Annotated in this window: 36 protein-coding genes and 2 pseudogenes; 17 read left to right on the forward strand and 21 right to left on the reverse strand. The window is 71.3% G+C overall.

Features of this window, described 5'->3' with window-relative positions; genetic code table 11:
• On the reverse strand, positions 1 to 240 hold a 240-nt coding region (locus BLT59_RS27310; RefSeq protein WP_139174127.1), incomplete at its 3' end, for a helix-turn-helix domain-containing protein.
• 111 nt (positions 241 to 351) lie between these two features.
• On the opposite strand from BLT59_RS27310, the pseudogene BLT59_RS27315 reads away from it, so the two are divergent.
• Positions 352 to 1,189: pseudogene (locus BLT59_RS27315) on the forward strand (IS5-like element ISMra2 family transposase).
• Between the two features lie 15 nt (positions 1,190 to 1,204).
• On the opposite strand, the gene BLT59_RS27320 reads toward BLT59_RS27315, so the two are convergent.
• Together BLT59_RS27320 and BLT59_RS27325 are read right to left on the reverse strand one after the other, a co-directional pair.
• On the reverse strand, positions 1,205 to 1,915 hold the full coding sequence (locus BLT59_RS27320) for a DUF1013 domain-containing protein (protein WP_091788444.1): 711 nt from the start codon (positions 1,913 to 1,915) through the stop codon (positions 1,205 to 1,207).
• A 247-nt stretch (positions 1,916 to 2,162) separates the two neighbouring features.
• Positions 2,163 to 2,831: a TetR/AcrR family transcriptional regulator gene (locus BLT59_RS27325; protein ID WP_091788448.1), complete on the reverse strand. Its 669-nt coding sequence runs from the start codon at positions 2,829 to 2,831 to the stop codon at positions 2,163 to 2,165.
• A gap of 77 nt (positions 2,832 to 2,908) precedes the next feature.
• Here BLT59_RS27325 and BLT59_RS27330 point away from each other — a divergent pair, with 77 nt between their 5' ends.
• Together BLT59_RS27330 and BLT59_RS27335 are read left to right on the forward strand one after the other, a co-directional pair.
• On the forward strand, positions 2,909 to 4,117 hold the full coding sequence (locus BLT59_RS27330) for an HlyD family secretion protein (RefSeq protein WP_091788451.1): 1,209 nt from the start codon (positions 2,909 to 2,911) through the stop codon (positions 4,115 to 4,117).
• Positions 4,114 to 5,691, forward strand: coding sequence for a DHA2 family efflux MFS transporter permease subunit (locus tag BLT59_RS27335; protein WP_091788454.1), 1,578 nt, complete (start codon positions 4,114 to 4,116; stop codon positions 5,689 to 5,691). Before BLT59_RS27330 ends, BLT59_RS27335 begins: the two co-directional genes overlap by 4 nt.
• A gap of 12 nt (positions 5,692 to 5,703) precedes the next feature.
• Here BLT59_RS27335 and BLT59_RS27340 read toward each other — a convergent pair whose 3' ends face one another.
• Together BLT59_RS27340 and BLT59_RS27345 are read right to left on the reverse strand one after the other, a co-directional pair.
• Positions 5,704 to 6,744 carry an ABC transporter substrate-binding protein gene (locus BLT59_RS27340; protein WP_091788457.1) on the reverse strand — a complete coding sequence of 347 codons (1,041 nt, stop codon included), beginning with the start codon at positions 6,742 to 6,744 and terminating at the stop codon, positions 5,704 to 5,706.
• Between the two features lie 355 nt (positions 6,745 to 7,099).
• Complete coding sequence (locus BLT59_RS27345) at positions 7,100 to 7,726, reverse strand: TetR/AcrR family transcriptional regulator (protein ID WP_091788460.1); 627 nt, start codon at positions 7,724 to 7,726, stop codon at positions 7,100 to 7,102.
• A 105-nt stretch (positions 7,727 to 7,831) separates the two neighbouring features.
• On the opposite strand from BLT59_RS27345, the gene BLT59_RS27350 reads away from it, so the two are divergent.
• Positions 7,832 to 8,506 (forward strand): PspA/IM30 family protein, encoded by a 675-nt coding sequence (locus tag BLT59_RS27350; protein WP_091788463.1) that lies wholly within the window; start codon positions 7,832 to 7,834, stop codon positions 8,504 to 8,506.
• A gap of 47 nt (positions 8,507 to 8,553) precedes the next feature.
• Positions 8,554 to 8,829, forward strand: coding sequence for a YiaA/YiaB family inner membrane protein (locus BLT59_RS27355; protein WP_091788466.1), 276 nt, complete (start codon positions 8,554 to 8,556; stop codon positions 8,827 to 8,829).
• A 19-nt stretch (positions 8,830 to 8,848) separates the two neighbouring features.
• On the opposite strand, the gene BLT59_RS27360 is transcribed toward BLT59_RS27355, so the two are convergent.
• Entirely contained in the window at positions 8,849 to 9,739 is an 891-nt protein-coding gene (locus BLT59_RS27360) for a hypothetical protein (protein WP_175544155.1), read from the reverse strand.
• Positions 9,740 to 9,956: 217 nt separating this feature from the next.
• Here BLT59_RS27360 and treZ point away from each other — a divergent pair, with 217 nt between their 5' ends.
• The 5 genes from treZ (at position 9,957) to glgB (ending at position 25,990) form a co-directional block, all read left to right on the forward strand.
• Positions 9,957 to 11,762 (forward strand): malto-oligosyltrehalose trehalohydrolase, encoded by a 1,806-nt coding sequence (gene treZ, locus BLT59_RS27365; RefSeq protein ID WP_091788541.1) that lies wholly within the window; start codon positions 9,957 to 9,959, stop codon positions 11,760 to 11,762.
• Positions 11,759 to 16,666: a malto-oligosyltrehalose synthase gene (locus tag BLT59_RS27370; RefSeq protein WP_091788472.1), complete on the forward strand. Its 4,908-nt coding sequence runs from the start codon at positions 11,759 to 11,761 to the stop codon at positions 16,664 to 16,666. The genes treZ and BLT59_RS27370 overlap by 4 nt, the downstream gene beginning before the upstream one ends.
• Positions 16,667 to 16,902: 236 nt before the next feature.
• Entirely contained in the window at positions 16,903 to 20,283 is a 3,381-nt protein-coding gene (locus tag BLT59_RS27375; protein ID WP_091788475.1) for a maltotransferase domain-containing protein, read from the forward strand.
• Between the two features lie 149 nt (positions 20,284 to 20,432).
• Positions 20,433 to 23,711, forward strand: a complete 3,279-nt coding sequence (treS, locus tag BLT59_RS27380; RefSeq protein WP_091788477.1) for a maltose alpha-D-glucosyltransferase — start codon at positions 20,433 to 20,435, stop codon at positions 23,709 to 23,711.
• Positions 23,708 to 25,990 (forward strand): 1,4-alpha-glucan branching protein GlgB, encoded by a 2,283-nt coding sequence (glgB, locus tag BLT59_RS27385; protein WP_091788480.1) that lies wholly within the window; start codon positions 23,708 to 23,710, stop codon positions 25,988 to 25,990. The genes treS and glgB overlap by 4 nt, the downstream gene beginning before the upstream one ends.
• Before the next feature lie 265 nt (positions 25,991 to 26,255).
• On the opposite strand, the gene glgA is transcribed toward glgB, so the two are convergent.
• Positions 26,256 to 27,788 carry a glycogen synthase GlgA gene (gene glgA, locus BLT59_RS27390; RefSeq protein ID WP_091788483.1) on the reverse strand — a complete coding sequence of 511 codons (1,533 nt, stop codon included), beginning with the start codon at positions 27,786 to 27,788 and terminating at the stop codon, positions 26,256 to 26,258.
• A 352-nt stretch (positions 27,789 to 28,140) separates the two neighbouring features.
• Complete coding sequence (locus BLT59_RS27395) at positions 28,141 to 29,727, reverse strand: alpha-amylase family glycosyl hydrolase (protein WP_091788486.1); 1,587 nt, start codon at positions 29,725 to 29,727, stop codon at positions 28,141 to 28,143.
• A gap of 338 nt (positions 29,728 to 30,065) precedes the next feature.
• Between BLT59_RS27395 and BLT59_RS27400 the strand changes: the two genes are divergently transcribed.
• Complete coding sequence (locus tag BLT59_RS27400; protein ID WP_244514176.1) at positions 30,066 to 32,678, forward strand: glycogen/starch/alpha-glucan phosphorylase; 2,613 nt, start codon at positions 30,066 to 30,068, stop codon at positions 32,676 to 32,678.
• 88 nt (positions 32,679 to 32,766) lie between these two features.
• Here the strand turns inward: BLT59_RS27400 and BLT59_RS27405 are convergent, their stop codons facing one another.
• The 8 genes from BLT59_RS27405 to thrC form a co-directional block, all read right to left on the reverse strand.
• Positions 32,767 to 34,353, reverse strand: coding sequence for a methyl-accepting chemotaxis protein (locus BLT59_RS27405; protein WP_091788492.1), 1,587 nt, complete (start codon positions 34,351 to 34,353; stop codon positions 32,767 to 32,769).
• Between the two features lie 403 nt (positions 34,354 to 34,756).
• Positions 34,757 to 35,821: an SGNH/GDSL hydrolase family protein gene (locus BLT59_RS27410; RefSeq protein WP_091788495.1), complete on the reverse strand. Its 1,065-nt coding sequence runs from the start codon at positions 35,819 to 35,821 to the stop codon at positions 34,757 to 34,759.
• A gap of 88 nt (positions 35,822 to 35,909) precedes the next feature.
• Positions 35,910 to 36,845 (reverse strand): ferredoxin reductase domain-containing protein, encoded by a 936-nt coding sequence (locus tag BLT59_RS27415; protein WP_091788498.1) that lies wholly within the window; start codon positions 36,843 to 36,845, stop codon positions 35,910 to 35,912.
• Positions 36,846 to 36,874: 29 nt separating this feature from the next.
• On the reverse strand, positions 36,875 to 37,246 hold the full coding sequence (locus tag BLT59_RS27420; protein ID WP_091788502.1) for a hypothetical protein: 372 nt from the start codon (positions 37,244 to 37,246) through the stop codon (positions 36,875 to 36,877).
• Positions 37,247 to 37,356: 110 nt separating this feature from the next.
• A complete protein-coding gene (locus BLT59_RS27425; protein WP_091788505.1) occupies positions 37,357 to 37,770 on the reverse strand; it encodes a globin family protein in 414 nt (137 codons plus the stop codon).
• A 64-nt stretch (positions 37,771 to 37,834) separates the two neighbouring features.
• On the reverse strand, positions 37,835 to 40,765 hold the full coding sequence (locus tag BLT59_RS27430; RefSeq protein ID WP_091788508.1) for an EAL domain-containing protein: 2,931 nt from the start codon (positions 40,763 to 40,765) through the stop codon (positions 37,835 to 37,837).
• A gap of 237 nt (positions 40,766 to 41,002) precedes the next feature.
• A complete protein-coding gene (locus BLT59_RS27435) occupies positions 41,003 to 42,298 on the reverse strand; it encodes a M16 family metallopeptidase (RefSeq protein WP_091788511.1) in 1,296 nt (431 codons plus the stop codon).
• A gap of 7 nt (positions 42,299 to 42,305) precedes the next feature.
• A complete protein-coding gene (gene thrC / locus BLT59_RS27440) occupies positions 42,306 to 43,718 on the reverse strand; it encodes a threonine synthase (RefSeq protein WP_091788514.1) in 1,413 nt (470 codons plus the stop codon).
• A 210-nt stretch (positions 43,719 to 43,928) separates the two neighbouring features.
• On the opposite strand from thrC, the gene BLT59_RS31535 reads away from it, so the two are divergent.
• Positions 43,929 to 44,252 (forward strand): hypothetical protein, encoded by a 324-nt coding sequence (locus BLT59_RS31535; RefSeq protein ID WP_091788517.1) that lies wholly within the window; start codon positions 43,929 to 43,931, stop codon positions 44,250 to 44,252.
• 42 nt (positions 44,253 to 44,294) lie between these two features.
• Here the strand turns inward: BLT59_RS31535 and BLT59_RS27450 are convergent, their stop codons facing one another.
• Entirely contained in the window at positions 44,295 to 44,711 is a 417-nt protein-coding gene (locus tag BLT59_RS27450) for a DUF4864 domain-containing protein (RefSeq protein ID WP_091788520.1), read from the reverse strand.
• Positions 44,712 to 45,148: 437 nt separating this feature from the next.
• Between BLT59_RS27450 and rutA the strand changes: the two genes are divergently transcribed.
• The 4 genes from rutA (at position 45,149) to rutD (ending at position 48,305) form a co-directional block, all read left to right on the forward strand.
• Entirely contained in the window at positions 45,149 to 46,243 is a 1,095-nt protein-coding gene (gene rutA, locus BLT59_RS27455; RefSeq protein WP_091788523.1) for a pyrimidine utilization protein A, read from the forward strand.
• Entirely contained in the window at positions 46,243 to 47,004 is a 762-nt protein-coding gene (gene rutB / locus BLT59_RS27460) for a pyrimidine utilization protein B (RefSeq protein WP_091788526.1), read from the forward strand. The genes rutA and rutB overlap by 1 nt, the downstream gene beginning before the upstream one ends.
• A 114-nt stretch (positions 47,005 to 47,118) precedes the next feature.
• Positions 47,119 to 47,505 carry a pyrimidine utilization protein C gene (rutC, locus tag BLT59_RS27465; protein WP_091788528.1) on the forward strand — a complete coding sequence of 129 codons (387 nt, stop codon included), beginning with the start codon at positions 47,119 to 47,121 and terminating at the stop codon, positions 47,503 to 47,505.
• Positions 47,505 to 48,305, forward strand: coding sequence for a pyrimidine utilization protein D (gene rutD / locus BLT59_RS27470; protein WP_091788530.1), 801 nt, complete (start codon positions 47,505 to 47,507; stop codon positions 48,303 to 48,305). The genes rutC and rutD overlap by 1 nt, the downstream gene beginning before the upstream one ends.
• Before the next feature lie 7 nt (positions 48,306 to 48,312).
• On the opposite strand, the gene BLT59_RS27475 is transcribed toward rutD, so the two are convergent.
• From BLT59_RS27475 to BLT59_RS27490, 4 genes are all read right to left on the reverse strand, one after another.
• Positions 48,313 to 49,236: a hypothetical protein gene (locus tag BLT59_RS27475; protein WP_091788532.1), complete on the reverse strand. Its 924-nt coding sequence runs from the start codon at positions 49,234 to 49,236 to the stop codon at positions 48,313 to 48,315.
• A 157-nt stretch (positions 49,237 to 49,393) separates the two neighbouring features.
• Positions 49,394 to 50,350, reverse strand: a complete 957-nt coding sequence (locus BLT59_RS27480; RefSeq protein WP_091788534.1) for a glycosyltransferase family 2 protein — start codon at positions 50,348 to 50,350, stop codon at positions 49,394 to 49,396.
• The gene (locus BLT59_RS27485; protein WP_091788536.1) at positions 50,347 to 51,252 is read right to left on the reverse strand and encodes a glycosyltransferase family protein; all 906 of its coding nucleotides are present in this window, start codon (positions 51,250 to 51,252) and stop codon (positions 50,347 to 50,349) included. Before BLT59_RS27485 ends, BLT59_RS27480 begins: the two co-directional genes overlap by 4 nt.
• 30 nt (positions 51,253 to 51,282) lie before the next feature.
• Positions 51,283 to 51,906, reverse strand: a complete 624-nt coding sequence (locus BLT59_RS27490; protein WP_091788538.1) for a PadR family transcriptional regulator — start codon at positions 51,904 to 51,906, stop codon at positions 51,283 to 51,285.
• A 329-nt stretch (positions 51,907 to 52,235) separates the two neighbouring features.
• Between BLT59_RS27490 and BLT59_RS27495 the strand changes: the two are divergent.
• A pseudogene (locus BLT59_RS27495) lies at positions 52,236 to 54,166 on the forward strand (glycosyl transferase); the annotation flags it as partial.

Consider the following 54,166-nt stretch of genomic DNA (forward strand, 5'->3'; position numbering starts at 1 on the left):
CGTCTTGTCGCGCAGCAGACCCTCGACGCCCGCCTCGGCGTAGCGCCGCTGCCAGCGCCACACGGCCGGACGGCTGACGCCCGCTCGCCGGGCGACGTCCTGGACACTCAGGCGCTCGGCCGAGAGCAAGACGATGCGGGCGCGCTGGATATGTTTGAGCGGGCGAGAGCGGTCGCTGGCGATCGCAGCCAGCCGTGCCGCGTCGCTCGTATCGAGAAGAACGCATACCGTCTGAGCCATGGCCCAGACTCGCACGCCTCACCGCCTGCGTGAATCCTCCGTCCGCGTCACTGCACTAGGGCGTCTCTGCAAAGGGTTCACAGGCCGCGGGATCGGCCCCATGTGGGCCTGATGCGACGCTTTGAACTGACTGACGCGCAGTGGGAGCAGATCGCCCCGCTGCTGCCTGCGCAGAAGCCGCGCACGGGCCGGCCCGCCGAGGATCACCGCCAAGTGCTCAACGGCATGCTCTGGATCCTGCGTACCGGTGCTCCCTGGGAGGACCTGCCGGCCCGCTACGGGGCGGTCGGAACCGTGTCGAGCCGGTTCTACCGCTGGCGCAAGGCCGGCGTGTTCGACCGGGTGCTGCAGCGCCTGCAGGCGTAGGCGGACGCCCGCGGCGCCCTGGACTGGGATCTGCACTTCGTGGACGCCACGGTGGTGCGCGCCCACCAGCACGCCGCCGGGGCACGCCGGTCCGGCGCCATCGGGGGGTGAGGCCACCGTCGAGGGCGTGGGCGAAGCGCTCGGGCGCAGCCAGGGCGGGTTCTCCACCAAGCTGCATCTGCGCGCCGAGGGCGGCGGCAAGCCGATCGCGGCGGTGCTGACGGCCGGCGAAAGGCACGAGCAGTTCGCACTGGACGCCTTGATGGACAAGGGCGCGGTCCCGCGCTCAGGGCGAGGCCGCCCGCGCCTGCGGCCCCGTAGGACGGCAGGGGACCGGGGTTACTCCAGTCCGCCGGCGCGTTGTCGCCTCAGGCAGCGTCGGATCGAGCCGGTCATCCCGACCCGCAAGGACCAGCCGCGTCAGCCCGACTTTGACAAGGCCGCGTACCGCGAGCGCAACAAGGTCGAGCGGCTGATCAACCGCCTCAAGCAGTATCGCCGCATCGCCACCCGCTACGAGAAGCGGGCTGCCAACTACCTCGCCATGGTCACCCTCGGCATGACCATGCTCTGGCTCACATGAGTTTGCAGAGACGCCCTAGTCCTCGTCGTCCTCGTCCTGGTGCCGGCCCTTGAGCTTGGCGAAGACCGAATCCGCGTCGAGCCGCTCCTCGCGGCCGCCGTGATCGTCCTCCTGCTCCCGCTCGTCCGCATCGCGGGCCGTGGAGACCTCGGTCGGCAGCAGCGAGGCGCCGGACTCGGCCGCGACCGCGGCCGGGCGGTCGGCTGCCGCGCGCTGGACCTCGAAGTCGAGGTTGATCTGGGTGGTCAGGCCGAGCGTCACCGGATCCATCGGCTGGAGCGAGCCCGAGTTCCAGTGGGTGCGTTCACGGATCTGCTGGATCGTCGACTTGGTGGTGCCGACCAGCCGGATGATCTGCGAATCCTTGAGCTCCGGGTGATTGCGCAGCAGCCACAGGATGGCGTTCGGCCGGTCCTGACGGCGCGACAGCGGGGTATAGCGCGGCCCCTTGGTGGTGCGCTTCACCTCCGGCAACTTTACCTTCGAGACCGCAGGCTTCAGCTTGTAGTGCGGCGCCTTCTGGGCCTTCTCGATCTCGTCGCGGGTGAGCTGGCCGGTGGAGACCGGGTCGAGCCCCTTGATGCCGGCCGCGACCTCGCCGTCGGCGATGCCCTTCACCTCCAGCGGGTGCAGCTTGCAGAAATCGGCGATCTGCTCGAAGGCGAGCGAGGTGTTCTCGACCAGCCAGACGGCGGTCGCCTTGGGCATCAGCGGACCCTGGGACATGTCTTCTCGTGCTCCGGCCTGGCGGGACGGGGGCCGGGCATCGGGCCGCGGGCTCCGGATGGTGGATCCGGACGTCCCGTCTCACGCTGTCGAATGGGGATGAGGCACTATAGGCCCGGGCGGGGAGGGGCGCAATCGCGGGTTACGCGGTTCGGGGCATCAGGCGCGGATTCCGCGAGCGGCGAGAACCGCGGCTCAAATCCGGCCGTGAGTCTGACCGCCTCCTTCAACAATAATCCGCGCCCTCTCAGCGCGGGCGCACCCCGTCGAGGAACAGTCGCACCGCCGCCTGGCGCCGCCGCTCCTGCGCCTCCGGATCGGTGGCAATGCCGTAGAGAGTCGCCTGGGACGACCGGCCGAGGACGAGGCTGAGGAACAGGTCGGCCGCGATCTCGGGATCCGCCACCGCGATCCGGCCGCGCCGGGCGAAGGCGTCGAGCAGTTGCGCCACGGCGCGCACGCCGCGCAGCCAGCCCTCCTCGTGGGCGAGGCGGGCGAGTTCGGGAAACTGCAGCGCCTGGGCCACGAGGTTGCGCTTGAGCATCGCCGCGCCGGGCGACTGCCCGTGGGCCAGAAGGGTGAGGCTGAGATCGTGCAGGGCGGTCTCGACGTCGTCACGCCCGCCCTGCGCGGCCTGGGCCTCGGCGGCGGCGGAGAGCGGCGCCAGCCACGCGGCGATCCGCTCGCGCAGGACCGCCTCGAACAGCGCCCGCTTGTCGCGGTAGCGGGCATAGACCGTCGGCTTGCTCATCCCGGCGGCCTCGGCCACCGCGTCGATGGAGGTGGCGTCGAAGCCACGCTCCAGGAACAGGGTCGTTGCCACGGCGATCAGGTGTGCCTCGCGCCGGGCCGCCTCCGCACGGGTCGGCCGACCGCCCCGCCGCGGCCCCGCCGGATCGATCTCCGTGACCGTCACCCGCGATCCTCCTTGCTCAACACGGCCATTCGGATTATCAAAACGATACCGTACCGTTTTGATTCTGGCCAGACCCGATGGACGCACGTCGCAGCGACAGCTTCAAGAGCGCCGAGCCGGTCGCGGGCGCCGCGACCGGCTCGGCCGCACCGGCAGCCCTCGCGGCGAAGCCGCGCCGCGGCCGGGCGCGGGCCGTCCTGCCCCTGGTGGGCCTGCTCGCGCTCGGCGGGGCGGGGACCTATGGCTGGCACTGGTGGAGCGTCGGGCGCTTCCTCGAGACCACCGACGACGCCTACCTGCAATCCGACAAGGTCACGGTGGCGCCCCGCATCGCCGGCATCGTCGCTGCGGTGATGGTCGGCGACAACCAGCCGGTGAAGGCCGGCGACGTGATCGCGCGCCTCGACGACCGGTCCTACCGGGTCCAGCTCAAGCAGGCCGAGGCCGAGGTCGACAAGGACCGGGCGCAGGTGCTCGGCGTCGCCGCCGCGATCGTCCAGCAGCAGGCGCAGGTCGCCTCCTCGCGGGCCGACCTCGCCAATGCCGAGGCCGCGCTGACCTTCGCGCAGCAGGAATACACCCGCTACCAGAACCTGCTGCAGACCGGATCCGGCACGGTGCAGCGCCAGCAGCAGGCGGATGCCGACCTGCGCCAGCGCCACGCCGCCCGCGACAAGGCGGCCGCCTCGCTCGACGCCGCGCAGAAGCAGATCGACAGCCTGAAGGCGCTCGAGGCCAGCACCCGCGCGAGCCTGGAGGGCGCGCAGGCGAAGGTCGAGGGGGTGAGGCTCGACCTCAGCTACACCACCATCCTGGCGCCGATCGATGGCGTGGCCGGCGACCGGGCGCTGCGGGTCGGCCAGGTGGTCTCGCCCGGCACCGGGCTCCTGACCCTCGTGCCCATGGGCCGGGACATCTACTTGGTGGCGAACTTCAAGGAGACCCAGACCGGGCACATGGTCGAGGGCCAGCGCGTCACCGTCACGGTGGACGCCTTCGGCGACCATGAATTCCAGGGCCGGATCGAGAGCTTCTCGCCGGGTACCGGCTCGCAATTCGCGCTGCTGCCGCCCGAAAATGCCACCGGCAACTTCACCAAGGTGGTGCAGCGCGTGCCCGTGCGCGTCGCCCTCGACCCGTCGGACCCGCTCCTCGCCCGCCTGCGGCCCGGCCTCTCCGTGCAGGCGACGGTCCACACCCAGGATCCGGTGGAAGCGGTCGATCCGGCCCGGCGCGGACCGAAGCCCGCCCCGGCGGCCCTCGTCAGCGAGGCCCTGCCCCGATGAGCACCGTGCCGGCCGGGGCCGCTCCGGAGGCGAAGGCTAGCGCGCGGGACTGGCTCGCCGTGTTCGGCGCGATCCTCGGCGCCTTCACCGCAATCCTCGACATCCAGATCACCAACGCCTCGCTCGCCGACATCCAGGGGGCGCTCGGCGCCTCCACGGAGGAGGGGAGCTGGATCTCCACCGCCTACCTGATGGCCGAGATCATCGTGATCCCGCTCACCGGCTGGCTCGCCTCGGTGATCGGCCTGCGCCGCTACCTCGCGGTGAACACGATGCTGTTCACCGCCTTCTCGCTGGCCTGCGCGCTCTCGACCACCTTGAGCCAGATGATCCTGTTCCGGGCCGGCCAGGGCTTCACCGGCGGCGTGCTGATCCCCACTGCCATCGTGATCGTGCGCACGCGGCTGCCGAAGAGCCAGCAGGCGGTCGGCATCGCGTTGTTCGGGCTGACCGCGACCTTCGCGCCGGCCATCGGCCCGACGGTGGGGGGCTGGCTCACCGACAACCTGTCCTGGCACTACATCTTCTACTTGAACCTGATCTTCGGACCCGTGGCGGCCGCGATCCAGCTCGGCGCCTTCGAGGCCGCGCCCGCGCGCTGGGGCGACTTGCTCAAGGGCGACTGGATCGGCATCGGCCTGATGGCCACCGGCCTTCCGGCGCTGACGTTCGTGCTGGAGGAAGGCCAGCGCAAGGACTGGTTCGGGTCACCGGTGATCGTCGAGGCGAGCTGGATCGCGGTCGCCGGCATCGTCGGGTTCATCCTCCGCGAGCTGACGGCGGCGAGGCCCTTCATCAACCTGCGGGTTCTGGCCAACCGCTCGGTCGGCGGCGCCTGCGTGCTGATGACCGTTCTGGGCGCGGTCTCGTACGGGTCGATCTACATCATCCCGGTCTACTGCGCGCAGATCCAGGGCTACAACGCCCAGCAGATCGGCACCGTGGTGATGTGGTCGGGCCTGCCGCAGCTGCTGCTGTTCCCGATGATGCCGCTGATCATGCGCGCCGTGGACGCGCGGCTCCTCGTGGTCACCGGCACGCTGTTCTTCATCGCGAGCTGCTGGATCAATGTGGGGCTCACCCACGACGTCGGCGCCGACCAGCTGATCCTGCCGCAGATCATGCGGGCCATCGGCCAGCCGCTGTTCACGATCCCGCTCTCCCAGCTCTCCACGGCCGGCCTCGCGCCCCGCGACACCGCGGACGCCTCGGCCTTGTCCAACATGATGCGCAATCTCGGCGGCTCGATCGGCATCGCCATGCTCTCGACCATGATCGACCGGCGGGAGCACTTCCATTTCTCGATGCTGGCCGAGGCGATCACCGTCAACGCCACCCGCACCCAGGACCGGCTCACGGCGCTGGCGGCCGGGATGCACGCCCGCATCGCCGACCCGCTGGCCGCCAAGGGCGTCGCGCTGGGCCAGCTCGCCGCCCAGGTCCGCCGCGAGGCCTATGTCATGGCCTACGCGGACGGGTTCTGGCTGGTGGGGGTAAGCCTCGTGGCGAGCCTCGCGGTGGTGGCGGTCCTCAAGAAGCCGCAGCGCGCCGCCGGGCCCGTGGAGGCGCACTGAGTGGCCGGGCGCCTACTTCCCCGGCAGGTTGTGGACGATCGGGAAGAACGTGTCCTTCCAGTCCTTGGGCTCGGCCTTGATGGTCTTCATGGCGTAGAAGTGCCGGGCTTGGAGCATGATGCCGTAGGGGGTGGTGGAGAAGTTCGTCCCCGGCTCCTTCATGATCTCGACCAGGGTCTCGGGGGGCGTCTTCTCCTTGGTGGCCGCCACGTAGTCCTTGGCGGCCTGGAGCGGGTCCTTGGCGATCGCGGCATTGGCCTCGTCGATGGCGGCCACGATGGCGGCGGCGAGCTTGGGGTTGCGGTTGAACCAGCCGGTCCGGGCGTAGAAGATCGCGTTGCTCACCGGCTCGCCGACCAGCTCGTAGGAATTGAGCACCTTGTGGATCGCCGGATCCTGCAGCTCGCGCTGCTGGAACGGCGGCAGCGAGAAGTGGCTGTTGACCTCGTTGTGCGGGCTGGCCAGGGCCGCCACCGCGTCGGGATGGCCGAGCTGGACGGTGAGGGGATCGAGCTTGGTGGCGTTCTCGGGACCGAACGCCGTCTTGGCGGCGATCTGGAGCAGCACCGCCTGCGAGGAGACCTTCACGGAGGGCAGCGCGATCTTGTCCTTGGCCGAGAAGTCGCCGAGCGTCTTCACGTCCGGATTGCGGGTCAGCAGCAGCATCGGCGTCGAGCCGACGCCGCACAGGCCCTTCACGTCCCCGCGGGTCCGATCGTTGAGCAGCAGCATGTTGGTCGAGCCGCTGTCGACGATGTCGATATTGCCCGAGAGCAGCGCGTCGTTGCCGGCCGCGCCGCTCGTCAGGTTGACCCATTCCACCGTGACGTCCCCGAGGCCCGCCGCCTTGGCGTGCTTCTCGATCAGCTTGTGCTGCTCGGCGAGCACGGCGGGCAGGTAGACGAAGCCCGGCTGCCGGCTGATCCGCACCTTGGCATCGTCGGCCCGGGCGGAGGTGGCCAGCGCCAGCCCGGCCAGCAGGAGGACCGATCCCGCTCGCAGGAGCCGGCGGCGGCCCAGCAGCGACGAGCCCGTCCGCGACGTACGCACCATGACGCTTCTCCCTGTGGCCCGGCGGCTCCGTGTCCGATCCGGGCTTGTCGTTGAAGCGAGTGGACAGAATCGGGCCGGCGCGCGCAAGGCCCTGCCGTCTCGGCCCGCTTACGCCGGAGCCTCAAAGTTCGGCGCCGGGAAATCATCGGCGCGGAGCGTTGGGTGATGATCGGGCGCGGCGCGAAGCGCCCCGCCATCGCGGCGACCGCTCCGGTCGGCATCGTCGCGGTCTCGGGATCGGGCTCGTCAGCGCGAAGCCCCGGGTCGAGGCGGGCCGGATGGCCGGGACGCGCAATCGGGCCGATGTGGCCACGGGGTGGCGGCCTCTTGCGAGGGCGCGGAGCGAGCCGGGCGCTCAGTCCGCCGAGAAGCCCCGCACCGCTGCCCGCACCAGCGCGTCGATCATCGGCCGTACGTCACCCACGCCGAGCGGCCCGAGGCTGCCGAGATCGGCGAGGTAGGTCATGCCGTGGACGCTGGACCACAGCGCCCGCGCCATCACGGGGATCGCCGCCTCGGCGAGGCGGCCGCCGTCGCGCAGCACCCCTTCCAGGATCCCGAACAGGGCCGCGATATCGGCCTGCACCGTGTCCGGCGCCGCCACGGTGCGGCGCTCGAAGATCGCCGCCCAGGCGGCGTGGTGCTCGCCTGCGAAAGCGAGGTAGGCGTCGGCCAGGCACAGGAGCCGCGCCTCCGTCTCCCGCGACGGGCAGGCCGCCAGCGCCCCCGCCAGGGTGTCCCGGAGCTGGCGCATGGTGACGGCATTGGCCTCCAGCCGCAGCAATTCCAGGCTGTCGAACTGCGTGTAGACCGAGCCCACCGCCGTGCCGGCCCGCTCCGCGACGCCCCGCGCGGTCAGCGCCGTGACGCCGCCCTCGTTCAGGATCGCCAAGGCGGCGGCGATCAGGGCCCGGCGATCGGCCTCCCGGTCGCCCGCCTCCTTCCGCGGTCGCCCGCGCATTTTTTTATGAACCTCGTTCATTTTATCCCTTGCACTCGGCCGCGTGCCGTGTTTACCTGTTTCATGAACGGCGCTCAATCAAATCCGGACACGGTCCGGGCCGCCGTTCCCGCGAGGTGAACCGTGATGAGGACCCTCTCCTTCCTGATGCGCGGCGTGATCGCCGACAACGCCCAGGCGATCCACGACGCCCATGCCGTGACGATCCTGCGCCAGCAGATCCGGGAGGCCGCCGGCGCCCTGGCGACCGCCCGCCGGGAACTGGCCGTCGCCATGGCCTACCACGCGGCCGAGGCGCGCGCCCTGGCGGCGATCGGCGGCCGGATCGACACCCTGTCGGACGGGGCGCGCCGGGCGCTCGGCGACGGCCGCGAGGATCTCGGGACCGAGGCGGCGATCCACATCGCCGCCCTGGAGGACGAGCGGGCCGACCGCCGGGCCGCCGCCGAACGCTTCGCCGCCGAGGTCGAGCGGCTGAAGCGCCTGGTCGCGCAGGGCGGCGAGCGGCTGCGGGATCTCGACCTCGGGCTCCAGACCGCCCGCACCACCGAGGCCTTGCGCCGGGCCGGACTGGAGGGCCGCCGGGCCACGACCCTGTCGGCCGGCGCGCTGGGCGAGGCCGAGCGGACCCTGGAGCGCCTGCGCGCGCGGCAGGCGGCCGAGGCGGACGTCGCCGCCGCGCTGACCGAGCTGGAGACGGAGGCCGGGGGCGGGATCGAGGCCGACCTCGAAGCGGCCGGCTACGGCCGTCCGCGCACGGACCCCCGGACGGTGCTCGACCGGCTCAGGGCCCGGCCCTGACCGGATCTGCATGACCCCCGACTTTGATCACCCCACAGGAGCGCACCATGACACCGCAGATGCCCCATACCGGCGCCTGGAAGACCTTCACGCTGGTCAGCTTCGCCGCCGCCGCCGCCATGCTGACGATCGGCATCTTCTTCCTGCCCGCGGATATCTGGATCAAGGGCTACCTCGCCATGGCGTCGCTGTTCCTCACGGGCACGACCTTCACGCTGGCCAAGACCCTGCGCGACGAGCACGAGGCGAACCGGCTGATCAACAAGATCGAGGACGCCGCCGCCGAGCGCGTCCTGCGCGAGGCGGTGCCGGGCCGGCTCTGACCGGCTCCGAGGCGTCCGTTCAGCCCGCAGCGTCCAGGAACGCGGCGAGCACCCGGGAAAATTCCGGGGTCCGCAGGTAGCCGTAGGATTTGTGCCGGTTCTCGGCGCCGTCCGGCCTCCGGTAGGCGTTGATCACCGGCACGTCCCGCACCCGCACGCCGACGGCGTTCGGCGCGTAGAGGGCCGCGAGGTCGTCGCCCACCGTGGCGATGTCCTGCCGGTCCATCAGGTTGGTCCAGGCGGTGAGCGCCGCCGGCACCCGGAGATCGCCGTGCTCGTCGGCGAGCTTCAGCTTCAGTTCGGCAAGCCCGAGGGGCGCGCCGAGGGTGACCAGGGCGCAGCGGGGCATCGGCGTCCCGTCCGCCTCGGCGGCGCGCAGCACGTCGTAGGCGATCAGGCTGCCCATCGAATGCGCAGCGATCAGCACGGCATCCGTCGCGGCCGCGGCCAGCGTGTCGCGCAGGCGCGCCCGCGCCGCCGAGCGGAACGCCGCATCCTCGTAGTAGCCCCAGAGATCGTCGAGGCGGTATTCCAGGATCAGGTCGTCCACCGGCGTCAGCCCGGCGGCCTCCTGCAGGTGCGACAGGCCGCGATAGATCCGGTCGGTGAGGGTCGGCTCGGCGCTGTCGGGATGGCCCGCCGGGGAGGGGAACGGCCCGAGGCCGTAATCGGGACCGTAGGGCTCGCGGTTGCGGTCGCCGGAGAGCGGCTGCGGGTAGCGCAAATCCGCCCAGTAGACGAAGGTGAAGGGCAGATCGGCCTCGGCCACCCGGAGCCCGAGATTGCGGTCGAGCCCCTCACGGATCGCGGCGTGCCACCACGCGGCCTTCTCATCCCGGGGCGGCTTGTTGGCGAGCCCGTGGATGCCGATGATGTGCGCCCGACCCAGTGTCCGCTCCCAGACCAACAAGAGTGCCGGCCGGGCAAGATAGAGCCGTCCCGCGCGGACGGAACTGCGGCTTAATTTCAGCGCATCCGCTGGCGGCCCGTCGCCCCATTGCCACACGGCGGTCCCGCCATAGCTGCGCTGCGGGAACCGGATCGAACCCGGGGCCTTCTCCCACGACAGATGATCCTGCTGCGCTTGTGCCCCGGTGCGCGCGGCCAATGACGAGGACGGTGGCCCGATGCGGCGCGCCCACAGCATGGAATTCGGGGCCGAGATGGTCGGGGGCGGCGTCCGCTTCGCCCTCTGGGCGCCCACCGCCCGGAGCGTCGACCTCGTCGTCGACGGCATCGATCATCCGCTGCCGGAATCCGGCGGCGGCTGGCGGCGCACCGCCCTGCCCGGGGTGAAGCCCGGCGCCCGATACGGCTTCCGCATCGACGGCGACCTCGTCGCCCCCGATCCCGCCTCGCGCTTCCAGCCCGACGACGTTTCGGGCCTCAGCGAGGTGATCGACCCGCGCGCCTACGCGTGGTCCGACGAGGGCTGGGCCGGGCGGCCCTTCGAGGAGGCGGTGATCTACGAGTGCCATGTCGGCACCGCGACGCCGGAGGGCACCTATGCCGGCCTGCAGGCGCGGCTGCCCGACCTGAAGGCGCTCGGCGTCACCGCCATCGAGCTGCTGCCGCTCGCCGACTTCAAGGGCTCGCGCAACTGGGGCTACGACGGCGTCCAGCCCTACGCGCCCGACGGCGCCTACGGCCGGCCCGACGACCTCAAGCGCCTGATCGACACCGCCCACGGGCTCGGCCTGATGGTCTATCTCGACGCGGTCTACAACCATTTCGGCCCAGCCGGGAACTACCTCCACGCCTACGCCAAGACGTTCTTCACGGAGCGCCACCAGACGCCCTGGGGCGCGGGCATCAACTTCGACGGCAAGGAGAGCGGCGCCACGGTGCGGCAGTTCTTCATCCAGAACGCCCTGTACTGGCTGGAGGAGTACCGGTTCGACGGCCTGCGCTTCGACGCCGTCCACGCGATCCTCGACGATTCACCCCGCCACTTCCTGGCCGAGCTCGGCGAGACGGTCCGCAGGACCTTCCCGGACCGGCAGATCCACCTGATGCTGGAGAACGAGGCCAATCAGGCCCGCTGGCTGGAGCGGGACGCCGCCGGGCGCCCGAAGATGCACGACGCCCAGTGGGCCGACGACCTGCACCATTGCTGGCACGTGCTGCTGACGGGCGAGGATGCCGGCTACTATAAGAGCTTTGCCGACAAACCGGTCGCACATCTCGCCCGCTGCCTCGCGGAGGGTTTTGCGTATCAGGGCGAGCCGTTCGCCACGCTCGACAACCATCCCCGCGGCGAGCCCTCCGGGCACCTGCCGCCCTCCGCCTTCGTGACCTTCCTGCAGAACCACGATCAGGTCGGCAACCGCGCCCTGGGCGAACGGCTCAACCACCTGGCCGATCCGAAAAAACTCGACCTTGCCCGGGCAGGGCTCCTGCTGGCGCCCCAGATCCCGATGCTCTGGATGGGCGAGGAATGGTCGGCCTCGGCGCCGTTCCTGTTCTTCGTCGACTTCGCGCCGGACGAGGACCTGAACAAGGCGGTGCGCGACGGCCGCCGCCGGGAGTTCAAGAGCTTCGCGGCCTTCGCGGACGACACCTCGAAGATCCCGGACCCGACCGAGCGCGAGACCTTCGACGCGTCGAAGCTCGACTGGTCCGAGCGCGACCGCTCGCCCCACCGGGAGGTGCTGGCCGAGACGACGCGGCTCCTGGGGCTGCGGCGCGACGCGGTCGTGCCCCTGGCGAAGTCCGGCTACGACGGCGCCGCCGCCACCCTGCCGCGCGCCGACGTGGTCGATTGCACCTGGCGCTTCGGCGCCGGCACCCTGCGCTTCGTCGCCAATGTCGGCGACGCCCCCTTCGCGCTGGATCCGGGCGGCGCCCGATTGGTCTGGACCAACGCCCCGGACGGGGCCGGACGCGATCTCCCGTCCTGGACGGGCGTGTTCCTGACGGAGTCCCGCTCGTGAGCCCGCTGGAAAAACTCGCCGACCTCGTCGGCGTCGCCGCCGGCTACACCGACGCCTTCGGCAAGCCCGTCGAGACGCCGCTGGCAGTGCGCCGCGGCCTGCTCGCGGCGCTCGGCTTCGCGGTGGACGACGAGGCGGCCATCGCCGGGAGCCTCGCCGAGGTCGAGAGCCTGCGCCGCGGCCTGATCCCGCCGCTCCTGCCCGTGGAAGCCCGGCGCGCCGCACGCGTTCCGGTGCGTCCGCCGAACGGCGCGCCCCACACCCTGGTCTGGCGCCTCGTGGACGAGCGCGGCACGGCCCGCGAGGGGCGGGCGAACCCGCAAGGATCCGAGCCGGGCTTCGAACTGCCGCCGCTGACCCCGGGCTATCACCGCCTCACCGTGCAGGCCGGCCAGACCCGCACCGAATCCTGGGTGATCGCCGCGCCGCAGCGCTGCTGGCGTCCGCGCCCCTACACGGAGGAGGGCGCCTCCGACTGGGGCATGGCTGCCCAGCTCTACGGCCTGCGCTCGGGCAGCAATATCGGCATCGGCACCTACGCGGATGCCGGCGAGGCCGCCCGCGAGGCGGCCTTACGCGGGGCGGCGTTCTTAGGCCTGAGCCCGGTCCACGCTCTGTTCGGCTCCGACCGGACCAAGATCTCGCCCTACTCGCCCTCCTCGCGCCTGTTCCTCGAGACGCTGTTCATCGCACCCCGCAGCCTGCCGGGGCTCGCCGGATCGCGGGCCGAGGCGCTGCTGGCCGAGCGCGAAGACGCGATCGCGGCGCTCCGCGAGGCCGCCCTCGTCGACCATCAGGGCGTGCACGACGTGCTCGATCCGGTGCTCCGGGCCCTCTGGGCGGACTCGCCCGCCCGGGCCGGGACGGACGCGGGTTTCGAGCGCTTCCGCCAGGAGGGCGGCGCGGATCTCGAAGCGCACGCGATCTTCGAGGCCCTGTCGGAGCATTTCCGGGGGCAGGGGGCACACTGGCTGGGCGACTGGCCGGAGGATTACCGCCGAGCCGGCACGGAGGCGGTGACGGCCTTCGCGGCGGGGAACGCCGAGTTGGTCGGCTATCATGCCTGGCTGCAATATCTGGCCGACCAGCAGCTCGCGGCGGCTTCCGCGGCGGCGCTGGGTGCCGGCATGCGGGTCGGGCTCTACCGCGACCTCGCGGTCGGCGCCGACAGGGGCGGCTCCGAGATCTGGTCGCATCCCGAGCGCTTCGCCGACAAGGTCTCGATCGGCGCGCCGCCGGACCTGCTGGCGCCGAAGGGCCAGAACTGGGGCCTGCCGGCCTTCGACCCGCTGGCGATGGAGCGCGACGGGCTCGCGGCCTTCCGCGCCCTGGTCCAGGCAAACATGCGCCACGCCGGCGCGATCCGGATCGACCACGCCTTCCAGCTCGCCCGCCTGTTCCTGATCCCGCTGGGCGCGGGCGCCCAGGCCGGCGCCTACGTGGCCATGCCGTTCGAGCCGATGCTGGCGGTTCTGCGCCTGGAGAGCCACCGCAACAAGTGCCTCGTCATCGCGGAGGATCTCGGCACGGCGCCCGAGGGTTTCTCCGACGCGCTGATGCGGGCCGGGGTGCTGAGCTACCGGATCCTCGCCTTCGAGCGCGAGGCCGACGGGCGGTTCAAGCCGCCCTCCGCCTATCCGCGGGACGCGCTCACCGCCATCACCACCCACGACCTGCCGACCTTTGTCGGCTGGTGGCGCGGGGTCGACACCGACACCCGCCAGTCGCTGGGCCTCTACGATCACGAGCGGGCCGAGGCCGAGCGCGCCGAGCGCGTCGTCGAGCGCCGCCGCCTCGCCGAGGCGCTGGCCGGGGAGCAGCTTCTCCCCTCCGCCGAGCCGCCGGATGCCGCGCCCTTCGAGGCCGCCGCCCGCTACCTCGCTCGGGCGCCCTCGATGCTCACCGCCGTCCAGTACGAGGACGTGGTCTCCGAACTCGCCCAGGCCAACGTGCCGGGCTCGACCGAGGGCTATCCGAACTGGCGGCGCAAGCTCGACCGGGAGCTCGCCGACATCGCCGCCCCCGGCGGGCCGCTGGCGAAGCTCGCGGCCTCCCTCTCGGCGGAGGCGCGGGGCCCGCGCTCGGGCGCCGCGCGGCTCGCCGCGCCGCCGCCGCGCTCGACCTACCGGTTGCAGTTCCACAAGGACTTCACCTTTGCGGATGCGGGTCGGATCGTCCCCTACCTGCAGCGGCTCGGGATCAGCCACGTCTACGCCTCGCCGCTCCAGAAGGCGCGGCCCGGCTCGACCCACGGCTACGACATCGTCGACCACGGCGCGATCAACCCGGAACTCGGCGGCGAAGAGGGCTTCATCCGGCTCTCCGAGACGCTCCACGCCCACGGGATCAAGCTCCTCCTCGACATCGTCCCGAACCACATGGGCGTCGGCGGCTCCGACAACCCGTGGTGGCTCTCGGTGCTCGAATGGGGCTCGCTCTCGCCCTTCGCCGACGCGTTCGACATCGACTGGCAGCGGCTCGGGGCCGGGCGCAACCTCGTGATCCCGTTCCTGGGCGACCGCTACGGCGAGGCCCTGGAGAAGGGCACGCTGGAGCTGAAATTCGACCCCGACAAGGGCGCCTTCAGCGTCTGGCACTACGAGCACCAGCTCCCGATCCGACCTTTAAGCTACCCGACCATTCTCAACCGGGTGATCGCCGCCATCGGGGCGGTGGACGACGACACCACCGCGGAATTGCTCGCCATCTCCGAGCGGCTGCGGGCCATGTCGATCGACGCCGACGAGACCCGCAGAAAAACCTTCCCCGAGGAGGCCGAGGGGCTGAAGCGCCGGCTCGCCGAGATCTACGGCGTGTCGCCGCTGATCCAGGAGGCCACCGCCAGCACGCTGGCGCTGCTCAACGGCTTCAAGGGCCGCCCGGACAGCTTCGGGCCGCTGCACCGGCTGCTGGAGGCCCAGGCTTACCGGCTGGCCCATTGGCGGGTGGCGTCGAGCGACATCAACTACCGCCGCTTCTTCGACGTGAATTCCCTGGCGGGGCTGCGGGTCGAGCTCTCCGACATCTTCCACCGCTCGCACGAGACCGTGTTCCGGCACGTCCGCGAGGGCCGGATCGACGGCTTGCGCATCGACCACATCGACGGCCTCGCCGACCCGCTGGGCTACGCGCGGGCCCTTCAGGCGGCGGTGGGCCCCGGCTTCTACGTGGTGGTGGAGAAGATCCTGGAGCCCGGCGAGCGGCTGCGGCCCTGGCCGGTGGCCGGGACCACGGGCTACGACGTGCTCAACCAGCTCGACGGCATTCTCGTCGACAAGTCCCGGCGCGGGAAGGTCGAACGGCTCTACACCTGGGCCACCGGCTTCGACGAGCCCTACGGCTTCCAGCTCCGCGCCGCCAAGGCCGAGATCCTGGAAATCAGCTTCGCGAGCGAATTGGAGGTGCTGACCACCGACCTCAAGGAGGTCGCCGATGCCGACCGGCGCACCCGCGACTTCACCGTCAACGCGCTCCGCCGGGCGCTGATCGAGGTCATCGCGCGCTTCCCGACCTACCGGAGCTACCTGCCGCCGGAGCTGGAGGAGGGCGAGGTCGAGCCCGAGGACGTGCGCCTGATCGAGGGGGCGGTCGCCAAGGCCAAGCGCTGGTCGAGCCTGCCGGACCGCTCGGTCCACGATTTCGCCGCCGAAGTCCTGCTCGGGCGGATCGAGACCACGGGTCCGGGCCGGCCGGACCCCCGGGTGGTCCTGCGCTTCCGCCGCCGGTTCCAGCAGCTCACCGGCCCGGTCATGGCCAAGAGCCTGGAGGACACGCTGTTCTATCGCTACGCGTGCCTGCTGGGCCTCAACGAGGTCGGCGGTGATCCGGGCGAGTACGGGATCGACGAAGGCCATTTCCACGATCTGCAGATCGCCCGCGCCCGGGACTGGCCGAGCGCCATGATCACCACGGCGACCCACGACACCAAGCGGGGCGAGGATGCCCGCACCCGGCTGCTCGCCCTGTCGGAGATCCCGGAGGAATGGGCCAAGGCCTGGGACCTGTGGCAGCGGACCGCCGGGCCGCACCTCGCCCGCATCGACGGCGAGCCGGCTCCCGACGCCAACGACCAGTGGATGTTCTTCCAGGCGATCCTGGGCGCGTGGCCGCTGGAGTTGCTGGAGCAGGACGAACCCAGGGCGATCGAGGATTTCCGCAACCGGCTCATCGCCTACGGCGAGAAGGCCATGCGGGAGGGCAAGCGCCGGTCGAGTTGGGTCAACGTCGACGAGGTCTACGAAGGCGCGGTCAAGAAGCTGTTCACGGCGTTGATCGCACCGGGCTCGGACTTCCTGCGGGAGCTCCGGCCCTTCGCCCGGCGGCTCGCCCATCTCGGCATGCTGGCGAGCCTCGGTCGGACGGTCCTGAAATGCACTCTGCCGGGCCTGCCCGACACCTACCAGGGCACGGAGATCTGGGATTTCTCCTTCGTCGATCCCGACAACCGCCGCCCGGTGGATTATCCGGCCCTGGAACGGATGCTCGAACAGGGCGGCGAACCGGTGGCGTTGCTGGCGCATTGGCCGGATGGGCGGATCAAGCAGGCGACGCTGACGCGGTTGCTGGCCGAGCGGGCCGAGCGCCCGGATTTCTACGCCATCGCCGCCTACGAGCCCGTCGATGCGGCGGGGCCGCGGGCCGACCATGTCATCGCCTATCGGCGGGCCGATCCCGTCCAGGAGGGCGGCGACCTGTTCGTGGCGGTACCGCGGTTGGTGGCGAGCCTCGTCGGCGAGGCGGTCTGGTCGGGTGAGGCTTTTGCCGGCACCCGGGTGGATCTCGGGGCGGGCACACGCTGGCGGGACCTCGTCTCGGGGCGGATCGTTGAGAGTGAGGGGGAGGGGGCCGATCTCGGCGACCTCCTGCGCGACCTGCCCTACGCGGTGCTGCGGCGGGAGGCGTGATCCCTCCGTCATCGCGGGCGCAGCGAAGCGACCGAGGGCAGCGCGACCGCAAGAGGCACGGCGCCATCGGGATTGCTTCGCTTCGCCCGCAAAGATGACGGCGTTCCGGATGTTTCCACCGGCATCCTCTCCGCAGACCTGTCACGCAAGTCTGCTGAGAGAAGACCAGCCGAATCCATGAGGCACGCCCGGGCGGTTCGGGCGTTACGACACAGGAACGGGAGCCAGAAGCCAGCATGAACGCACCGACCAAAGCCGCTGCGACGTCCGGGGCCGAGGCCGTCCTGCCGGCCGCGCTGGCGCCCCGGGCCGAGGGGCCGCGGATCTACAATCTGTTCCCGCTCCTGGTCGGGCGCGTCTCGGACTGGACCGCCGAATTGCCGCGGATCGCCGCGCTCGGCTTCGACTGGATCTACCTCAACCCGTTCCATCAGACCGGCGGCTCGAAGAGCCTCTACGCGGTGGCCGACCCGGACCGCCTCGACGAGCGGTTCCGCGACCAGGACGGGACGCCCGACGACGAGCAGATCCGCCGCTTCTGCGCCGCCTCCAAGGCGGCCGGCCTGTCGGTGATGACCGACCTCGTCATCAACCACACCGCCGACAACGCGCGGCTCGCCACCGAGCGGCCCGACCTGTTCATGAAGGAGCCGGACGGCTCGATCATGCACCCGGCCGCCGTCGATCCGGACGATCCGTCGATCCGCACGGTCTGGGGCGATCTCGCCGAGCTCGACTACCACACCCCCGCCGCCCGGGACGAGTTGACCCGGATCTGGGGGGCCTACGTCGCCCGGCTCCAGGGGCTCGGCGTGGCGGGTTTTCGCTGTGACGCGGCCTACAAGGTGCCGCCGGAGACCTGGCGCGCCCTGATCGGGGAGGCCAAGGGCCGCGATCCCGCCTGCCTGTTCGCCGCCGAGACCCTCGGCTGCACCTTCGAGGAGGCCCGCGCCACGGCGGGCGCCGGCTTCGACTACCTGTTCAACTCCTTCGCGTGGTGGGACCTGAAGAAGCCCTGGGCGCTCGAGCAGTACGAGCGCCTGCGGGTGCTGGCGCCGTCCATCGCCTTCCCGGAGAACCACGACATGAAGCGGCTCGCCGCCGAGATCGGCGGCGGCCCGGAGGCGGTGGCGGCCCACCTGCGCACCCGCTACGCGCTCGCCGCCTTCTTCTCGGCGGGCGTGCTGATGCCGATTGGCTACGAGTGGGGCTACCGCCGGGCGCTGCACGTGGTCGAGACCACCCCCCGCGACCGCGAGAACGAGACCGGCATCGACATCTCCGGCTATATCCGGGCGATCAACGCCCTGCGGGCGGAGCTGCCGGCCGCCAATGTCGAGGGCGCGCAGATCCGGATCTCGTCGCCCGACAGCGATTGCGTGGCGCTCGCCCGCTTCGACACCGGCCACCCGGCCTCGGCGCAGCACGGGCTGATCGTGCTCTACAACCCGACCGACCGGCCGGTGCCGGTCGAGGCCGGCGCGCTCATCGCCCGCACCGGCGGGATGCTCGGCACCTTCGTCGACCGGACCCCGGAGGCCGAGCCGATCGCCTTCCATCCCGGCAGCGCCATCGACCTGATGCCGGGCGAGCTGCGCATCCTCGCCGCCAGCGCGCAGGAGGTCGCCCGTCAGCCGACGCGCGGCACCCCGGACGGGGAGGGCCGCGTGGTGATCGAGGCCGTCAGCCCTGAGATCGACGGCGGCCGCTCGGCGGTGAAGCGGATCGTCGGCGAATCCCTGCGGGTCGAGGCCGACATCTTCTCCGACGGCCACGAGATCATCGACGCCGCGATCCTGTCGCGGGTCGCCGGCAGCGACACGTGGCGCGAGGACCCGATGGTCTTCGTCGACAACGACCGCTGGGCCGGGCAATTCCCCCTGGAGCGCAATGCCCGCTACGAATTCACCCTGATCGCGTGGCGTGACGCCTTCTCGTCCTGGGTGCGCGACACCCTGAAGAAGCGCGCGGCCGGCGTCGACGTGCGCCTGGAGACGATCGAGGGCGTGACCCTGGTCGGGACCGCCGCCTCGCTCGCCCGCACCCGGGGCGGCCGCGACGCCGACCGGCTCGCCGCCCTGGTGGCCGCGCTCGCCGCCGAGGAGACCGGCTCGGCCGCCCAGCTCGACCGGATCCTCGCGCCCGACGCGGCGAGCCTCGTGCGCCGCAACGCCGAGCGGGTGAACCTCACCCGCTATCCCGTGACGCTGCCGGTGATCGCCGACCGCCTCGCCGCCCGGTTCTCCGCCTGGTACGAGATTTTTCCGCGCTCGCAGTCGATGGATGTCAACCGCCACGGTACCTTCGATGACGTGATCCGGCGCCTGCCCGAGATCCGCGAACTCGGCTTCGACGTCCTCTACTTCACGCCGATCCACCCGGTGGGCCGGACCAACCGCAAGGGGAAGAACAACACCCTGAAGGCCGAGCCCGGCGATGTCGGCTCGGTCTACGCGGTGGGCGCGGAGGAGGGCGGCCACGAGGCCGTGCACCCGGACCTCGGCACGCTCGCCGATTTCGAGCGGCTGGTCGCGGCGAGCCACGCCTACGGGATGGAGATCGCCCTCGACTTCGCGATCCAGTGCTCGCCGGACCATCCCTGGATCAAGAACCATCCGGAATGGTTCGAGTGGCGTCCGGACGGCACGCTCAAATTCGCCGAGAACCCGCCGAAGAAGTACGAGGACATCTCGAACGTCCATTTCTACGGGGGCGCCCTGCCCTCGCTCTGGATCGAATTGCGCGACATCCTGCTCGGCTGGTGCGCCCGGGGCGTGCGCATCTTCCGGGTCGACAACCCGCACACCAAGCCGATCCCGTTCTGGGAATGGGTGATCGGCGAGGTCAACGGCCAGTATCCGGACGCGATCTTCCTCGCCGAGGCCTTCACCCGGCCGAAGATGATGATGAAGCTCGCCAAGGCCGGCTACCAGCAGAGCTACACCTACTTCACGTGGCGCAACACCAAGCAGGAGCTGACCGACTACGCCCTGGAGCTGGCCGGCCCGATGGGCGAGTATTACCGTCCCAACTTCTTCGCCAACACGCCCGACATCAACCCGTACTTCCTCCAGACCAGCGGGCGCGCCGGATTCGTCATCCGGGGCACGCTCGCCGCGACCCTGTCGTCGGTCTACGGCATCTACAACGGCTTCGAGCTGTGCGAGGCCGCGCCGTATCCCGGCAAGGAGGAGTATCTGAACTCGGAAAAGTACGAGCTGAAGGCCTGGGACTACGACCGGCCCGGCAACATCCGCGAGCACATCGTCAAGCTGAACAGGATCCGGCGCGAGAACCCGGCGCTCTGGGACTTCCGCAACATCACCTTCACGGGCGCCTGGAACGACAACATCATCGCCTACGCGAAGGCGACGCCGGAGCGCGACAATTGCATCTTCACCATGGTCAACCTCGATCCCAAGAGCCGGCAGGAATGCACCTACGAGGTGCCGCTCTGGCTGTTCGGCCTGCCCGATGACGGCGCCGTCGAGGTCGAGGACCTGCTCCAGGGCTACCGGTTCGAGCTGCGCGGCAGAACCCACCGCATCGCCCTCGATCCGGCCGAGCGATCCTGCGTGATCTGGCGCCTCCGGGCGCCGCGGCGGGTTGCGGGTTGAGGCCACCCGTGGCACTCGGCCATGGCCGTTGAATCCGGCGGCGGGCATGCCCGTCGCCGCCCCTTGCACCCGTGCGGCGGCCCCCCGCCCGCGCCCCGGCCGGTTCCCCCGCCGGTCCCGTCAGATCCGACCGATGAGGCAGCGACGCGATGATCGATCGCAGCGACCCGCAATGGTACCGTGACGCCATCATCTACCAGATCCACGTCAAGTCGTTCTTCGACTCGAACAACGATGGGATCGGGGATTTCACGGGCCTGACCCAGCGTCTCGACTACGTCCGGGACCTTGGGGTCACCGCGATCTGGCTGATGCCGTTCTATCCCTCGCCGCTGCGCGACGACGGGTACGACATCGCCGATTACCGGGACATCAACCCGTCCTACGGCACCATGGAGGACTTCAAGGCCTTCGTGGAGGCGGCGCACGAGCGGGGCCTGCGGGTCATCACCGAGCTCGTCATCAACCACACCAGCGACCAGCACCCCTGGTTCCAGGCCGCCCGCGAGGCGCCCCCCGGCTCGCCGGAGCGCAACTTCTACGTCTGGTCGGACACCGACGAGCCGTACAAGGATACGCGGATCATCTTCCTCGACACCGAGGCGTCGAACTGGACCTGGGACCCGGTCGCCAAGCAGTATTTCTGGCACCGGTTCTACAGCCACCAGCCGGACCTGAACTTCGACAACCCGGCCGTGCTGGAGGCCGTCATCGAGGTGATGCGCTACTGGCTCGACATGGGCGTCGACGGCCTGCGCCTCGACGCGATCCCCTACCTGATCGAGCGCGACGGCACGAATTGCGAGAACCTCGCCGAGACGCATGACGTCATCAAGAAGATCCGCGCCGCGCTGGATGCCAGCTACCCCGACCGGATGCTGCTGGCCGAGGCCAACCAATGGCCCGAGGAGACCGCCCAGTATTTCGGCGACGGCGACGAATGCCACATGGCGTTCCACTTTCCGCTGATGCCGCGGATGTACATGGCGATCGCCCGGGAGGACCGGCACCCGATCACCGACATCATGCGCCAGACCCCCGAGATCCCGGACGGGTGCCAGTGGGCCATCTTCCTGCGCAACCACGACGAGCTGACGCTCGAGATGGTGACGGCCGAAGAGCGTGACTACCTCTGGTCGTTCTACGCCGCCGAGCGGCGGGCCCGGATCAATCTCGGCATCCGCCGCCGCCTCGCGCCGCTCCTGGAGAACGACCGGCGCAAGATCGAATTGATGAAGTCCCTCGTCCTGTCGATGCCCGGCACGCCGGTGCTCTATTACGGCGACGAGATCGGCATGGGCGACAACATCTATCTCGGCGACCGCGACGGCGTGCGCACGCCGATGCAATGGTCGCCCGACCGCAACGGCGGCTTCTCCCGGTCGAACCCGCAACGGCTGTTCCTGCCGGCGATCCAGGACCCGATCTACGGCTTCGACGCGATCAACGTCGAGGCCCAGACCCAGGCGCAGACCAGCCTGTTGAACTGGACGCGGCGGATGATCGCGATCCGCAACAACAGCGTCGCCCTGGGGCGGGGCACGATCCAGTTCCTGTACCCGTCGAACCGGAAGGTGCTCGCCTGGATCCGCGAGCACGAGGACGAGCGGGTGCTGTGCGTGGCGAACCTGTCCCGCGCGCCGCAGGCGGTGCAGCTCGACCTGTCGGAGCTGCGCACCGCGGTGCCGATCGAATTGACCGGCGGCACCGAGTTCCCGCCGATCGGTGACCTGCCCTACCTGCTGACCCTGCCGTCCTACGGCTTCTACTGGTTCAGCCTGAGCGCCGCGCGGTCCGGGGTGATCGGCCCGCAGCAGGAGCCGCCGGAGCTGTTCACCCTGGTGCTCACCGGCGGCATCGAGAGCCTGATGAGCGGACGCGAGCGTGTCGCCTTCGAGCGCACGGTCGTGCCGCCCTTCCTGATGAGCCGCCGCTGGTTCGGCGCCAAGGGCTCGCGGATCAAGGGCGTGAAGGTCATCGACTGCGCCGCCCTGAAGGACGTCGACGGGAGTGCACGCTTCCTGCTGCCGCGGCTGCAGGTGCAGCTCGCCAACGGCGAAGCCCAGGAATACTTCATGCCCGTGGGCGTCGAGGAGGGCCGGGAAGACGAGACGCTGCTGCCCTTTGCGGTGGCGCGCGTGCGCCGGGGACCGCGCACCGGGCTGCTCTACGGCGCAGCCGGCTCCAACGACTTCGCTGCCTGCCTGATCGACGACATGCGGCAGGCCCGCGAGATCCCCACGGAGAACGGGCGCCTCGTCTTCGCCGTCACCTCGGCCTTCGACCCGGACGTTACGGTGGACGTGGCCGATATCCGCCGGCTCTCGGCGGAGCAGAGCAACACATCGATCGCCGTCGGATCGAAAATGATGCTCAAGCTGCTGCGCCGCCTGCAGCCGGGGCTGCATCCCGAGATCGAGGTCGGGCGCTTCCTCACCGAGAAGGCAGGCTTCGCCAACACCCCGGCGCTGCTCGGCACCCTGGAGCACGTGGCCGAGGACGGCACCCGTACGGCGCTGGCCGTGCTGCAGAAGTTCGTCATGAACCAGGGCGACGCCTGGACCCTGATGCTGGAGGGCCTGCGCCGGGACTTCGAGACCGTGGTTCTCACCCCCGAGAGCGAGGCCGCCAGCCCCGAGGAGGCGTTCCAGGCCCACGGGCCTTGGGCCGACCTCCTCGGACGGCGCACCGCCGAGCTGCATGCGGCGCTCGCCATCGAGACCGACGACCCGGCCTTCGCGGCCGAGCCGTTCACGGCGGACGACCTCGCGGTGCTGGCACGCGACGCCCGCCACCAGGCCGAGCGCGCCTTCCGGGCGCTCAAGGGCTTGGCCGAGCGGGGACTCGATTCCGGCAAGCCGGCCTGCGCCGAACTCGGCCAGCGTCGCGGCGCGGTCGAGGCCCTGATCGAGGCGCTCACCGCCGAACCGGTCCGCGGCGCCCACAAGACCCGTATCCACGGCGACTACCACCTCGGTCAGGTGCTGGTCTCCGAGAACGACCTGATCATCGTCGACTTCGAGGGCGAGCCCTCGCGCCCGGCCGACGAGCGCCGGGCCAAGTCGATGCCGCTGCGCGACGTCGCCGGCCTGATGCGCTCCTTCGCGTACGGCGCCGAGACGGTGATCCGCGAGATCGCCGCCCGGTTCGGGGATTCCGAGGAGCGGGCGCGAGGTGCTGCCACGGCATGGCGGGGCATGATCGAGGCGGCGTTCCTGACCGGCTACGAGACCGCGATTGCGGGCTCCCGGGCGGCCGTGACCGATGCAGGAAGCCGGGCCCGGCTGCTGCGCCTCTGCCTGCTGACCAAGGCCCTGTACGAGGTCGATTACGAGGCCAACAACCGGCCGGATTGGATCGAAATCCCCGCGCGGGGGGTTCTCACCATTCTGGACACGGACGGACACGAGCCCGGAGCATCTGAATGACGGCGATCGACGAGACCTTCGCAATGCGGGCCGACCCGGAAGCGGCGACGGCGCGGAACGCGGATGTCCCGGGCTCCGGCGTCGCGCAGCCGCCGAGCGTCCATCCGGACGCGATCGCGGCCCTGATGGCGGCCAATCACGGCGATCCGTTCTCGGTGCTCGGTCCCCATCGGGTCGGGCCCCAGGCCTGGGAGGTCCGCGCCGTACTGCCCGAGGCACGGGCCGCCACCCTGGTGATGGACGGCCGCACCGTGCCGTTCGAGAAGCGCCATGCGGACGGGTTCTACGTCGCCCGGGTCGAGGGTGAGCACCGGCCCCTCTACGAGATCGAGGTCGAGTCCTGGGACGGCACGAAGCGCCGCCGCTACGATCCCTACGGGTTCGGCTCCTCGATCGAGCAGTACGACGTGGCCTCGCTCCGCGAGGTCGGCACCAATCTGGTCTACCGGATGCTGGGCGCCCAGTCGGGCCAGCTCGACGGCATCGACGGCTTCCGCTTCGCGGTCTGGGCCCCGAACGCCCGCAAGGTCAGCGTCGTCGGCGACTTCAACGACTGGGACGGCCGGCGCCACCCGATGCGCCTCTGGCAGGATGGCGGGATCTGGGAACTGTTCGTGCCCGGCCTCAAGGCCGGCGCGCGCTACAAGTTCGAGATCCGCGGGCCCGACGGATCCCTGGTCCCGCTCAAGGCCGACCCGGTCGCCTTCGCGGCCCAGCACCCGCCGGAGACCGCCTCGGTCACCCACGGGTCGGGCGAGTTCGACTGGCGCGATTCCGGCTGGATGAGCACCCGCGGCGCCAAGGACCCGCGCCACGCGGCGATCTCGGTCTATGAGGTGCATCTCGGCTCCTGGGCGCGGGTCCCCGAGGAGGGGAACCGCTATCTCACCTACCGGGAGCTGGCCGAGCGGCTGATCCCCTACGTCAAGGATCTGGGCTTCACCCATATCGAGATGCTGCCGATCACCGAGTTCCCGTTCGACGGGTCCTGGGGCTACCAGCCGGTTTCGCTGTTCGCGCCGACGAGCCGCTTCGGCACGCCGGAGGAGTTCGCCGCCTTCGTGGACGCCGCGCACGAGGCCGGCATCGGCGTGCTGCTCGACTGGGTGCCGGGCCACTTCCCGCTGGATGCCCACGGGCTCGGCCTGTTCGACGGCACGCACCTCTACGAGCACGCCGACCCGCGCCAGGGCTTCCACCAGGATTGGGGCACCTACATCTACAATTTCGGCCGCACGGAGGTCGCGACCTTCCTGGCCGCCAACGCCCGGTTCTGGCTGGAGCACTACCATCTCGACGGCCTGCGCGTGGATGCCGTCGCCTCGATGCTCTATCTCGACTACTCCCGCCGCCAGGGCGAGTGGATCCCCAACCGCTACGGCGGCAACGAGAACCTCGACGCCATCGACTTCCTGCGCAAGACCAACGAGGCGACCTACAGCCACGCCCCGGGGACGATCACGGTGGCCGAGGAATCGACCTCCTGGCCCGGCGTCTCGCACCCGACCTATACCGGGGGCCTGGGCTTCGGCTTCAAGTGGAACATGGGCTGGATGCACGACACCCTGCATTTCATGCAGGAGGATCCGATCCACCGCCGCTACCACCACCACAACCTGACCTTCGGGCTGCTCTACGCCTTCTCGGAGAATTTCATCCTGCCGCTCTCCCACGACGAGGTCGTGCACGGGAAGGGCTCGCTGCTCGGCAAGATGCCGGGCGACCGCTGGCAGAAATTCGCGAATCTCCGGGCCTATTACGGCTTCATGTGGGGGCATCCCGGCAAGAAGCTCCTGTTCATGGGCGGCGAGTTCGGCCAGGAGCGGGAGTGGAACCACGACAACAGCCTGGATTGGCACCTGCTGGAGGATCCCCTGCACAAGGGCGTCCAGAGCGTGATCCGCGACCTCAACCGGCTCTACGTCTCGACGCCGGCCCTCTACAGCCGTGACGTCGAGCATACCGGCTTCCAGTGGCTGGTGGCGGACGACCAGGACAACAGCGTCATCGCCTGGGCCCGCAAGGGCGCCAAGCCCGGCGAAATCGCCATCGTGGTGTCGAACTTCACCCCGGTGCCACGCGAGGGCTACCGGATCGGCGTGCCGCAGGCGGGCTTCTACCGGGAGGCGTTCAACTCGGATGCCGGCGTGTATGGCGGCTCCAATTTGGGCAACCAGGGCGGCCGCCACGCCGAGGAGCAGGCCAGCCACGGCCAGAAGCAGAGCCTGTCGCTGACCCTGCCGCCGCTGGCCACGATGATCTTTCTGCTGGAGGGGTGAGGGGGCAAGGAGACGTCCTCCCCCGCTTCAGGAGCCACCGCGTCATCCCGGGGCCGCACAGCGGAGCCCGGGATCACACCCACCGACGCGCCAAGTCTCGGCACCCGATAGTGTCCCTGGCTTCGGGGGTCGCCTGCGGCGCCCCGGAAGGACGGTGCGCTGCGCCGTCATAGGTGTGGCCCCACCGAGCGCTACGGAGACGATCCTACCCTGGGCAACCGCCCCGTCGGCCAGGGGATGACACGCAATCCGCCGCGCGACCGTCCTACGCCGCCCGCCAGCGCAGGGCCGTGCTGTTGCCGATGGCCCGGCCGTAGAGCCCGGCGTAGTTGTCAGCGGCCTGGTCCCAGCCGAAGCGGGCCACCATGGCGCGCCGCCGCATGGCGTGCAGGCGCTTCTTCTGGCCGAAGGCCTCCAGGGCCCGCCGGACCGCCGCCCCGAAGGACGCGGCCGAGGCCTCCGCGAAGGTGAAGCCCGTCACGCCGTCCTCGACGGTGTCGGCCAAGCCTCCGGTCCGGCGCACGATCGGCAGGGAGCCGAAGCGCTGCGCGTACATCTGCGCCAGCCCGCAGGGCTCGAAGCGCGAGGGCATCAGCAGGAAGTCGCTGCCCGCGAACATCCGCCGGGCCTGCGCCTCCTCGAAGCCGACATGCACGCCGACCGCCTCGGGATGGCGCTTGGCGAGGCCGCGGAGCGCCTGCTCGAACCGGCCCTCGCCCTGGCCGATCACCACGAGCTGGCCGCCCTCGGCCACGATGGCCTCGGCCGCCTGCAGGCTCAGGTCGATGCCCTTCTGGTGCACGAGGCGCGAGACGATGGCGAAGAGCGGTCCGCGGGAGACCGCCAGCCCGAACTGCTGGCGCACCGCCTCGGCATTGGCGCGCTTGCCCTTCCAGTCGTCGACCTCGAAGCGCGTGGCGAGATGCGGGTCGGTGCTCGGGTCCCAGGTCTCGTCGATGCCGTTGAGGATGCCGGCAAGCCGGCCCTGACCGGCACGGGTGCGCAGGAGCCCGTCGAGGCCGCAGCCCATCTCGGGGGTCTGGATCTCCCGCGCGTAGGTCTCGCTCACCGTGGTGACCTGGGAGGCGTAGAAGATGCCGGCCTTGAGGAAGGAGAGCTGCCCGTAGAACTCGGCGCCATCCACCTGGAAGGCCGAGTCCGGCACGCCGAGGCGGGGCAGGGCGTCCCGGGGAAACAGGCCCTGGTAGGCGAGGTTGTGGATCGTCAGCACGCTCGGCACCCGCCGGCCGCGCCAGGCCAGGTAGGCCGGGGCCAGGGCCGCCTGCCAGTCGTTGAGGTGCAGGAGATCGGCCGCCCAGTCGGGATCGGCGCCGGCGGCGAGCTCCGCCGCCGCGAGGCTGAGGCGGGCGAAGCGCAGGTCGTTGTCGCCGAAATCGCCGTGCTGGTCGCCGTAGGGGGTGCCGTCACGCTCGTAGAGCTCGGGGCTGAGCAGGACGTAGATGCGCAGGCCGTCGGCCGCCTCGACCAGACCGAGATCGCAGGCCGGGACACCCGCGAAGCCCTCGAGCCGGCCGATGACCGGGATCTCGGGGAAGGCCGCGCGGACCTGCCGGTAGCCCGGAATCAGGACGCGAATATCGTAGTGTGGGACCAGGGCCCGCGGCAGGGCGGCCGAGACCTCGCCGAGGCCGCCGGTCTTCACGAAATCGGCCATCTCGGGCGTGGCGTAGAGGATGCGGCGGCGCAGAGAGGCCGGCCGGGCCGGAACGGATACGACGCCGTCTTCTTCGCCGGACGAATACTCGGCGAAGGAACCACCACGGCGCGCATCGAGCATCAACATTGATCCTGGCCGGGCGGATTGCCCCGGTCTGGCAGACGATCGGCCAGGCATGGCTGTCGCGATCTCAACCACGGCTAATGCTCCCTCGCCGCGACGGTTCCGTTGCGATGCACAAAATAAGCCGCCGGGCGCATTAAGCTTCACTTACCTATGTCGCATCGCAGCAGGAAATCGCGCCGGAGCGGCGGATTTCGGCCCCTGAAGACGCCTCTTGGGCCGGGCAAAGTGCCGCCGGACACGCCCGCGGGCGTGTCCGGCCAACGATCCTCGCCCGACGGTCAGCGCGCCCCGGACACCTGATTCGGTCTCCGGCCTGACGGGCGCCGGAGCCGGGAGCGGGCTGCGCTCACCCGTCGCGGCGCAGGATCACTCCCTCGGCGGGCTCCAGCGCCAGGGTGAGGCCGGCCGCCTCGCCCGTGCGCCCCGCGCGGGTCGAGAGCAGCACGGTCCAGCCGCCCTCGGGCAGCGGCAGATCCTGCGACGCTGCGCCGAAGTTCAGGAACACGCGCAGAACGGCCTCATCGGCGAAGCGCTCGTAGGCGAACACTTCCCCGCCCCCCAGCGGCACCGCCCGGTAGCCGCCTACGGCGAGCGCCGCATGGTCGCGGCGCAGGGCGAGCAGCCGCCGATACAGGGTGAGCATCGAGGCGGGGTCCGCGCGCTGGCTCTCGACGTTGCGGGTCGCCCAATCCTCCGCCAGAGGCAGCCAGGGTTCGGCCGTGGAGAAGCCGGCCTGCGGGCTGTCATCCCACTGCATCGGCGTGCGCTCCGGATCGCGGCCGTGCCCGGGCTCGTTGTGCTCCCAGGGGTCGCGGGCGCGCTCAGGCGGGATCGGCACATGGCCGAGCCCGATCTCGTCGGCGTAATAGAGGGTCGGCGTGCCACGCAGGGTCAGGAGCAGCATCGCGGCGATGCGGGCCTGGGCCTCGCCTACCCGGGCGGCGATGCGCGGCTGGTCGTGGTTGCCCAGCACCCAGTTCGGCCAGCCGCCCTCGGGCAGGGCCGCCTCGTACTGCGCCACGAGGTCGGCCACCGCATCGGCCCGCCACGGGGTCTGGATCAGCTGGAAGTTGAACGGCAGGTCGGCGCCCGTGAGGTCCGGTCCGTAATAGGCGACCAGCCGCTCCACCGGCAGGTAGATCTCGCCGATCAGCACCCGCTCGCCGTAGTCGCGCAGCACCGCCCGCATGCCGGCAATCACGTCGAAGATCTCGGGCCGGTCGGCGGAGTAGACCTGGGTGAATCGGTTGATCTCGGGCGCGCCCGGCGCGTAATCGGGATTGGCCGGATTGTCGCGGAAACCGGCATCCTTCATCAGGTGCCAGATCACGTCGACCCGGAAGCCGTCGACCCCGCGCTCCAGCCAGAAGCGGAGCACGTCGTGCATGGCCGCCCGCACCGCGGGGTTGCGCCAGTTCAGGTCCGGCTGCTCGGCCAGGAAGGCGTGGTAATAATACTGGCCGGTAGCCGCATCCAGCGTCCAGGCCGGGCCGCCGAAATTCGACAGCCAGTTGTTGGGGGGACCGCCATCGGGCGCCGGGTCGCGCCAGATGTACCAGTCCCGCTTCGGGCTGGCGCGCGACGACCGGCTCTCGGAGAACCAGGGATGCGCGATCGAGGAGTGGTTCGGCACGAAGTCGAGGATCACCTTCAGCCGGCGCCGATGGGCCTCGGCCACCAGGGCGTCGAAATCGGCCAGCGTGCCGAACAGCGGGTCGATCCCGCAGTAATCCGCCACGTCGTAGCCGAAATCCGCCATGGGCGACGGGTAGACCGGCGAGATCCAAACGGCGTCGACCCCCAGCCATGCGAGGTAGTCCAGCCGCGCCGTGATCCCCGGCAGGTCGCCGACCCCGTCGCCGTTCGTGTCCTGAAAGGAACGGGGATAGACCTGATAGACGGTCCCGCGCTTCCACCAGACGGTGTCGGTCATGCTGCGCCCTTCGCGTTGGCGGCCCAGGCTTAACCGCTGACCCACGCGCTGGCGACCGGCAACGGATGCGCTCCGAGCGCGCGCCGGGCGCGGACGAATCGGCCCGCCGCCGCGCAACCCCCTTGACGGCCTCGTTCAGGGAATGGCTGCGGCCCATTTGCGCGGCCGGCATGCCCCTCGTGCAGCGCCGCCGCGCGATGCTGTGTCTGGAATGTCACGATGCCGTGCCATATCTCCTCCGCCGTGCCCGTGCGTTCCGCCGGAACGGCGCTGCCACGACTTCGCCGGAAGCCGACCGCATCGTCGGACGCTTCGGGGCACGGATCGCTCGCCCGTTCATGCGGCGGCAATCCATCAAAAGAGATAATCCGCCCACGATACCCCCGGCGCTAGAATCCGGGGCGACGACTTTGGGGGACCCGCACGTGTTGAACGATGTTCTGACCCGGCCTGTGCCACAAGATGTCCCGCGCGACGAGCGCGAACCCGAGGTTCCGGCCGCGGCCGCCTGGACCGCCCCGGCGCTGTCCGTGAGCGGGGACGCGGTGGTCGACCTGCGGGAATCGATCCGCGCCAAGCTCGCCTTCGCCCTGGGCCGCACGCCCGAGACCGCCCGCCCGCGCGACTGGTTCGCGGCGACCGCGCTGGCCCTGCGCGAGCGGATCGTGGCCGCGGCTCTGGCCTCGGAGCGCAGCGTCCCGAACAAGCGCGTCTACTACCTGTCGCTGGAATTCCTGATCGGCCGGCTGATGTCGGACGCCCTGAACAATCTCGGCCTCACCGAGGCGACCCGCAGCGCGCTCCGGGAACTCGGGGCCGATCTCGACGCCGTGCAGGAGGCCGAGCCCGACGCGGCTCTGGGCAACGGTGGCCTCGGGCGGCTCGCCGCCTGCTTCATGGAGAGCATGGCCAGCATCGGCATCCCGGCCATGGGCTACGGCATCCGCTACGACCACGGCCTGTTCCGCCAGTCCATCGAGGATGGCTGGCAGCGCGAGGCGCCGGAGACCTGGCTGGCCGAGGGCAATCCCTGGGAATTCGCCCGGCCCGAGGCGACCTACCCGATCGGCTTCGGCGGCACCGTCACGCTGTCCTCGCCGGAGGAGGGGGTGATCCGGCGGCACTGGCAGCCGGCCGAGACCGTGCGGGCAGTGGCCCACGACGTGCCGGTGGTCGGCTGGCGCGGGCGCCACGTCAACGGCCTGCGCCTCTGGAAGGCCGAGGTCGGCGAGCCCATCGATCTCGCCCGCTTCAACGGCGGCGACCATGTCGGCGCGGTCGCGGCGCGGATGCGCGCCGAGGCGATCTCGCGGGTGCTCTATCCGAGCGATTCCTCGGCCGAGGGCCAGGAGCTGCGCCTGCGCCAGGAATACTTCTTCACCGCGGCCTCGATCCAGGATCTCGTGGCGCGCCACGTGGCCGAGCGCGGCGACGTCCGGTCCCTGCCGGACCACGCGGCGATCCAGCTCAACGACACCCATCCGGCGATCGCGGTGCCGGAGCTGATGCGCGTCCTGCTCGACGTGTACGGCCTCTCCTGGGAGGATGCGTGGCACGTCACCACCCACACGCTGCACTATACGAACCACACGCTCCTGCCCGAGGCGCTCGAGACCTGGCCGGTGGACCTGATGGAGCGGCTGCTGCCGCGCCACATGCAGATCATCTACCTGATCAACTGGATGCACCTGGAGGAACAGGCCAAGCACGGCCGCCAGGATGCGGCCTACCTCGCGTCGATCTCGCTGATCGACGAGTCGCACGGACGGCGGGTGCGCATGGGGCACCTCGCCTTCCACGGCGCGCGCCGGGTCAACGGCGTCTCTGCGCTGCACACCGACCTGATGCGCTCGACGGTCTTCTCGGACCTGCACGCCCTCGATCCGGACAAGATCGTCAACAAGACCAACGGCATCACCTTCCGCCGCTGGTTCCACAACGCCAATCCCGGCCTCACCCGGCTCGCCGTGGAGACGGTGGGCGCGGGCGTGCTGGACAATCCTGATCTGCTCCGGGGCCTGGAGGCCCATGCCGAGGATCCGGCCTTCGTGGCGCGCTACGCGGCGGTGCGCCGGGAGCGCAAGGAAGCCCTGGCGGCGATCATCGCCGAGCGCACCGGCATCGACGTCGATCCGGCCGCGCTGTTCGACGTGCAGGTCAAGCGCATCCACGAGTACAAGCGCCAGCTCCTCAACGTGGTCGAGACCGTGGCGCTCTACCAGGCGATCAAGGCCGAGCCGCACCGGGACTGGACGCCCCGGGTGAAGATCTTCGCCGGCAAGGCAGCACCGAGCTATGTCCAGGCCAAGCTGATCATCAAGCTCGCCTGCGACGTCGCCAAGGCGGTCAACGACGATCCCGAGGTCGCCGACCGGCTGAAGGTGGTGTTCCTGCCGAACTACTCGGTGAGCCTCGCCGAATCGATCATCCCGGCCGCGGATCTCTCCGAGCAGATCTCCACCGCCGGCATGGAGGCGTCGGGCACCGGCAACATGAAGTTCGCCCTCAACGGCGCGCTCACGGTGGGCACCCTCGACGGCGCCAACATCGAGATTCGCGACCATGTCGGGGCGGATAACATCTTCATCTTCGGCCTGGAGGCCGACGAAATCCGCGCCCGGCAGGCCGAGCCGGACTACGCGGCCAAGGCGATCCAGGCCTCGCCGCGCCTGGCGGCGGCGCTCGACATGATCGCCTCCGGGCGGTTCTCGCCGGAGGAGCCGGGCCGGTTCCGGCCGCTCACCGACGACCTGCGCCGGCGCGACCAGTACCTGCTCACCGCCGATTTCGACGATTACTGGCGGGTACAGCGCGCCATCGACGCCGCGTGGCGCGACCCGCGCGGCTGGTGGGCGAAAGCGATCCGCAACACCGCCCGCATGGCGTGGTTCTCCTCCGACCGGGCGATGCGCGAATACGCCGAGGATATCTGGCGGGTCCGTCTGGGCTGAATGCCGGTCGGGCCGAGAATCGGGGTCGCGGATCGCGCCGATCCGCGACCCCGCCCGCGCGGGTCGGTGCCCGGCGCGGGCGGGGGCCTCAGGCGGCGCGGACGCCGCCCAGGAAGCGGCCCACCTCCGCCGAGAGATGCTCCGACTGGCGTGACAGGGCCGTCGCGGCCCTGAGCACATGGTCGGCCGCGACGCCGGTCCGCTCCGAAGCCTCGGCCACCCCCACGATGGTGCCGGTCACCGCCGTGGCGCCCCGCGTCGCCTCGCCGATGGTGCGCACGATCTCCTGCGTGGCGGTCCCCTGCTCGTCCACGGCCGCCGCGATCGCGATCGCCACGCCGTTGATCTCGCGGATCCGGTCGATGATCACGCTGATCGCGCCGACCGCGGAACCGGTCACGCCCTGGATCCGGCCGACCTGCGCGGCGATCCCGTCAGTCGCCCTAGCGGTCTTCTCGGCCAGGGCCTTCACCTCCCCCGCCACCACCGCGAAGCCGCGCCCGGCCTCGCCGGCCCGCGCCGCCTCGATGGTCGCGTTCAGCGCCAGCAGGTTGGTCTGCCCGGCGATGGACGCGATCAGCCGCACCACGTCGCCGATCTCGGAGGCCGCCTGCCGCAGCTCGGCCACGAGGCCGGCGGTCTGGTCGGCCTCACCGACCGCCTGCTGCGCGAGGTCGGACGAGCCGCTCGCCTGACGGCCGATCGCCTGGATGGCGCTGCCGAGCCGTTCGGTCGAGGCCGCCACGGCGTTGATGTTGGCCGCGGCTTCCTCGGCCGCCGTCGCTACCGCGCCGGACCGGCTGGCCGTCTCCTGGGCTGTTGCGGTCATCTGGTGGGCGGTGCCTTCCAGTTCACCCGCCGAGGCCGAGACCCGGTCCACGATCTCGGCCACGGCCTCCTCGAAGGTCCGGGCGAGGTCCATCATTGCATCTCTGCGCATTGCGGCGGCTTCGGCATCCGCGCGCTGGCGGCGCTCGGCTTCCGCGGCGGCGTTGCGGGCGACCATGCTCCGGATCGCCTCGACCGCCCGCCCGACCATCCCGATCTCGTCGCCGCGCTGCGCCTCGACGATCGTGGCCTCGATATCGCCCCGCGCCATGCGCTGCAGCACGGCAACGAGGCGATGGAGCGGCCGCGTCACGCCGAACCCGACGATCGCGGCCGAGAGGCCGAGGGCGGCGAACAGCCCCGCGACGGCCGCGCCGATCAGCACCGTCCGCGCCCGTTCGGCCTCCTGATGCGCCGCGATCTTGGCTTCGCCGAGGCGGGTCGCCGCCTCCGCCTCGTAGGCCTGGGCCGCCTGGTCGAACCGCGCCCGGACCTCACGGCTCGCGACGACGCCGACCTGGATCGCCGCAGGGCGGTCGTTCCGGAGAGCGAGATAGTTGGAGCGGTCGAGCAGATCGAAATAGTCACGGGCGATCGCCCCGATCCGGTGGTGCAGCGCCGCGATTTCCTGACGTCGCGACATCTCGGCCAGCGTCTCGACGCTGTCGGCCACGGCCTTGACGTCCTCGTCGTAGCGCCTGCGAAAGAGCGGAAGGTCCGCCTCCGGGCGGCCGATGATGAGGTTGCGATTCATGAGTGCGGCATCGACGAATTTCTCGCGGATGCGCGCGAACATCTCCAATCTTGCGAAGTAATAATCGACCAGATACTTGTTTCTATCCTCCATATTTTTTATTCCTGCGAGCGCATAAAAGACCGAACCCGCAGTGACAATCACCATGATGACGATAGGCACGGACATTTTGACATGCAGCTTCGTGTTTCTCAGAATCCGCATGTCGCCCGATCTCCTTCCGCACGCGGAAAGCTTTTTATCACACAGGCTCTATCGAGAGCCATGCGCGTTCAAGATGATTCCAAGGATGCCGAAGACAATATCGATATACAATATTTAGCATTCCGATGTAATAATTGGAATACAGAAGCAAATACGTCGAAACTTTCGAACCGATACAGCCGCGCAGGCGTGGGATCCCGAAGCCGAGCCGGATGCGCGATGGGCCGGTCGCCGCGGGCCGCCGGCCGGGCTCCGTAAGGCCCGATGCCCTGTTCGCTCCGGGACCGGGCTCTCAGGCCCCGCGGACGAGGCCGATCCGCAGCCCGATGCGGCGCAGGCCGCGCCGCAGCCGGTGATGCAGGCGCACCGCGCGCTGGGCGAGGCTCAGCCTGCGCCGGCAGATGATGTGCGACACCCGTCCGAGCCGCGGGCCCGGATCCGGCGTCCCCTTGCGCAGGGCGATGTCGGGACGCTCCGCCGATTGCGCGATCGTCAGCGCGCACGCCGCCGGGAGGGTGACGCTGCGGAACATCGAGCGCGTGTAGTAGGAGAACTCGTCGTAGGCGACGAGGGCGTGCGCCCGCCCGGTCGCGCAATCCTCGATTGTCAGCGTGCCCGCCTGCGGCCCGTAGGTCACGAGGAGGCCGATCACGTCGCGGGTTCGCCCGAGGGAAACGGCGACGCGCGTGCCCTCCGGGATCTCCAGGAAGTCCAGCGGGATGCCGTTGCGGCGCAGGGCGAACGCGCAGGACAGGCCGGGGAGGGTGCGGAGCGGCAGGGCCTCGAACCGGCCCGGCAGAGTCCGGAACCGGTCGATATAGGCGTGGCCCGGCGGCGGTGCGCGCAGGAAGCTGTAGACCAGGAGGCCGTAGAGGTCGGCGCCCGCCGGCGTGACGTGGGTGGCGTCCGTCAGCAGATAGGTGATGTCACCCGCTCCCGCCGCCGCCACCGGGGCGGCGATGTCGAGAGAGGGGATCCCGTAGAGGGCGCGGTATTCCGCCAGCAGGCCGGCGACGGGCTCGGCCGCGTAGTCGACGCCGCCCTGGTGCAGGTTGAGAAAGGCGACGGGCAGGTTCCGCCGGGCGGTCGCCGCGAGGATGTCGTCGAGATAGGCCCGCATCGTCGCGCCGTCGAAGTAGCGGACGTTGCCGGTGAACAGCTCCAGGAGCACGCGGTCGCAGGGGATCGCGTCCAGGATCTCGTCGATCAGGGCGGCGATGGAGGGCAGGGAATGGCCGCCCCAGCCGCTGCGGAGGACCGTGACCGGGCGCCCCTCGGCCTCGGCCAGGGCGTTGGCCCGCTCCACATAGCCCGGCAATTCCGTGACGCTGTAGCCGAGGCAGAGGACGCGGATCATCGAGGCTCGGATCGGGCACGGGGCCGGCCCCGTGCGGCCGCCCCGGCGCGGGTATCAGCCGCACGCCGCCGCGTCGAGGCGGCCGCGGTCAGTCGAGGACGATCGGGTAGCAGCGGGCGCCCACTGAGGCGGCGAGCACCTGCACGGCGCCGACCGTCGAGACGTCGCCCGCCACATGGACCACGTCCGTGGCGCGCAGGCTCGGCAGGTGGGCGCTGAGCGGGCCGGAGCGCACGTCCGGGGGCCGCTGGCGGCCGCGGTCGGCGCAGAGGACGATCCGGGAAACGCCGGTGCGGCGCAGCCAGTCCAGGCTCTCGCGCATGTAAAGGTCGAGGGCGTCGCGGGCCCCCACCGCCAGGGTCAGCTCGCGGGCGGGCTCGACGTAGCGGGCTGCCCGGGCGATCGCCCAGATCGCGCCGAAGCCGGCGCCGGCCGCCACCAGGACGAGGCGGCCGCCCCCGGGGCGGTACTGCCCCCGGCCGACGGGCCCCTTGAGGCGCACCGGCTGGTCGAGCCGGAGCGCGTCGAGGGGATCGCCCTCGGGGTCGCGGGCGACATGGAACACCACGTCGTTGATCTCGGTCGTGCCGTCGACCCGCAGCGTCGGGGACAGCGTCCGCGTCGGCAGCCCCGCGAAGGTCACCAGCGCCTGGTGGCCGGGCTCGCCGGTGGGGCGCCGGGTCAGGGTCGCGACGATCTCGAGGATGCCGGGGCTGAGCCGGCGGATCTCCGTGACCGTGCCCTTGCGGACGGCGACGGGCGGGGGCGGCGCCTCCTCCTGGCCCAGGATCGGGGCGCCGGGGAGGGCCGGGCGCAGGGCCTCGGCCCGGGCCCGGCGGGCGGGGTGGCGGCGGCTGGACGGCGCGGCGCTTCCCTGGGCGAGCCCCTGGCCGGCGAGCAGGTTGCCGGACTGTGCCTGAAGCGGCGCGATCATGCCCTCGGCCAGCGCCGCCTCCAGCGGCGTGTCGCCGGTCGAGACGCGCACCGACCGACCGTTGACGACGAGCGAGCAGCGCGCCCCCATGGCTCTCCCCCGCATGCCCTGGTGACGGATCAGCGGGCGCGGATCAGGAGCGAGTCGACCAGGGCCGCCCAGCGCTCGCGGGTCGCGCGGACATCGTCGGTCGGCGCCGATTCGGTGAGGAGCTGGCGCTGCGCCCGCAGCGACTCGACCTCCTGCCGCTGGGCCCGGAGCACCGCCTTCATCACCTGCAATTCGGTCTCGAGGCGGGCGATCTCATCGGCCTCGTCCTGCACGTCCACGGCATCGTCGGCGAACGCGTCCGTGAGCGCATCGGCGTGGCGTGGGTCGCGGAGGGGCAGGCGGGTCCGGGCCTGCTGCTCCAGCCGGACCGGGCGGGCCATCAGGCGGCGCACGAGGTCCGAGCCGCCTGCCTGCTGGTAACGCCGTGCCGCCTCGGCCATTCGACCCATCCCCATCGCGGGCGCTGAAGGGCCCGCCTATCAACAGGAGCTTGATCGGACATGGTTAAGGCGGACTTAAACCGATCCGCGCCATTCGCCGCTTCGGCCTCTCAGGCCGCGTCTGCAGCCGCCTGCTGCATCACGCCGGCGACGAGCCTGTAAGTCTCGGCCCAGGCCTCCCGGACCTCCGGCGTGAAGTCCGAGCCCAGGCCCTGCTCCAGGGTCCACAGCAGGGCCGCCCCCACCGGAGCATAATGGGCGGCCTGCGTGCCGTAGGCCACGTGCTTGCGCCCGAGATCCTGGAGCGCCGGAACCACGGTCTCCGGGTGGTTCAGATTGGCCACCGCCAGACCGAGCATCGCCATCAGCTTCTGCTTCTGCTCGGTCATGTCCTCGGGGAAGAGGGCGCGCACCTGCGGAGCGATCTCGAACAGACGACCGTAGAACAGGTCAGCCGCCGTCCCGGCGATGGGTCGCACCTTCGCGAAGCTGTCCTGCACGCACTTGACCTGTTCTGGCGTCATCGCATCCCTGCCACCGCGTTGTCGTTGGCCGGCAGGATGCCTGATTGGCCGGTCAGGTGGAATCTCAGGCCGCCTCCGGCGCCGCTCCGACGATCTGGCGGGCCTGCAGCAGGGTCATCGGCTCGCCGAAGGCGGGGCCGAGGGCGTATTCACAGCCGAGTCCGGCGAGTGCCTGGGCGTCGGCCTCGGACTCGCAGCCCTCCGCCACGATGGCGAGGTTCAACTCGCTCGCCATCCGGACGATGGAGCGCAGGATCGCGGTCTGACCGGTGCCGATCTGGCGCACGAAGGTCGCATCGACCTTGATCGTGTCGAACGGGAACCGCTGCAGGTAGGAGAGGGCCGAGTAGCCGGTGCCGAAATCCGACAGGCACAGGCCGGCTCCGAGGTCGTGGATCCGCGCCAGCATCTGGGCGGCGTATTCCGGGTTCTCCATCACGAGGCTCTCGCTGAATTCCAGCTTGAGCGAGCCGGGCAGGGCGCCGGAGCGGGCCAGCACGGTCTTCACGTCGTGCAGGAGATCGTGGCGCAGGAGCTGGCGCGAGGACAGGTTGCAGGCCGCGAAGATCGGCGGCTCGACCTCCAGGGAGCGCTGCCACGCCGCGAGTTCCAGCGCCGTGCGCTCCAGGGCGAAGATGCCGAGATTGACGATGAAGCCGCTCTCCTCGGCGAGCGGCAGGAAGGTCGAGGCGGGGATGCGCCCGAGCTTCGGGTGGTCCCAGCGCAGCACGGTCTCGAATCCCGCCACGGTCCGGTCCTCCAGGCGCACCACCGGCAGGAACAGGACCTTCAGCTCGTTGCGCTCGATCGCCTTGCGCAGATCGCTCTCCAGCATCAGCCGGTCCGAGCGGTCGGTGCGCATATGGGCGCGGAACACCTCGATCCGGTCGCCGCCGTTGCGCTTGGCCTGGATCATGGCGATCTCGGCGCTCTTGAACACCTCGTCGCGCTTCAGGTTGGCGCCGGCCTCGTAGAGGGCGAGGCCGATCGAGACCGTGAGGAAGATCTCCCGGTCGGCGTAGGTGATGGGGGTGGCGATCGCCCGGCGGATCATCTCGGCGAAGGCCAGGATCCGGTCGGGGTCGCGCTCGGAGAGGAGGATCACCGCGAACTCGTCGCCGGCCACCCGGGCCAGCGTGTCCTGCGGCCGCAGCAGGCGGCCGAGCCGGCGCGACAGGGTCAGCAGGATCGAGTCGCCCGCCGAGAGGCCGATGGCGTCGTTGATGCCCTTGAACCGGTCGACATCGAGCACGATCACGGTCGGCTTGAGGCGCTGGTCCTGGCCGGCGAAGGCGAGCGCCGCGTCGAGCCGGTCGCCGAACAATTCGCGGTTCGGCAGGCCGGTCAGGCTGTCGTGCACGGCGTCGTGGAGCAGGCGCTCCTCGGCGGTCTTGATCTCGGTGACGTCCGCGATGGTGCCGACCACCCGGATGACCTCACCGTCGGCGCCGATCACCGGCCGTGCCTTCAGCCGGTACCAGAAGAACGTGCCGGCCTCCGAGCGCAGGCGGAAATCGTGGACGATCCGCCCGCGCCGCTCCTCGATCACCGTGTCGAGGGCCGCCGAGTAGCGCTCCACGTCGAAGGGGTGGAGCGCGCCGAGCCAGTTGGTCGCCGGCCCCTCCAGGGTGCCGCGGGCGAGGCCGAGCTGGCCCTCGATCTCCGGGCCGACGAAGACCCGGTCGGCGGGCACGTCCCAGTCGAACACCACGTCGCCGGCGCCGGTCAGCGCCAGGGCGCGCCGCTCCGTATCGGAGACCAGGGCGTGGCTGAGGCCGCCGCCCGCGAAGGCGTGCTGGAGCACCGTGAAGCCGATCAGCATCACGATCAGAACGAGGCCGCCGATGAGGGCCGGCTGCACGAGGTCGCTGCCGATCTGGCCGGTGACCGCGAAGCCCGCCGCCGTCACCCAGACCACCAGCAGCAGCCAGGTCGGCACCAGCAGGATGGCGCGGTCGTAGCCGTTATGGGCGGCGAGGTAGACGATCAGCAGCAGGCCGATGCCGGCCACCGCGGCGATCGAGATCCGCGCCACGCCCGCCGCCACCGGCGGGTCGAACACCGCGAGCCCGACGAGGCCCGCCAGGAAGGCAAGCCAGAAGAACGCCACGTGGCTGTAGCGCACGTGCCAGCGGGCGAGGTTGAGATAGGCGAAGAGGAAGACCAGCAGCGTCGCCCCGAGCACCGCCTCCGCGGAGGCCCGGTAGACCCGCTCGGCCAGTTCCGTGACCGGGAAGACCCGCTGCAGGAAGCCGAAATCGATGCAGGCATAGGCGAGCACCGACCAAGCCAGCGCCGCCGCGGCCGGGAAGATGATCGCGCCCTTGACCACGAACACGATGGTCAGGAACAGGGCCAGCAACCCGCTGATCCCGATGATGATGCCCTTGTAGAGGGTCAGGCCGGCGGTCTTGCGGCGGTAGGCGTCCTGATCCCAGAGGCGGAGCTGGGGGACGTTGGAGCCGCGCAGCTCGGCCACGTAGGTGATGGTCGCGCCGGGATCCAGCGTGATGGTGAACTGGTCGGCCTCGGGGTTCTCGTCGCGCTCCGGACGGATACCCTGGCTCGCCGTGATGGCGGCGATGCGCGAGCCGCCGAGATCCGGCCAGATCACTCCGGAATCGACCAGCCGGAAATGCGGGGCGACCAGGATGCGGTCGATCTGCTCGTCGGTGTCGTTGGTGAGCGCGAACACGATCCAGTCGGGCCGGGCGCCGGCGTCGCGCGCCTTCACGACGATGCGCCGGACGATGCCGTCCTTGCCGGGTGCGGTCGAGATCTGGATCAGGTCGCCGTCGGAGCGGTAGCGCTCGATCGCGGTGGTCAGGTCGATCACCGGCGCGTCGAGGGTGACGCGGACCGCCTCCACGGCCTGGGCGGGCCCGCTCACGCCGAGCGCGAGCGCGAGGGCACCGACGAGACCGCCGACCAGGGTCAGGAGGAGGGCGAGGATGCGCAAGGGTGTCTTGACTTCCGGCCGTGCGAGCTTCGGCATCGGCCGCCCGGGCGGCCTCGATCGATAGGCGCGGGCCTAACCTGGGGCAAGGTCGCCCCGCGGCCGGTCCACATGCCGCGGATCGCGCCCCTTTGCGGCCAAATCAAGTTGGGCCCGACCGGAGGCGGCCGTTCTGGGCACGATCCGGATTATCTCAGAGGCTGCCCAACCCGGACTCCCCCGATCTCCCCCCTCTCCTGAAGGGGCGGGTCGGACCTCCATCGCGTCGGGCGGCGCTCAGGCCGCCCGGAGCGCGCCCGCGATCTTGTCGAGGGCGGGCAGCTTGCGGATCGGACCGATCGCCGCCAGCGTCGGCGTGCCCTGCAGCATCGCGGCCGCCGCGGCCCGGACATCCGCCACCGTGACGGCGTCGACCTTGTCGATCACCTCTCCGGCGGGAATCACCCGGCCCCAGGCCAGGATCTGGCGGGCGTTGCGCTCGATGCGCCCGCCGGGCGTCTCGAGAGCCGAGAGCAGCGAGACCTTGAGCTGCGCCTTGGCGCGGGCGATCTCGGGCTCGCCGAGGTCGCGGGCCGCGCGGGCTGTGGCGGCAAGCGTCACGTCGACGAGTTCCGGCAGGTCCGCCCCGGCGGTGCCGGCGCCGATGCCGAACAGACCGCAATCCGAGAACGGCCAGTGGAAGGCCTGGATCTCGTAGGCGAGGCCGCGGGTCTCGCGCACCTCCTGCCAGAGCCGCGAGGTCAGGCCGCCGCCCAGCACCTGCGCGAACATGTGGAGCGCGTAGTAGCTTTCGTCCCGGAAGGAGAGGCCCGGCAGGCCGATCACCACGTTGGCCTGCTCGAGCTTGCGCGGCATCCGCCGCTCGCCGCCGCCGTAGACGCCCGGCACGGACGCGGGGGCGGATTTGGCCGGCAGGGCGCCGAAATGGCGCTCGGCCGCCGCCACGATCGCCTCGTGGGTGACGGCCCCGGCCCCGGCCACGACGATGCGGTCCGGCGTGTATTCCCGGTCGAGATAGGCCCGGATGCCGGCCTCGTCGAAGCTCCGGATCGTCTCCGGCCGCCCGAGGATCGGCCGGCCGACGGGCTGGTCCGGGAAGGCGGCCTCCGTGAAGGCGTCATAGACCACGTCGTCGGGAGTGTCCTCGACGGCGGCGTATTCCTGCAGGATCACGCCCTTCTCCCGGGCGAGTTCGCCTGCGTCGAAGACCGAATCGGTGAGGATGTCGCCGATCACGTCGAGGGCGAGGCCCACATCCTCGCCGAGCACCCGGGCGGTGTAGCTTGTCCCCTCCGTGGAGGTCGCGGCGTTGATCTCGCCGCCGACATTCTCAATCGCCTCGGCGATCGCCTGCGCCGAGCGCGCCCGCGTCCCCTTGAAGGCCATGTGCTCGATGAGATGGGACAGGCCCGCCTCGTCGGCGCGCTCGTTGCGCGAGCCCGCCCCGACCCAGACGCCGAGGCTGGCGGTAGCGACCCCCGGCATCGGCTCGGTGACCACCGTGACCCCGTTGTCGAGCCGGGTCGTGCGCAGGGACGGCGAGGCGGCGTGCGTGGAGAAGTGCTGGTTCATCGCGGACTCAGGCACCCCTGGTGATGCGGGCACGCTCGCGGATGAGCGTCTCCAGAGCGGCCTGATCGTTGGCCACCCGGGTCAGGCGCTCGGGCCGGTCCATCAGGTCGGCGAGGTGCGGGGGCAGGGACGGACGCAGGCCGCCGGTGGCCTTGGCGACCGCGTCCGGGAATTTCGCGGGATGCGCCGTGGCCAGCGCGATGACCGGCGTCGCCGGGTCCTTCTCCAGCAGCCGCCGCCCGGCATGCACGCCGATGGCGCTGTGGGGGTCGAGCACCACCCCGGTGGCGGCCTGGGTCAGGGCGATCTCCGCCATGACCTCGGGTTCCGGCACCGCGACGGCGTCGAACTCGGAGCGGATCGCGGCCAGAACCTCCGGACTCAGGTCGAAGCCGCCGGACTGCTTCAGGCCGGCCATCAGCCGCGACAGGGAGGAGGCGTCGCGCCCCAGCGCCTCGAACAGGAGCCGCTCGAAATTCGACGAGATCTGGATGTCCATGGAGGGCGAGGTGGTGGGCACCACGCCGCGCAGCGCGTAGGCGCCGTGCTCCAGGGTCCGCACCAGGATGTCGTTGGCATTGGTGCCGATCATCAGCCGCTCGACCGGCAGACCCATCTGCTTGGCGACCCAGCCGGCCAGCACGTCGCCGAAATTGCCCGTCGGCACCGCGAAGGAGACCGGCCGGTGGGGGGCGCCCAAAGCCACCGCGCTGGTGAAGTAGTACACGGCCTGCGCCGCCACCCGGGCCCAGTTGATCGAGTTGACACCCGACAGCCGCACCGAATCGGCGAAATCGGCGTGCTGGAACAAGGCTTTGACGAGGTTCTGGCAATCGTCGAACGTGCCGTCGACGGCCAGCGCGTGGACGTTCTGCGCCGGCACCGAGGTCATCTGCCGCCGCTGCACCTCGGAGACCCGGCCGTGCGGGTAGAGGATGAACACGTCGACCCGGTCGAGGCCGCCGAAGGCCTCCACGGCGGCCGAGCCGGTGTCGCCCGAGGTCGCGCCCACGATGGTGGCGCGGGCGCCGCGCTCGGCCAGCACGTGGTCCATCAGCCGCCCGAGCAGCTGCATCGCCACGTCCTTGAAGGCGAGCGTCGGCCCGTGGAAGAGTTCCAGCAGGAACAGGTTGTCGTCGAGCTGGGTCAGCGGGCAGACCGCCGGGTGGCGGAACGTGGCGTAGGACGCGTCGATCATCCGGTCGAGGTCAGGGCCGGCGATGTCGCCGTCGATCAGCGGGCGCAGCACGCGCTTGGCGGCCTCCGCGTAGGGACGGCCGGCGAGCGCAGCGATCTCCGGATGGCCGATCTTCGGCCAGGTCTGCGGCACGTAGAGCCCGCCGTCGCGGGCGAGGCCCGCCAGGAGCGCGTCCGAGAACGAGAGCGGCGCGGCCGCGCCGCGAGTCGAGACGTGGAGCACAGGGTCCTCCGAGGGGAAGGCGCCCCCTCTACACGATGCGGGCGGGCCTGTCGAAAGTCCCGGACGCGCGGCCGGTCCGCCCGGGGGGCCCGGCCTTTAACCGGGGCTGAACGGGCCGGTTCAGGGCCGGTTTCCCGGGCACGCCCTAGAGCCGGCGCACCCCGCGGCGCCCCAGCCGGCGGGGCGGATCGAGCCTCGGAGAGAGCCGACATGACCCGACTCATCGCCCTCGCGGGTGCCGCGGCGCTGCTGTGCGGCACCGCCGCCTTCGCGCAGGCCCCACCGCCGCCGCCCGGCGGCCCGCGGCCCGGCCCCGAGGCCGGCGCGCCACCCCCGCCGCCGCCGCCGGGCGACCCGAGGCGCGGCCCCGGTCCCGACGGTCCCCCGCCGCCACCGCCGTCGCGGGCCGCCCATATCGTGCTGGAGCGCGGCGACGCGCGCGTGGACGTGAAATGCGCCGACGACGATTCGACGAAGGCCTGCGCCGACGTCGCCCTGCAGATGCTCGACAGGCTCGCGGCGTTCCGGCCCTGAGGCCGACAGGCCCGTGCCCGCCGCGACGGTGGCGGGCACCCCTCAGGCGCGCGCGCCGGGCGCCTTGACCAGGCGGCAGCCGGTGATGCGCCACTGCCCGTCCGCGTCCCGGGCGAGGCTGTACTCGGCCGTCCAGTCGATGCCGTACTCGTCCTGGATCGCCACCGACTGGACCACGCCCGCCTCGTCCGTGTCCCGCGCCTCGCCGAACACGAAGCTGCGGTGGCGGTAGACCGGACGATACTGGTTCCGGACCATGCCGATGAACAGGTCGGCATTCGGGAACAGATCTCGGATCCCCGGCGCGGCCTGCTCGTAGGCGGTCTGCGCGTCGTCGCGGCCCAGCGCCTGCTCCTGCTTGGCGATCACCGCCCGGGCCGCCGCGCGCTCCGACTCGTCGGCCGCCGCCGCCGGTCCCGCGAGGACGAGGACGAGGAGCAGAGCGGACCACGCGCGCATCGCTGTCACTCCGGCAGGATCGGACCAAGATTTCTCAATGCCACCTGGAAATGGTCTCCGTTTCGGCGGTGACAATCTTTTCGAAGGCTTCCGGACGATGCTGACGCACGGAAACTTATCTCGGCCGTTCGGCGCGGCCGGACGGGCAGCGCGCACGGGTTGAGCACGCATCGCGCCTCGGTTGTGCAAGCCGCTGGAAAGAGAGGCATTTTCGCCCCGGACGGACGCCGCAGGTTTGACCCTCCGCCGCGGTTTTGCGAGCCTCCGCGCCGACTCGGTTCCGGGGGAACCGACCGGGCGGAGCGCGGACGATGATGCAAGGCCATGCGGACGAGAGCGCCGGTGCCCGAACGGGGCCGGCCCAAGGCACACCTGCTCCGAACCGCGTGACCGCTCCGGATCTCGTGGCCGGGACGACGCCTGGAGGCGGGCCGGCCATGAGCGTCGGGGTGTTCATTCCGATCGGCAACAACGGCTGGCTGCTCTCGGAGAACGCCCCGCAGTACCGCCCGAGCTTCGAACTGAACAAGCAGATCACCCTGAAGGCGGAGGGCTACGGGCTCGACTTCGCCCTGTCGATGATCAAGCTGCGCGGCTTCGGCGGCAGGACCGAGTTCTGGGACCACAACCTCGAATCCTTCACCCTGATGGCGGGGCTCGCCGCCGTCACCACCCGGATCCGGCTATTCGCCACCGCGGCGACCCTGTGCCTGCCGCCCGCCATCGTCGCCCGCATGGCCGCGACCATCGACTCGATCTCGGACGGGCGCTTCGGCCTGAACCTCATCACCGGCTGGCAGAAGCCGGAATACGACCAGATGGGCCTGTGGCCAGGGGATGAGTATTTTTCCAATCGTTACCACTATTTAGCGGAGTATGCTCAGATTCTGCGCGATCTGTGGGAGACGGGGGTCAGCGACCGCAAGGGCGCGTTCTTCCAGATGAACGATTGCCGGCTGAGCCCCCGTCCGCAGGCCCCCATGAAGATCATCTGCGCCGGCCAGAGCGGCGCCGGCCTGGCCTTCACGGCCCAGTACGCGGACTACAATTTCTGCTTGGGGAAGGGGCTCAACACGCCGACCGCCTTCGCCCCCGTGGTGGAGAAGCTGGCGGAGGCCAGCACGCGGACCGGGCGGCGGGTGACGGCCTTCGCCCTGTTCATGATCATCGCCGACGAGACCGACGAGGCGGCGATGGCCACCTGGGCGCACTACAAGGCGGGCGCGGATTCCGAGGCGATCGCCTGGCTCGGCCTCCAGGGCGCGGCCGACACCAAGTCCGGCGGCGACACCAACGTGCGCCAGCTCGCCGACCCGGCCTCGGCGGTGAACCTCAACATGGGCACCCTGGTGGGCAGCTACGCCGGCGTGGCCGCGATGCTCGACGACATCATGACCATCGACGGGGTGGAGGGCGTGCTGCTGGTCTTCGACGACTTCCTCAAGGGCCTCGACGCCTTCGGGACGCGGATCCAGCCGCTGATGCGGTCGCGCCGGCACGTGACGGCGGCGCCGCTGGCGGAGGTCGCCTGATGGACGCCCCCGCCGGATATCGCGACCCGAACGGCCGCCACGGCGGCGTCATCCTGCCGGCCCGCCCGGAGCCGATCGCCTTCGATCCCGCGACCACGGTCCTGATCGTCGTGGACGTCCAGAACGCCTATGCCAGCCCGGGCGGCTACCTCGACCGGGCCGGCTTCGACGTGTCGGGCACGGGCCCGGTGATCGCCCGGATCGCCCGGGTGGTGGCGGCGGCCCGGGGTGCCGGCATCCCGGTCCTGTGGTTCCAGAACGGCTGGGACCCGGCCTATGTCGAGGCCGGAGGCCCGGGCTCTCCGAACTGGCATAAATCCAACGCCCTCAAGACGATGCGCCGGAATCCTGGAGTAAATACGCAGCTTCTGGCCAAGGGATCCTGGGATTATGCGCTGGTCGATGCCCTGACGCCCGAGCCCGGCGACATCGTCATGGGCAAGCCGCGCTACAGCGGCTTCTACAACACGCCCCTCGACAGCACCCTGCGCGCCCGGGGCGTGACCACGCTGGTCTTCACCGGCATCGCCACCAATGTCTGCGTCGAGTCGACCCTGCGGGACGGATTCCACCGGGAGTATTTCGGGATCGTGCTGGCCGACGCCACCCATCAGGCCGGGCCGGAGAGCCTGCACCACGCGGCGCTCGCCAACATCGAGACCTTCTTCGGCTGGGTCTCGGACGTCGCCGCCTTCGAGGCGGCCCTCGGCACGCCTTCACACGCCGCGGTTGACGCGGCCGGCGTCGACCTGGCCGGATAAGTGCATCGCGCACCCGGCCGGTGACCGGCAGGGTGCGCGAACGCCGCCGCGCTGCGGCCTCCCGCGCGTCCTGCCCGGCCTGGTCGTCAGGTCGAACGCGGGAGGCGCAGGGGAATGCCCAAGCAGGTCGTGATACCGCCGGGGACCGGCAAGCCGCTGGCCCCCTACGTGCCCGGCACGCTGGCCGACGGCGTGCTGTACGTCTCGGGCACGCTGCCGCTGGATGCGGATGCCAACGTGGTCCATGTCGGCGACGCAAGCGCTCAGACCCGCCACGTGCTGGAGACCATCAAGGGCGTGGTCGAGGCCGCGGGCGGCACGATGGTGGACGTTACCTTCAACCACGTCTTCCTGGCGGACTGGGCCGACTACGCGGCGATCAACGCCGTCTACGCGGAGTATTTTCCGGGCGAGAAGCCGGCGCGCTACTGCATCCAGTGCGGCCTCGTGAAGCCCGAGGCCCGGGTGGAGATCGCCTCCGTCGCTCATATCGGCCGCTGATGGCCAGGCGCGCGGCGGGGGCGGCCCCGCTCCATCACGACGTGGCTGGCCCGGCGGGCGGGCGTCCGGTGCTGCTCTCGCCGGGGCTCGGCGGCGGGGCCGGCTATTTCGCGCCGCAGATGGCGGCCCTGACCGCGCGGTTCCGGGTCGTCACCTACGACCATCGCGGCACCGGGCGCTCGCCCGGCCCGCTCGAGCCGGACCACGGCATCCCGGCCATGGCGCGGGACGCGCTCGCGGTTCTGGATGCCGTCGGCCTCGACCGGGCCGACGTGGTCGGCCACGCGCTCGGCGGGCTGATCGCCCTCCAGATGGCGCTGGAGGCCCCCGAGCGGGTCGGGCGGATCGTGGTGATCAACGGCTGGGACGCTCTGGACCCGGTCACGCGCCGCTGCTTCGCGGCCCGCCGGGCGATCCTGGCCGGGGGCGGCCCGGAGGCCTTCGTGCGGGCCCAGGCGATCTTCCTGTACCCGGCGCCCTGGCTCTCCGCGCAGGCCGAGCGGGTCGCCCGCGACGAGGCGCAGGCGCTGGCGCATTTTCCCGGTGCCGAGACCGTGCTGACCCGCATCGCCGCCCTGGAGCGCTTCACGGTTGCCGACCGTCTCGGTTCGATCGGCCACGAGACCCTGGTGATGGCGGCCCGGGACGACGTGCTGGTGCCCTACACGCGGTCCGAGCGGCTGGCGGCGGCGCTGCCCGAGGCCCGCCTCGCCCTCGCCCCCGACGGCGGCCACGCCCACAGCGTCACCCGGCCCGAGGCTTTCAACCGGGCGCTGCTGGATTTCCTGGACCGGGACTGAGCGGCCCCTACGGCCGCAGCGCGATCAGCGGCAGCGCCACCGCGTCGATCGCGGCGGCCAGCACCGGGAGCAGGGCCGGCCAGCGCAGGGCCGCCGCGGTGCCGATCCGCCCCCGGGCAAAGGCCAGGATCCCCATCGGCGCCAGGGATAGCAGGTCCCGGATCGGCAGCCCGCCGAGGCCGCCCGCCGGAGCCAGGGCCTGCGCCCCGGCCATCAGCCAGAGACCGAGCAGCGCGCACCCCGAGAGCCACAGCCGCTCCGCGCGCGGGGGCAGGGGGCCGCGCTGCAGCGCGAGCGCCGGCACCAGCAGCGCGGCGGCCCAGAGGCCGTAGAGCGGCCAGGGCAGCGGGATCGGCAGGGGCATGGGCCCACCTCCCGCTCCGGCGGCATGCTGTGTCCAGAGGCTCGCGGGCAGGAGGGCCGGCAGGAAGGCCGGCAGGAAGGCGAGTGCGGCGAGCGGCAGCCGGTCCCGGCCGTAGCGGGCCAGCCGTCCCCGCGGCGGGAACGGCACCAGCAGCATCCCGGCGAGGGGCGCGCAGGCCGGCCGCGCCAGCACCGCCAGGGCGATCGCCACGGTCGCCCCAGCGCGGCGCGCAGGCCCGCGGCGGCCCGTCATCGGCCGGGGACTGAGCAGCGCGGCGGCGAGGGCCGCAAGCGCGAGGACGGGGCCATCCGGTCCTGACGCGGCCGCGAGCGAGGTCGGCCAGCAGAGCAGCGCGAACAGCGCGGCCCGTCCCCGGGTCGCCAGGGCCAGGGCGGCAAGCCCTAGGATCAGGAACGCGGCGATGGTGGCGAGCCGGCCGAAGGCGTCGAAGGCCGACAGGGTCTCGCCGGCCAGGGCGGCCCAGGCCAGCGCGAGGCAGACCGGCAGGCCGAGGCCCAGGAAGGCGCAAGCCCAGAACCGGCCGTCCCCGGCGAAGGGCAGGTTCACGGCCGCACCCGCGTCGGCGCCACGGACCCGGTCCGGCCGGCTCTGCCGGTCGGGCGGCGGGCGGATGTGACGGCGGCACTCGGGGTCGCGTACAGCATCGCAAATCCAGGATCGGCACGGCCGTCCCCCGCGGCCCATCGGGCCGTGGCGTACCGGATCAGCCGGCCGTCCGCACCCGCGCATCGCGAAGGAGGCCCGGCAGCGCCGCGGCCAGGAGGACCGCCGCCCGCAGGACCTCCGCGGCCTCTCCGGGGGAGCGGCGAGCGAGCGCCAGGACGAGCCGCAGCGGCACCTGCGCGCCGAAGCTCGCCGCGATCAGGGCGAGGGCTGCGGCGGCGCCGTGATGCTTGCCGGCATAGAGGATCTGGCTGCGCAGGAAGTAGAACAGCCGCCGCGCCCGCACCTGCCGGGTCGTGCCCTGGCCGACATGGCGGGCGACCGCCCCGGCCACGTGCCGCACGGAATAACCTGCCGCCCGGGCGCGGGCGCAGAGGTCGACATCCTCCCAGTAGACGAAGAAGCGCGGATCAAACCCGCCGAGCGTCTGGAACAGGTCGCGGCGGATCATCAGGAAGGCGCCCATCACCTGATCGACGGGGCGATCCTCGGCGTGGTCCCATTCGAGGAGGAAGTGCGGCCGCACGAGCCCCAGCCGATCCAGCGCCAGGGTGCGGCCGATGAGGCCGAGGGCCGAGGGGGTCCGGGCGCAGGAGCGCGCGGTCCGCCCGGCCGGATCGACGAGCCGTGCCCCGACGATCCCGGTCCGGGGATCGGCCGTCAGGGCGGCCAGAGCCACGCCGAGCGCGTCGGGCGCGACCTGCGTGTCCGGGTTCAGGAACAGGATCGCGGGGGCATCGCCGGCAGCGGCGCCCTGGTCGCAGGCCCGGCCGAAGCCGAGATTCGCCGCGTTCTGGATCAGCCGGAGCGGGCGGGGCAGGGCGGGCAAGGTCTCGATGGAGCCGTCCGTCGAGGCATTGTCCACGACGGTGACCTGCACGGACCCGGCATCCTGCGCGGCCGCGAGGCTCGCGAGGCAGGCGCGCAGCAGCGCGCCGCCATTCCAGTTGACGATCACCACGTCGAGGACGGGGCGAAGGGCAGGGTGGTCGGTCACGGCAGATCCTTGGGCAGATCCTTGGGCGGCCCGAGGCGCCCGAGGGCGCCGTCGCGGGCGGCCGCGAGGAGCCGCAGCAGGACGGCGGGCCGCCAGCCCGAATCCGCCCAGTACAGCCCGGCCTGGAGCGGCAAGTAGGCGGCCTGGGCGAACTTCCAGCGGAGCGGCACATGCGGCAGCCGCCACGCGTAGATCGCGTTGCGCAGGTAGGTTCCCATGCGGAACAGGGGCTGGCGCGGCATGGCGATCCCGGGTCCCCGGATCACCCCGCCGCCGACCCGGTGCGGGATCGGGACGTCGCGGGCACGATAACACCCGTATCCGAGACTCCAGGCGCGGAAGCACCATTCGAGTTCGACCCCGTCGATGAAGAAGTCGCTGCGGAACGGTCCGATCCGGGCGAAGGCATCGAGGTCGATGAGCGAGCCCGAGGTCGCCAGGAACTGCACCGGCGCGAGTCCGTCCCGCTCCGGCGCGCCTGGCCGGGGCGGGTAGGCGGGCGCCTTAAGGCCGCGGGCCGGCGCCGGGGTCGGACCCACCACCGCGGCCGGGATCCCGGCCTCCCGCAAGCGGTCGCGCGCCGCCAGCAATGCGGCAGCGAGATCCCCGGATGGCTCGGCATCCTGGTCGAGGAGGAGGAGGGCTCCGGCCCCCGCGGCCCGGGCGGCCGCGGCGATCCGGTTGAGCGCCTCCGCGATACCGAGATTCGTCCCCTCCGACAGCACGGTCACGCCGGCCCGGGCGAGGCGCTCCGCCGGCCCGGCCGGGAGGCCGCTGTTGTCGAAGGCGATCACCCCGGCAAAGCCGGCCGAGGCCAGGGCGCGGACGCGCTCCACCTGATCCGGTCCCGGCCGGAACAGGGTGACCCCGAGCACGAGGCGGTTGAGCCGGGGGTCAGACACCGGGCGCGCCCCGGTCGCGATCGCGGTCCCTCACGCCTGTTCCACCGCGGCGGTCGCCGCCTCCAGCGCCGCCGTGATGGCGGCGGCCTGTTCGGCACTGAGCGGCCCGCGGGCGAGCCGCATCCGCAGGGCGAGTTTCAGCCCCTCCTGGGCGCGCACCACCGAGGGCGGCGGACCGTCGCCCCGGGCGGCCTCGGCCTCCGCCATCCGGGCGAGGATCGCCTCGAGGGTCGGGCGGTTGCCGTCCAGGAAGGCCTGCCCCTCGGGCGTGATCGTGTGCAGCCGCTTGGTGCCCTCCCCGGGGGTCACCGTCACGTGGCCGAGTTCCTCCAGGAGCGTGAGCGTCGGGTAAACCGTCCCGGGGCTCGGGCTGTAGGCGCCGCCGACCCGCTCCTCGATGGCCTTGATGATCTCGTAGCCGTGCCGCGGCTTCTCGGCGATCAGGTGGAGGATGACGAGGCGCAGGTCGCCGTGGGCGAAGAAGCGCGCGAGGTCGCCCCGGCCGCCGCGGCCGAACATCCGCCGTTCGCCGGGCCCACCACCATGGTGGCCGTGCCGCAAGCGGGGATCGGCCCCCATGGGTCCGCGATGGCCGCGGACGCGGCCCGCATCGAAGGGATCGGCGTTGAGGAAGTCGGAGAGATGGGGATGCATGAATGTCACTCAGTTTCGATATGACGTAATTCTAGATATATCGAAATACGGTCGGCCGCAAGGCGCGCATGTTCGACGCACCGGGTGGCGCTTCTGCGCGGCGGGTGCCGGCGACCCACGGTTTACGGATTTGGCCGGTTCCGTTAGTGCGACGGGTGTCCGACCGGACGATCGCTCCCGCGCCGCCGCGCGCTCCCGACGCTGCCTGCCAGCTGCCGCCGATGACCCGATCAGAGCCCCGTGCCTCGACCGAGCCCGCCCGGCGGGCGGCCGATGGATGCCGCGCCCTGTGACGGCCGGCGGTGAACGCCCTTCCGTAGAGTCCTGAGATGCGCCGCGGCTCCGACGGAACCGGCCGGACCTCGGCCCTGACGAAGCTGAGGCGGCGCCTCGGCCGGTTGCGCGACCCGCTGGCCAAGCCTGGGGCGCTGCACCGCCGCTGGGCAGGCGCAGCGACGGGCGGGGATCTTGAGGCACGCTTAGTCAACGCGATGGCGCCGCATTTCGACGCGGCGTTCTACGCGAGCTGGTACGGGATCACGGCCGACCCGGTGCGCGACTACCTCGTCCACGGCTGGCGCGCCGGCCGCGACCCGCGCCCCGACTTCGACTCCGCCGCCTACCTCGCCCAGCGCCCCCACCTCGCCCGCGCCGGCATCAACCCGTTCCTGCACGCCCTCGCGCGCCGCCGCGCCGGGGCTGGCGGAGCTGGCGGGGAGGGTGGGGCCGGCAGGGCTGACGCCCTGCCCAGACCCGACACGGCCGAGGCCCACCGCCTCGCCCGCCGCCTCGTCGACGGCGCCTTCTACCGCGCCGGCAATCCCGACCTCGCCGCCGCCGGCGTCGACCCGGTCGACCACTACATGGCCTCCGGCTGGCGCGAGGGCCGCGAGCCGGCGCCCCAGTTCGACACCCTGGCCTACTGCCTCAGCCGCGGGATCACCTTCGCCACCCAGAACCCGCTGGTGCACTACGTCCTGCACGGCGGACCCGCCCGGCCCGACCCGGACGCCGCCTTGGCCCTGCGGATGGCGACGCTCGCCCCCTACTTCGACGCCGCCCATTACCGGCAGCGCCTCCCTCAGCCGCAGGCCGAGGCGCTGGCCGGCGCCACGGACGACGCGCTGCTGCGCCACTACGTGGCGGAGGGCTGGCGGGCACGGGTCAGCCCGCGGCCGGACTTCGACCCGGCCGGGTTCGTGCAGGCGCGGTCCGGCAGCCGGGCGGTCGGCGACGACCCGTTCTTCCGCTACGTGGCCGAGACCCGGCTGACGGGGGCCGAGCCGTTCGCGGAGCCGCACCGGCTGAACCTGCCGGCGGTGGACGCGGACTGGTACCGGGCGACCTATCCGGATGTGGGCGGGCGCGAGCCGTACCTGCACTTCGCCGAGGCGGGCTGGCGGGAGCTGCGCGACCCGGGGCCGGGGCGCTCGACGCTGGCGGCGCTGCTGCGGGTGTGCGGGCTGCGCCCGGCGCGGGCGCCGGTCGAGGACACGGCCTGGCTCGGGGCGATCGGGCAGGGGGCGCTCGACCGGGACGCGCTCCTGGACCTGCAGGCGCGGCTGGTGGCGGGGCATTTCGACCACGGCTTCTACCGGGCGCGCTACGGGCTGTCCGAGGCGCAGGACGCGGTGCGCGACTACTGCGACACAGGCTGGACCAAGGGCCGCAATCCCAGGCCCGACTTCAACGGGCAGGCCTACGCCGACGCGCATCCCGGGATGCGCGAGACGGGGCTCGCGCCCCTCGTGCACCTCCTCGCCACGGCGCTGATGCACGGCACCGACATCTCGGCCGGCGCCTTTCACCCGCGCTACGGCACGCCGGATTCACGGGATTCGGCGCTTGCCGACGAGGCTCGAGTAATCGCGCCGTTCTTCGACGCCGCCTTCTACGCCAGGCGCAACCCCGACGCCGCCGATGCCCCCGGCGGGCCGCTCGCCCACTTCGTCGCCTACGGTCAGCATGAGGGGCGCGACCCGAGCAAGGCGTTCTCGATCGCGTTCTACAGGGAAACCTACGGCCATCTTCTGGGTCCGGGGGAGTCGCCGTTCCTGCACTACGTGCGCACCGGCCGCGCCGCCGGGCTGATGGCCGCGCCCGAGGATCTCGGCACCTACCCGCCCATGAAAGCCCCCGCGGCCCACGACTGGGACCGCCTGCCCCGGGCCCTGCCCATCGCCGACGCCCGCGTCGTCGTCATCGTCCCCGTCTACAAGGGCCGCGGCGAGACCCTGCGCGCCATCCACGCCTGCCTGTC

Source organism: Methylobacterium sp. UNC378MF, from assembly GCF_900103195.1.
In the GTDB taxonomy this organism is placed as follows: Bacteria; Pseudomonadota; Alphaproteobacteria; order Rhizobiales; family Beijerinckiaceae; genus Methylobacterium.

What these genes read in the sequence shown, in the direction of transcription:
- BLT59_RS27320 (WP_091788444.1), bottom strand. Translation starts at nt 1,915, where the DNA reads ATGTCCCAGGGTCCGCTGATGCCCAAGGCGACCGCCGTCTGGCTGGTC.
- BLT59_RS27330 (WP_091788451.1), top strand. Translation starts at nt 2,909, where the DNA reads ATGGACGCACGTCGCAGCGACAGCTTCAAGAGCGCCGAGCCGGTCGCG.
- BLT59_RS27335 (WP_091788454.1), top strand. Translation starts at nt 4,114, where the DNA reads ATGAGCACCGTGCCGGCCGGGGCCGCTCCGGAGGCGAAGGCTAGCGCG.
- BLT59_RS27340 (WP_091788457.1), bottom strand. Translation starts at nt 6,744, where the DNA reads ATGGTGCGTACGTCGCGGACGGGCTCGTCGCTGCTGGGCCGCCGCCGG.
- BLT59_RS27345 (WP_091788460.1), bottom strand. Translation starts at nt 7,726, where the DNA reads ATGAACGAGGTTCATAAAAAAATGCGCGGGCGACCGCGGAAGGAGGCG.
- BLT59_RS27350 (WP_091788463.1), top strand. Translation starts at nt 7,832, where the DNA reads ATGAGGACCCTCTCCTTCCTGATGCGCGGCGTGATCGCCGACAACGCC.
- BLT59_RS27355 (WP_091788466.1), top strand. Translation starts at nt 8,554, where the DNA reads ATGACACCGCAGATGCCCCATACCGGCGCCTGGAAGACCTTCACGCTG.
- treZ (WP_091788541.1), top strand. Translation starts at nt 9,957, where the DNA reads ATGCGGCGCGCCCACAGCATGGAATTCGGGGCCGAGATGGTCGGGGGC.
- BLT59_RS27375 (WP_091788475.1), top strand. Translation starts at nt 16,903, where the DNA reads ATGAACGCACCGACCAAAGCCGCTGCGACGTCCGGGGCCGAGGCCGTC.
- treS (WP_091788477.1), top strand. Translation starts at nt 20,433, where the DNA reads ATGATCGATCGCAGCGACCCGCAATGGTACCGTGACGCCATCATCTAC.
- glgB (WP_091788480.1), top strand. Translation starts at nt 23,708, where the DNA reads ATGACGGCGATCGACGAGACCTTCGCAATGCGGGCCGACCCGGAAGCG.
- glgA (WP_091788483.1), bottom strand. Translation starts at nt 27,788, where the DNA reads ATGCTCGATGCGCGCCGTGGTGGTTCCTTCGCCGAGTATTCGTCCGGC.
- BLT59_RS27395 (WP_091788486.1), bottom strand. Translation starts at nt 29,727, where the DNA reads ATGACCGACACCGTCTGGTGGAAGCGCGGGACCGTCTATCAGGTCTAT.
- BLT59_RS27400 (WP_244514176.1), top strand. Translation starts at nt 30,066, where the DNA reads ATGCGGCGGCAATCCATCAAAAGAGATAATCCGCCCACGATACCCCCG.
- BLT59_RS27405 (WP_091788492.1), bottom strand. Translation starts at nt 34,353, where the DNA reads ATGGAGGATAGAAACAAGTATCTGGTCGATTATTACTTCGCAAGATTG.
- BLT59_RS27410 (WP_091788495.1), bottom strand. Translation starts at nt 35,821, where the DNA reads ATGATCCGCGTCCTCTGCCTCGGCTACAGCGTCACGGAATTGCCGGGC.
- BLT59_RS27415 (WP_091788498.1), bottom strand. Translation starts at nt 36,845, where the DNA reads ATGGGGGCGCGCTGCTCGCTCGTCGTCAACGGTCGGTCGGTGCGCGTC.
- BLT59_RS27420 (WP_091788502.1), bottom strand. Translation starts at nt 37,246, where the DNA reads ATGGCCGAGGCGGCACGGCGTTACCAGCAGGCAGGCGGCTCGGACCTC.
- BLT59_RS27425 (WP_091788505.1), bottom strand. Translation starts at nt 37,770, where the DNA reads ATGACGCCAGAACAGGTCAAGTGCGTGCAGGACAGCTTCGCGAAGGTG.
- BLT59_RS27430 (WP_091788508.1), bottom strand. Translation starts at nt 40,765, where the DNA reads ATGCCGAAGCTCGCACGGCCGGAAGTCAAGACACCCTTGCGCATCCTC.
- BLT59_RS27435 (WP_091788511.1), bottom strand. Translation starts at nt 42,298, where the DNA reads ATGAACCAGCACTTCTCCACGCACGCCGCCTCGCCGTCCCTGCGCACG.
- BLT59_RS31535 (WP_091788517.1), top strand. Translation starts at nt 43,929, where the DNA reads ATGACCCGACTCATCGCCCTCGCGGGTGCCGCGGCGCTGCTGTGCGGC.
- BLT59_RS27450 (WP_091788520.1), bottom strand. Translation starts at nt 44,711, where the DNA reads ATGCGCGCGTGGTCCGCTCTGCTCCTCGTCCTCGTCCTCGCGGGACCG.
- rutA (WP_091788523.1), top strand. Translation starts at nt 45,149, where the DNA reads ATGAGCGTCGGGGTGTTCATTCCGATCGGCAACAACGGCTGGCTGCTC.
- rutB (WP_091788526.1), top strand. Translation starts at nt 46,243, where the DNA reads ATGGACGCCCCCGCCGGATATCGCGACCCGAACGGCCGCCACGGCGGC.
- rutC (WP_091788528.1), top strand. Translation starts at nt 47,119, where the DNA reads ATGCCCAAGCAGGTCGTGATACCGCCGGGGACCGGCAAGCCGCTGGCC.
- rutD (WP_091788530.1), top strand. Translation starts at nt 47,505, where the DNA reads ATGGCCAGGCGCGCGGCGGGGGCGGCCCCGCTCCATCACGACGTGGCT.
- BLT59_RS27490 (WP_091788538.1), bottom strand. Translation starts at nt 51,906, where the DNA reads ATGCATCCCCATCTCTCCGACTTCCTCAACGCCGATCCCTTCGATGCG.